We start from the raw sequence: 55593 nt of genomic DNA, 5'->3' as shown, positions 1-55593 counted from the left end.
TGCCACTTGGCTTGGACAGCGTGCACCGACAGCGACTCGTCGGTGGGCTCAGTGGAGGAGGACAGATTTTCAGACAACGAACGGCCAATCTCAGGAAGCGGACTGCACAAAAGTCAGGAACTTCCAGGATATCCGATCAATACCGGCGCCAGGCGTCTGGCAGGTCAGCACCGAGCGCTGCCAGAGGCGCGCGCGCCTTCGTGGCGACCTCATCGACCTCGGCGTCCGCGATAGAGCCCCAGGTGATTCCGCCACCCGCTCCGACGACGGCACGTTCTGCGTCAATCAGGATGCTACGGATCACCATCGCCAGATCCAGTGCGCCGTCGACGCCCACGTAGCCGAAGCATCCGCTGTACACCCCACGTGGCGCGTTCTCCTCGAGCTCATTCAGCACCGTCATCGCCGACAGCTTGGGCGCCCCGGTCATACTCCCGGCGGGAAATGCAGCGCTCCAGAGATCTCGAACGGTAAGCCCATCCGCAGCCTGGCCGCTGACCGTGCTGACCAGTTGATGCACTGCCGGATATGACTCCACCTCCCAGAGCCCGTCGACGCGGATCGTGCCAGGCACGCACACTTGCGAGAGATCGTTGCGCATCAGATCGACGATCATGACGTTCTCTGCGCGCTCCTTCGCACTGGCCAGGAGCTCTGCGGCGAGCGCAGCATCGGTTTCCGCATCCACCCCGCGAGGGCGGGTCCCCTTGATCGGTCGGGTCTGGATGCGCCCTTCAGAAGCGTGCAGGAACGTCTCCGGGCTGGCGCTGAGCAATGCTCGCCCACCGATTCGGACAAATCCGCCATGGTGGGCAGGAGTCGCTGCACGCAGGCGCGAATAGGTCTGCACCGGATCATGGGGGCCCGCCACGTCGAACCGCGTCGTGAGGCACAACTGGTAGGCGGTTCCGGCTCGGATCGCCTCGCGACACCGGTCGATGAGCATCGTGTACTGGTCAGGATCGTGTCGAGCGGTGGCCTGCCTCCGATCGGGGGCAGTCACCACCGTGGATAAACCGGATGCCTCGGCTACCGCTGCGGCCGCATGCACCCACGCCTCGATCTGGGTCGCAGAGCCCAGCAGCCAGGCGGAACCGGTGGCATGATCGACCGCGACAGCACCGTGCACCCGCATCCAGGCGGGACCGCCTTCGGAGCCGGCGGCAGGTGCACCGGCCGCCCCGGCACCGGATTCATAGTCCAGCCACCCCACCCAGCCGCCACGGAACGGCGGCGCACCATCGAGCGTCGGTGAAGGCTCGTCGAGTCTCATGCCGCCGGGGCCGTCAGTATCTGGCTCCCCTACCCCGACGACACTCCACCCCTCGACTGCGCGATCCCCCGCATCCAACCAGAAGACGTTCTCGAACCGTGCCTCGAGAACGCCGAACAGCGCGGCGACGTCAACCGACGCATCCGTACGTCGAAGCTCCAGGGGCGAAAGGTGCGGCACCCTCTCAGCGTAGGGTGCGACCGAGCACGTATTCTCATGTGCGTGGACGACTTTCTCCAATGGCTTCTCGATGCCGTGCAGGCTGTTGATCCGATCGCCCGCACACTGATCGCGGGTGTCGCCGTCATGCTGGAGACCAGCATCCTGATCGGACTGATCGTCCCCGGCGACACCATCGTGATCATTGCCTCCATGGGCGTCGATAGCTTTGCCGAGGCGATAGCGATGGTCATCGCCGTCGTGATCGGTGCCCTCATCGGCGAGAGCATCGGATTCTGGCTCGGACGCTGGCTCGGCCCGCGCATCCGACACTCCTGGGTTGGGCGGAAGATCGGCGAGAAGCACTGGCAGCAGGCAGAGCGATATCTGCAACGCCGTGGCGGTTTGGCGATATTCATCTCGCGATTCCTGCCTGTGCTGCACTCCCTCGTCCCCCTCACGGTCGGGATGAGCACCTACTCCTATCGCCGTTTCCTGGCATGGACAGCGCCCGCATGCCTGCTGTGGGCCACTGCCTACGTCAGCATCACCTCGTTGGCTGCCGGCACCTTCCGTGAACTCGTCGACCGGGTGCACTTCGCGGGCTACGTGTTCGTCGGCGTCATCGTGATCTTTCTGCTCCTGGTCTTCCTGAGTAAGAAACTGCTGACCCGCTGGGAAGCCAGGCACATGCACGTCGGCAAAGAGGGCGAGGATGCCGCGTCAGGCATGAAAGACTGAAGTGATGCCTGAAAACAGCGCTAACAACACCAGAATCCACTGGTTCGCGCGCCTGGAGCACCGCCTGCACGTGTGGCGAGAGAGCCGGGCGCGTCGTCGTGGACGCACCGCAACGATGCTGCCGTTCGCCGGCTATGGCGGCAGCGGCTGGGTGCGCGTCGTCGGCCGCGTACTGATCGTGCCGCCGCAGCGCCGCACAGAAAACGGTGACCAGCCCAGCGTGCGCGGATGGAGAAGCTTCGTCGGCATCCCCGTCAGCTTCGCCAAGGTGCAGGTCACGATCGCGGGGCGCACGCACGACGTGATCGCCGACCGCGGTGGCGTGATCGACACCGTGATCAAGGCAGAACTCCCGGCCGGCTGGCAGAAGTTCACCATGATCGTCGAGAGTCAGGAGCCCGTGGAGGCCACCGCATTCGTCGTCGGCGATGACGTGAAGTTCGGCGTCCTGTCGGATATCGATGACACTGTCATGGTCACGGCGCTACCGCGTCCGTTCATCGCCGCCTGGAACTCCTTCGTCGTCGACGAACACGCCCGCCTTCCGGTGCCCGGCATGGCCGTGCTGCTTGAGCAGCTGGTACGTCAGCATCCAGGAGCGCCCATGGTCTATCTCTCCACCGGTGCGTGGAATGTCGCCCCGACGCTCAGCCGCTTCATGAACCGCCATCTCTTCCCCAACGGTTCCATGCTGCTCACCGACTGGGGGCCGACACACGATCGCTGGTTCCGCAGCGGCCGAGAGCACAAGCTCAGCAATCTGCGCCGGCTCGCCGCCGAGTTCCCGCACGTACGGTGGCTGCTGATCGGCGACGATGGACAGCACGACGAGTCGATCTACAGCGAGTTCATGCAGGAGCACCCGGATTCCGTCGCAGGCGTCGCCATCCGACAGCTCTCCGCAACCGAGGCCATTCTGGCCGGTGGTCGCGCCACCGACGACGACCACCCCGAAGGCACCACCCCGTGGGTCGAGGCGTCCGATGGTGCAGGCCTTCGCGAGCGGCTGACCGAGGCAGGCATCCTGCACTGATGTCTGCGTCGTCCCCGCTTGATCGCACGGCCTGGCTGCTACGCGAGAGCGCTCATCAGGAGCGCGCGGATGCGTTGACCTTCGCGCATCGTGAACGCGCGACGCGCGGTGAAAAGCATCCGGTCTGGGACTTTCTGCACACGTACTATTCCTATTCGCCCGCGCACCTGCGGCGGTGGCATCCCGGCGCCGGAGTGCAGCTGAACGATGCATCGGAGCGGAGCGACTGGCGCTGGTACGCCCCCGGCCTGGTACCGAACTCAGTCATTCCCGACGCCGACGCTTTCGGACGAGAGAAAGCGCAGCTGGCAGAACTCGTGGAGCGGATACTGCGTCGCACAGCAGCACGCTCTGGACAGTTCGGCTGCTTCGGCCTGCACGAGTGGGCGATGGTCTACCGTGACGATGCGCACCGTCATCCTGCACCCCTGCGCCTCGGTCAGGACGGCACTGACGCTGTCGTCGAGTCGAATGATCTGCGCTGCACGCACTTCGACGCGTTCCGTTTCTTCACACCGGATGCCGTGCCGCGCAATCGCCAGCTGCTGAGCCGTGCTGACCAGCCGGAACTCGAGCAACCCGGTTGCCTTCATGCCGGCATGGACCTCTACAAATGGGCGATGAAACTCGGGCCGCTCATCCCCGGCGAGCTGCTACTTGACACCTTCGAACTCGCGCGAGACATCCGCCTGCTCGATATGGAGGCGGCCCCGTACGATCTCTCCGCCTGGAACGTGGTGCCTGTGCCGATCGAAACACCCGAAGGCAAGGCCGAGTATGTGCGCCAGCAGCGCGGTTTCGCCGAGCGCGGCAACGCACTGCGCACGCGAATGCTGGATGCCTGGCTTGGTCCGGTGTCAGTGCCGGTGTCGGTGTCGTCTCAGGATGCCGGTGTGCAGTCCGCACACGGCGCCCAGACGGTGCTGGATGCTGCGCGCTCCAGCCGCAGCGTCATGACGCGCTCCGCGGCGTCCTGAAGCCGCTCTGCCGGAAGTTCTCCGGTGTCGACGGCCAGGGCGATCCCCGCCGTCAACTGCGCTGCGCTTTCGGGCGTGGAGTGCGCGATCGCCAGCACAAGATCATTGCCCGCAGCGACCGCTGCCACGGCGTTCGTAACGGGATCGGCGTACTCCGGGATGCCCGTGGACTGCAGCATGCCCAGGTCATCGGTCACGATGACCCCTTCGAAGCCCAAATCATCGCGGGCTATCTCATGCCAGCGCGCGGAGAGCGAGGCGGGTGCGGCATCCACCGCGGTGTACGACAGGTGCCCGAACATCAGCAGCGACGCCCCCGCGTCGATGCCCGCGACGAACGGCAGCGCATCCGATTGCTGCCACTGTTCGAACGATTTGTCGGTGTTGGGGATCAGCTCGTGCGAATCGCCTGGGGCGGCGCCGTGTCCGGGAAAGTGCTTGAGCGTGGAGGCGGCGAAGGACTCTTCAGCCGTGACGGCAGCGGCCACACGATCCGCCGCAGCCGCAGGGTCTGCGCCGAGCGAACGCCCAAAGATGAACGATGACGTGTCTGCGGTGGTATCGGCGACGACGCCGAAGTTCACATTCGCGCCAGCGCGTGCCACCAGCGAGGCTCGCGCGGCGAACGCCGTCGAGGCCTCGGCTGCGGGTCGGTCTTTTAGCGTCGATGATGCGGCGATATCATCCCATGGCAGGCGCGAGACGTAACCGCCTTCCTGATCTATCGCGATCAGTGGCGGCAGAGCACGGTCGACAGCGAGTGAAGCAGTCACCGCCTGCAACTCTGCCTCGCTGCCCGGCACGTTCGCGCCCATGAGGATGAAACCGCCGATGCCGGTGCTCGACATGTATGCCGACAGCGCCGCCGGATCGGTCGATGAGATGTGACTCATCACAATGCTCGCGGCCTGCTGCTCGGTGGTCATCTCGGCGACGAGCACCGCTGCCTGTGTTGCTGGCCCGCCCGACGTGGCAGGCTGAACGCCTGCTGGCTGCACGACTGCGGGACGGGTCTGAGTGACGGGTTGTGTTCGCGCGCTGGCGGCGCCCGCTGATGAGAGCACGGCGACGATCGCGAGTGCACCTGCGATCCGGAGCGGGATGTGACGGCGCATGCCTCCACCCTACGGCGTGCCCTCGTACAGCCACTCGCCCTGTCACTCGTGGGATAGGAAGCTCAGCGCGTGAGCGCCTTCGCGATCTCCTCGGATGACTCGGAGGTGCCGTTTCCGAATCGGACAGTGCGTCCGATGGTGAGCGGCTCGTGCAGAGTTGCGGCAATCACCGCTGCGACATCGGCGCGAGAGACGGCACCGGTATCCGGTGCATCCAACTCGATGCGGCCGGTCGGATCCTCGAATGTGAGGGTGCCGGGGCCGAGGATGGTGCCCTCGAGGTCAGTGCCGCGCAGATGCTCGTCGGCCGCCCACTTCGCATCGGCGTACGCGAAGAAGGAATCCTCAGGCGCAACACCGTGGTCCGCCGTGGAACCGAGCCAGGAGACCATCACGTAGCGGTGAACGCCGGCGAGCGCAGCAGCATCCATTGTGCGGATGGCCGCGTCACGGTCGACCGCGTACGTGCGCTCGGGGGACCCACCACCCGCACCCGCCGACCACACGACGGCGTCGTGACCGCGGATGACCTCGGCGAGCGCCGCCGCATCCAGTGTTTCGACATCGGCGACGAGAGCAGTGGCGCCGCCTGCTTCCACGTCGGCGACGTGGTCTGGGTTGCGGATGACCGCGGTGACTTCGTCGCCACGAGCGACGAGCAGCGGAGCGAGCAGAAGTGCGATGCGGCCGTGGCCGCCAAAGACGATGATGCGGGACATGGTGAACTCCTTGCTTATGACAGGACGCCTGTTACTGCGGCGATTGAGTGGTGTCGATGACGTAGGCCTGCGGGTGCGAGGGAAGGTAGCGGATGACCACCTGTTCGCCCGATCCTACGTATGAGCGTGTGTCCGGATGCACCGACGGTGTGAACGAGTCGTTGCGCAGGGTGTACTCGACACCGGCGTTAGAGGTGAAGCTGACCCATCCGCCGTCGACTTCGCCCGTGGTCGGAACTCCGTTGGCATGGATGTAGCCACGGGTGAGCGGTACACCGATGGTGGCGAGGATGCCGAGAACAAGAGATCCGAGCATCACAACCCCCAGCACTCCGAAGACGATGCGTCGGATTCGCCACAGCACCTCCAATCCCGGACGCCCCTGCGACGCGCTCGGGAGCCCTTCGCGTTCGCGGATGTCGGCCAATGCGACAGAGACCTTCTGGGAACGCGCGGCCAGCATGAAGCATCCGACCACCGAGAACGCGGCAATGAAGGTGATCGCGTAGCCGTGCGTGACCGGGAAGTTGACCAGCCAAACGAGCGAATCGAGCAGGTTCATCGACCGACCTCCTGCTCGATCGTGACGGCAATCGTGTGTGGATCCTCACGCCGATACATCGCCCACACGGGCGAGCCGACCTGCAACCGTGAGATCGCGTCCGGATAGACGAACACCGTGGTGTCGGTCTCCCAGCTCGACTGACCATCCGGGGTCACCAGCACACGCAGCGCGAGCTCGCTCTGCCCTTCCCGGCGCGTACCGGTAGGACGCACGCTGAGAACCGAAGCCGATACTTGGATGCCTGAGGTGCGTGCCCGGACCTGCCGAGGATCGATCAGACCGCGGCGGATGCGCCAGTCGAGCATCGCGTCCCGCACGACGAGGTCGGTCATGTCGGCGAGCGTGACCACGTCAGGATCGGTCACGCTGTAATGCACGGGCAGCGGCATACCCACCTGAAGCATCGCTTCTTCGGCGGGCTCGAGCGTGCGACGCATGTGACTGATGAACTCCGCCCCGTCGGCTGCGGTGACTCGGACGTAGATGTCGAACTGCGGCAGGTCATTCACGCGCATGCTGCCGCGGACGAGGTCCACGATCACCCCGACACCGATCTCCGTGTCGCCACGCAGCGTCGAACGGCGACCGAACGCAGACGCCGCCCCCGCGATCGTCAAGATGAGGCCCCAACTGATACCGATGATGATCGGTGCGGTCAGCGGGTCATCGCTGTGGAAGGGAAGGATCGACTGCTGCTGGTCTATGCCGAACAGACTCTCGCCCACCCAGATCAGCAACCAGACCGACAACAGGAACCAGATGATCGTGAACAGCGCGCGGATCATGCGTCCAGGGTATACGGCTGACGCAGCGGTGTGCACCGTAGAATCGCCTCATGTTCGAGCGTGAGATCACCGAGCGCGTGTCACTCACCGATGCTGACGGCGGGCTGAACCCCGCCGCGCTCGGGTGGACACGCACCCCACTGCATGACACCTCCGCAATCCCGGGTCACGGCCACTGGGGCCGGAACAAGCGGTGGGAGTACTGGGGCGTCATGACGCCCACCCACATCGTCTCGCTCACGGTCTCGTGCATCGACTATCTGTCACTGCATTCTGTGTGGGTGCTTGACCGGGCCACCGGAGAAGCGGTCGACGCCACGGTCCTCTCCCCTGGCGGGCGCAGTGCAACATTGCCGGCATCGCTGGGCGATGGACCTGCTCGAGCGCGCACCAAGAAGGTATCTCTCGACATCGACGAGATCGAGGGCGCCACACGGCTGCGCGGTACGGCGCCACGAGTGTCCTTCGACATCATTGCGGATCGGCCTGCCGGTCATGAGTCGATGGGCGTTGTCGTGCCGTGGCGGCGAGGCGACAGCATCCGTCGGTTCCAGTACACGGTCAAGGACGTCGCACGGCCTGCCCACGGGACTCTCACGATCGATGGCACAGCGCACCACCTGCCTGAGGGCAGCTGGGCCGTGCTCGACCATGGGCGCGGACGTTGGCCGTATCAGGTGTGGTGGAACTGGGCCGCCAGCAGCGGCATCGTCGATGGACGCGTGATCGGGCTGCAGCTTGGGTCGAAATGGACCGATGGATCAGGCGCGACCGAGAACGCCGTCGTCGTCGATGGGCGCCTGTCGAAGATTAGTGAAGAGTTGGTCTGGGACTACGACTCGTCCGATTGGATGAAGCCCTGGCACATTCACGGTGAACGGGCGGATCTGACGTTCACACCGTTCTACAACAAGCATTCGCGAACCAATGTGCTGGTGATCTCCACACGCACAGATCAGTTGTTCGGCACCTGGAGCGGATGGGTGCTGGATGCCGCAGACGAGCGCGTCACGGTCGACGGGATTGAAGGCTGGGCCGAGGACGTCCTCAACCGGTGGTGACGCTGGCCATTGCTGTCTCGAGCGCCCGCCGTACGCCCTTCGCCGCCGTGCGGCCCGCACGGTTGGCGCCAATCGTGCTGGCAGAAGGTCCGTAGCCGACGAGCTGAATGCGCGAGTCCTTGACCGCGGTTGTTCCGCGTCCATTGCGATCGAGTTGAATGCCCCCTGCGTCGCTGCGCAGGTGCAAAGGTGCGAGGTGTCCGATCGCGGGGCGGAAGCCGGTCGCCCAGAGGATCACATCGACCTGCTCGAAGGAACCATCCGCCCAGCGCACGCCATCCGCCTCGATGCGCTGGAACATCGGGCGACGGTCAGCGTAGGCACCGAGTCGCTCGGCCTCCCGCTCCTGTGGACGCAGCATGAGTCCGGTGACGCTGACCACGCTCTGCGGCGGCAGCCCCTGCGCGACTCGCTGCTCGACGAGGGCGACGGCAGCGGCTCCGGCTTCGGGATCAAACTCGTCATCACGCCAGACCGGTTCGCGACGGGTGGCCCAGAGCGTGTCCGTAATCGGGGCGAGGACACCGAGAAACTGCACAGCGGATGCGCCTCCGCCCACGACGAGCACCCGCTTGCCTCGAAAATGCTCGGGACCCGGATAGTCGATCGTGTGCAACTGTTCGCCGACGAAGGTCTCCATGCCCGGGTAATGGGGCAGGAACGGCTGGGTCCAGGTGCCGGTGGCGTTGACGAGCGTGCGGGTGTGCCATTCGCGCTCTCCCGCATGCACCACAAGGAGGTCACCGTCGTCGGTGACACGATCGACATGCACGGGTCGGATGATCGGAAGGGCATGTTCGTGCTCGTAGTCGGCGAAGGATGCCGGAACCGACTCGTTCGCCCGCTTGCTGTCACGGGCCGGTGGCTGCGCATCGGGGAGCTCGGCGACGCCGTGCACGTCGGCCATGGTGAGCGCGTCCCACCGGTGCTGCCACGCCCCGCCCGGAGCATCGTTGGCGTCGAGGACCAGGTGATCGATGCCCAGTCGCTTCAGGTGGTACGAGGTCGACAGACCCGCCTGCCCTGCGCCGATGACGACGCTCTGCACGATCTCCATATCCATCACAACGCATACATCCACGACAATGTTCCTACTCCGCCCCGATGAAACACCCGGGCGCGGTGCTCGATTGGCGGACGTCGCTTCGAATGTTGTATTCTTTTCAAGTTGCCTCGTTCATCCGGGGCATGAATATGGGTCTGTGGCGCAGCTGGTAGCGCACCTGCATGGCATGCAGGGGGTCAGGGGTTCGAGTCCCCTCAGATCCACCAAAAAGAAGCCTCCGGGAAACCGGGGGCTTCTTCTATTTGGGTTTATAGCCCGTCACTGCCACTTCGAGGACGGCTTCGACCGCAGGCCGATGCGCTGCTCCAGTTCACCGAGCTCATCCATGATGTCCACGGCCAGCCAGACGCGGTTACGGCTATGCCCGGTAATTTCCTCCAAGACACCTGCCTCGGTCAGTTGGTCAAGCGCGTCGTACGTGCGCGCCAACGTCGAACCAGTGGCAGCGGTGGCTATGCTCGCGTCAAGGACAGGTCTGATGGCGAGCTTGTTCAGAAGGGTGGCCGCGGAGGACCCCCGCCGAGGCCTGACCCGCTCTCGCCATTCATCGGGCAACGCCGCGAGACGGTCCGCGCTTGCGAGAGAAGCGATGGCTGCGGTGTGTGCCGACCTGGCGACGTACTCGACTAGCCCTTGCGCGTCGCCGTGACGGTAGCTGCGTAGGTGTTCGAAGTAAATGTCGACGTCGGCGAGCATCGCAGCAGCGATGGGTACGGTCGCGGAGCGGGAGATGCCGCGGCGACGGAGAACGGCACCGATGAGCGCTCGGCCGACTCGCCCGTTCCCATCTGTGAAGGGGTGGATGGCCTCGAACTGCCCGTGTGCGACGGCAGCCTGCCCGATGGCACTGATGTCATCACGCGCTACGAACCTCAGCATGTCGTCCATGAGCGGCTGGACCATGAGCGGCGGCGGTGGGATGTGCGCCGCGTCCAGGGGTGAGAAGTCGCTGCCGCCAATCCAGTTCTGCTGCATCCGATATCGCCCCGCGAAGCCGCCCTCAAGGAGGTCACCGGTCAGCAGCTGATCGTGAGCGGTCAGCAGCGCCTCCCCAGTGATGTGGCCTACTGCTGCACTATCGACAAGCGCGCGCATTGCGGCCGAGGCCGCCACCGTGCGCCGGGCCTGCTCCCCTGCCTCTCCACCGATGGAAGCACGAGCGATATCCTGGATGTCAGCGTAGATGTGCTCCACTTTCGAAGAGGCCACGGTCTCGGTTCGAGCCAGCAGGTCGCTCAGTCCGCCGAGGTCGCTCGCCCGGCCGTCGAGCGCGGCGATGGCTCGAACTGCTTCCTCACTGGCTAGAGCGGCATTCTGGCTGAGCGGCAGCGGTTCGTCGGCGATGAAGGCGGGCACCTCGACGTCAACCTGGGTCAGCTCGCGGTCGCGCTTAGAAGGTCGCCGTCCGGCCAGATTGCGCTGGTCCGGGTTCGTTGCCCAGCTGACCGACTGCTTGTCACAGGCTGGCCACGGCATCGCCAACTGCGCCATCGCATCTCCAACCGATAGTTTGTCAAGCTATACTATCACTTATCGCCACTAAGTGAAACTATAGGACTAGATACTATCGTTTGAAGGAATGGCCTCGCTTAGCATCGAGACATGTCCCGGACAGCGTTGATCATTGGATGGTTCGGCCAGGAAGCGCTTTGGCTCGCGCCAGAATCGCCCACCCCGTTTATTGAGCTCACTTCAGCAGTCACGCGCGCGTTCCCGGTTTACCCCCCTTACGGAGGGTTGCACGATGCATCCGTGCCTCATGCCACAGTTGGCGACTCCGCTGGCTATGAAGAGTTGCAAGACGCTGAGCGAGTTGTCGGCGCCGAGCTGCCACTGAGCGGCACAGCATCTGCCGTCGTCCTCCTCGTCGAGGGCCCACACGGCCGGTGGCGCGAAGCGTCGCGTTTCCCGCTCTCATGACGGGTTGCCTCCCCAACCTGCCCGGACTAGCGCAAGCCGCGCTGGACGGCGTGCATGATCCGGAACACACACCTTTCGGCGTCCCGTGGACCGATGCTACTCCCGCAGATCTTCTAATCGACGCACCGTAAACACGGGGTCGTGGCTTCCGAAGTCGGTGCATGGTCGTGGTCTAGGGACTGAGATGCGTGCGGCGCTGCTGTTGTTCGCTTTCGATGCCCTCGGCGCGGAGTGGGCCGAGTCGGGTGCCGCGCGTTGGAACGACGCATCCCTCAACGTCTCAAGGAAGCTCGGTTACGAGCTCAACGGTGTGACGCGCGTCGCTCCGCGCGCAGGCGAAGCAGTTGACGAGCAACGCGTGCGCCTCGAGAAGACGTCGTTCGTGCGGCCTGATTGGTCAATCTCCGTCCGAGGCGCAGAACCGACCCTCGCCCAGTTGGGAGTTGATGGCCGCAAATCGGGTAACTCAGCGGACGTGGAGTCGACGACGGAGAAAGACCAGTTCTAGGCGCTCGTGGTAGGCCAAGCGTCGTAGGAGTTTCACTGGTGTCCATGTCACGTGCCGATGCGTCGTTTTGAACGAGCGTGGCATGTCGAGGATCACCTCATGGATGTGCTTTGCGGAGCGGCCGAGTTCCTCGCTGAGATCGTCCACTGGTTCCAGCTGAGGCAGCCCGCACCAGCGCGGATACGTCCGCGCCTCTGTGTCGGCGATGTGGCGCAGAATCGTCCGCGGCGTGCGCCACGGCATCCACATCGGCTGCGCAATTGCTGAGTCCTCCGCGTCAAGTTCGGCGTCAGTCGCCGCATCCAGCAAGGCGAGCGTTTCTAGGCTCTGGGCTTCTAGTATCCGAATCGTCCGAGCGAGCTGATTCTCGGTGGCCGGCAGTGCGCCCTTCGAGAAGATGCCATCGGGGCCGCTGATCCGCTCGGCCACCTCCAGTTCCTGCACCGACACCCCAGCGTGTCGCGCGAATCGGGATAGGGCCTCTGGCTCGGTAGAAGCTTGAGCGCATTCGCCCCCACGCCTCCAGAGCGAATGACCAGACCGCCACTTCCCCGAGACGGACCAAAGTGTCGCTCGCGTCGATAACGACATACATGATCCCACGCTATCTTCCGCTGCTACTGCACTCGACCTGGAGCTCCCTCAGACGTCGCCATCCGCGATGCTGGCGAGAGCGGCGAGGTGGCCTTCCAGAGCGCGACTGCCGTCTGGCGTGATCGCTATCCACGTAAGTTTTCGGGCATCCGCACGGAGGGGCGAGCTTTCTTTTCTGACGGCGACGAGGCCCGCTTCACCGAGTATCTTGAGGTTTCTCGACAGATTGACGTCAGTGATCTCAAGGGCGTCACGAATCACCCCAAATTCCAGTTCCGCCACGCGCCGCAGCAGTCCGCAGATACGGAGGCGCGTCGGAGAGTGAATCACCTCGTTGAACATAGGAATGATCTTGGCGCTCATCGCGTCTGGTCTCTCGTGCCGGCAATCTCGTCCCGGAGGGCGTCGTCGTATCGACGACCCAAGATGAGAGTGACAGTGAATGCAACAACCGCGGGAATGGCAACCCACCACGGGTTGGCGCCGACGACCTTAATTGCAATCCCTGCTAGGAACGCCAGAAGGGCTACCCCTAGCGTCACCAAGAGCAGACGCCTACTGCGCGGTCCTGCCGGCTGGGTGATCGTCACTCCATAGCGACTGCTGTAGGTCATGGTGAGAACTGGAATGGCCACAATGCTGAGGGCCACCACCATAATTGGCGCTGGGCCCGAGAAGGCCTGCGATCCCACTAGCAGGGCCACGATCAATCCAAGCGCCGTGTGGTACCACCAGGGAGTGACCACCCGTTGAGACAAGCTCTTACCATCAGCGTCGAGGGCGCTTAGCGCCTCGCGTGCTTGCGCGGATGTTGGCTGCGACGGGGGAAGCGGAGAGTCCGGCGAAGAATCGTTTTCCATAATTGAAAGTCTATATCTGATTTACACTTTTAGAAAGTCACTTTTCGAGAGTACATCCCCAGTCGCTCGCTGACATACCGCGGTGTGCGACTAGTCGCAGCTTCGCGTGCGCACGATAGGCTCCCCCTGATGAAAAACCCCGATGTGCTAAAAGCTGCCGAAAAATGGACCTCCTCAGAGATCAAGAACTGGTCACCAACGTGGCGGGATAACTTGACACATTGGCTTGAGCCCAGCCTCGCTCTCGTGGGAGATGCTGAGTGGGGTGGCCAGATCCGGGATATGGTTCAGCTTCCCGTCCCGGATCCGCTGGCGTGGGCGAACAGACGGGTCGAGCTGGCGGATGGGCATTGGGCCATCGCTGGAATCCGGTTTCGGGGTCGTGACGTCGAGAAGCCCTTCGTGGACATAATCGCAACATCGCTCCCTCCAGAGCCCTCGGGTCTTGCCGCTCTCGGCGAGGTCTTGCCGCAGTTCAGCGCGTTCTCTCCGCTGTGCTTGCGAGTCAACCTGCCTGATCCGGAGCTGGGACTTCGAGCGCTTACTGCTTCGGATGTGGATGCCGGACGAGCTACGCCGGATCTGCTTATCGTGGGGCGCCCGGTGGCGGAAATGCTTGAGCAGCCGCTAGCCAGCCGGTACGACGATGTTTCGCTCGTACCTTGCGATGCTGAGGAAGCGGAAAAACGTGTCGCAGCGATCTATGACGAGCTGAGGCGAGCACGGCCGCAACTCGATCAGTGGGCCACGCCGGCCGACGCCGACGCTCTCGAGGACGCCGCTGAGGAGGGCCTTCTCTTCGAGATTCTCGTCAACGGCACCTCGGCAGGCGTCGTGGCGGCTGAGCGTAATGACGCCTACGGTCTCGCTGGCTTTTGCATGCAGGAGATTGTCCTTGATTCTGCACACAGAGGACACCGGTTGGGCGTCGCTACCTTGCAGCGGCTTTGCCGAGAAGTGCCTGCGAGTGCCGACGACGTGCTGTGGGGGCACATCCATCCCGACAACTTCGCGTCTCTACGCAACGCCCAGGAGAGCGGGCGAAAGGTAGTTACCGCCCACGTGTGGGTCACCCCCACCGGCTACGACGGCATGCCCGCATAGAGGACAGCATCGAAGTTACAGGGATAAAACATCGAAGCGCCCGGCCGACCGATTCAGCCCTGCCCGGGGCCGCCGTAGGAGTGCCCAGGCGGAAGTGACGGGCAAACGGTCGTCTCGGTGAACACACCGATCTCGGCACGGATCGCAACACCGTGATCGGTGCGCACTACCGAATAAGCAATACCTTCGAGCGAGTCGAAATCCGAAGCGTTCCCCAGCGTGACGGCGTCGGTCTGTGTGCCCTCGGCGATCAGCGTCGGGACCGTTACGATCAGGTCCGCGGTCGGGTGCTCCTTAAGCCAGTTCGCCGTCTCGACGAGGTCGGCGCCCTCGACAGTCCAGTAACCGGTGCGAATCTCCATCGGCGAGCACGGCCAGCCTTGATAGGAGTAGAAAGAAGGCAGTGTCGCCTGCCCGCTCTCTTCTACGCGCACAGCAGCGGCGGGCAGAACCGCGCCCTCAAGCCATGAGTCAGCCTTCGCGGCGGCCGCTGTGTCGAGAGCCGGGTCGAAGTCCGATGCCGATGGCACTGCCGATGGCTCGCCGGAACTTTCCGCTCCGGAAACGGCGGTCGCGCACCCCGCGAGCAGCACCGTGGTGACCGATAAGAGAACGAGACTCTGCAGATGCCGCATAACCCTCACCCTATGGGCAACGGAGTCCTACTCGGGAGCACAAGTTGAGCGCGTCAACATCATCCTTTTGCTACCCTCAATACTCAATGACTTCGAAGGACGACCTTCGGCAATTGCATCACGAGGGGACGGCCCCACCAAGGAGCCCGTGATGTCCCCCACAGATCTGAAACACCTGGTCGGAGCATCCGACATCGTCCGTATCGCGCTCGGCTGGGGCGCGTTCGGTGCGCTGCTGCTCGTCCGCCCGCTGCTCGGAGCACCGGTCCCGGCGCCGCTGCTGATCATCGTGCTCGTCGTGATCATCGCCGTGATCCTGGTCTGCGCATTCGGCGTCGTGAAGCAGGCAGAAGCACTCGCCCATCGACTCGGCGATCCGTACGGTTCGCTGGTGCTCACCCTCTCGATCGTGCTCATCGAGGTGATCCTCATCTCGGCGGTCATGCTCGGCCCCGGCGAGCATGCCACGATCGCCCGCGACTCCGTCATGGCGGTGACGATGATCATCCTGAACCTCGTCGTCGGGCTCGCCCTGCTCGTCGGCGGCATCCGTCACCGAGGTTTGGCTCACAACAGAACCGGCACCTCGGCGTATCTCGCGATGCTCGTCGTACTTGTAGCGCTCGCGTTCGCCCTGCCTGCTCTCATCGGTGAGAACGGCTCGTACACACCGGCACAGCAACTCCCGATCATCGTTCTCACTCTCGCGCTCTACGCGTTCTTCCTGTTCCGACAGATGGGATCGCAGGCAGGCGACTTCGTTGAGGTCGACGAACGGATCACACCTCGACCGCAGCATCCTGTGACAACGGCACCAGAAGCGCACGGCATCCGGCAGGTGATCCGCGCGCACCGCATCGAGGTGATCGTCCGACTCACCCTGCTCGTGATCACCGTCATCCCGATCGTGCTGTTGTCGCACGATATGGCAGCCCTCCTGGATGACGGGCTCGGCCGCATCGGTGCGCCGGCTGCACTCGCCGGCGTCCTCATCGCCGCCATCGTGTTCCTCCCCGAATCCATCACCGCCGTGCGGGCAGCGCTGGGTGGCGAGGCCCAACGGGTGAACAACCTCTGCCACGGCGCCCTCGTCTCGACCGTCGGACTCACCATCCCGGCGGTTCTCATCATCGGCATGTTCACGGACCAGACCGTAATCTTGGCCGAGTCTCCCGCGAACCTCCTCATGCTCGGCGCGACGCTGCTGCTGTCCGTGACCACGTTCGCCGCGAAGAGAGTGACCGCGGTGCATGGCGCGACTCACCTCGCCCTCTTTGCCGTCTACGCAATCGTGCTGTTTAGCTGATTTTCACCGTTGGTCGGGTCTTCCCTGAGAGCTTGCTATGGTGGAAAGGATGCTCGTGTCCGCATGAGCAGGGAGCGCTTGCGCGCTCTCACGCGAAACGTGCGCCCGACTGCGCGCGGACGCAACCGATCTACTTCCCTCGAGGATGCACCGTAGTTTGGCGCGCCCCGAAAACACTCGAACTGAAAGGAGTCGCACCCCGGGTCTCTCGTCTGTGTGCTGCCATGCACCTCAGTGATCCAGGTTCGTTCACCGTCATGCTGACAGCACCAATGCCTCAAATGTCCATCACTCTCACCGCTTACTTCTCTCCCACTTAGCGCGCACTTTCTCTTTTCGACCAGCGGCTTCTGCCGCATCAAAGACGAGAAAGTGAGAACACCCGGTGGGAGACCTCCAAATATTGTCAGGACCGATCGTTGTCCTGCTCATTCTGCTGTTCTTCGGCGGCAGCCTGTACATGTCCATCCGCATCTCCCGAAAGAAGGAGAACGCCGATGGATATATGACCGCCGGCGGAAAGCTCGGATTCGGCATCTCTGCCGCATCCATGACCGCAACGTGGATCTGGGCATCCTCGATGTACGCTTCAGCGACATCCGGATACACCTACGGCATCTCCGGCCCCATCCACTACGGGCTCTGGGGTGCGTTGATGATTCTGCTCATCTACCCCTTCGGCCGTCGCATTCGCAAGGTGGCGCCAAAGGCGCACACCATCGCCGAGGTCATGTTCGCCCGGCACGGACGCTCCAGCCAGCTCATGCTCGCGGGCTCCAACGTGCTCGGCAGCATCATCAGCCTCACCTCCAACCTGATCGCCGGTGGCGCGCTCATCTCGATGCTGTCGCCGTTCACCTTCACGCAGGGCATCGTCGCGATCGCGATCGGTGTACTGGCATACACGCTGTGGTCCGGGTTCCGCGCGTCGGTACTCACCGACTTCGGACAGGTGCTGGCAATCCTGGGCGCTGTGGCGATCATCGTCCCGGTGATCTTCTTCGCCGCCGGCGGCCCTGACCTGTTCGTCACTGGGGCAAAGAATCTGACTCCGCAGCAGGGAGACTTCTTCTCGTCCGACGCGTTCTTCAACCAGGGCGCGCCGTATATCGCTGCCGTGCTGGCCTACGCGATCGGCAACCAGACCATCGCACAGCGGCTGTTCGCCGTGCGAGAAGACCTGATCAAGAAGACGTTCATCACCGCGACGTTCGGCTACGGCGCATCCATCATCGGCATCGGCATGCTGGGCGTCCTCGCCCTGTACGCAGGTATTGAGCCCATGAATGGAGACGTGAACAACCTGATCCCGCAGATGGCGGCGACCTACCTCCCGCCCGTCCTGGTCTGTGTGTTCTTCGTGATGATCATCGGCTCGCTGTCGTCAACGGCGGATGCCGATATGACGGCGCTCTCGTCAATCGCGATGGCAGACATCTACGGTCAGAACATCGCCGGCAAGAAGAATGCCAACCCGAAGACGATGCTGCTCGTGGGACGCCTGACCATGGTCGGCGCCACCGTGGCTGCGCTCTGCTTCGCGACGATGCAGTTCAACATCCTCGATCTGCTGGTGTTCGTCGGGGCGATGTGGGGAGCCCTCGTGTTCCCGGTGATCGCGAGCTTCTACTGGAACCGCGTCACCAACGTCGCGTTCAGCGTGGCAGTGGTCGCGGCACTCGCGGTGTTCCTGCCTGTGCGCTTCGAGTGGATCGACCTTTCCGGAGGCTTGGGCATCGCCAGCGACGTCCTCGCTGTGATCGGTGTGGGCGTGGTACTGGCGCTGATGTCGTTCGGGTTCTTCGGACTCCGAGTGGCGATGGTGGTCGGCATCGTCTCCACCGTGGCGGTGGCTCCGTTCGGAATCGGATTCCTGCACACCTACCCAGTGCTGTCGGGCTCGCTGGTGGCTTACGCCGTCAGCACCTTGGTCTGTGTCGCGCTGACGATGATGAACAAGACGAAGAGATTCGACTTCGCACTCATCGCGAAGCGCACGGGCGACTTCGACACCGCGGAGACCGCGATCATCGCCGAAGCCGAGAATGTCGTGAACGACGCGGATGCCGCCGAAAGCGGCGCACTCACAGGAAAGGACGCATGATGGAGACCATCCTTCTCACCGCCTACGTGCTCGTGTGGCCGGTGGTCGTCATCGGTGTACTTACCGTGATCATCCGGGCATTCACGAAGGACGCCCGCGAAGCGAAGCGTGAGGGTCGTCAGATTATCTGACTCCCCTCAGAGATCGGAGAGTGCGATGATGAACGACATGCTCGTCAATCTCCCTGCACTGCAGGAACAGCTGCTGTCGAAGGCGCGTGCCTCTCATGCGCGCCGCGCCGCGGAGACCGTATATGGCGGCCGTGAGGCGATTCTGCGGCAGACCGCCATGGCTCTCCTCGCCGATCAAGAACTACCCGAGCATGACAGTCCTCCCGAGGCGACGCTGCAGGTGCTGACTGGGCACCTGCAGCTTCGCGGTCAGGATCGGCACTGGGATCTGAGCGCCGGTGACATCATCCCGATTCCGCCCGAACGGCACAGCGTCAGCGCGCGGGACGACAGCGTCTTCCTGCTCACGGTGCGCCGCTCGACAGAATAAAGACGTCGCTCAGATTACTCAACGATCGCGCAGCTGATCGGTGATCTCCGCGTCCATCGTGCGGATCGTCGCGGTATCGACATCCGCCAGCGCAGCCTCGAATCGCGCCTGGCGACGCTTGAGCCAGATACCCAACACGATCAGCACCACCATTGCCGAGTAGATCACGATCGACACCGGACTCTGCACGAGATACACCGGATCGCCCTGGCTGATCGCCATGGCCTTGCGCAGCTGTTCCTCTGCCATCGGACCGAGAATCGCCCCGACCACCATCGGCGACACGGGGTACCCGTGCCGACGCATGAAGAAGCCGATCACCCCGAGCAACAGCAGCACGCCGATGTCGAACACTGTGAAGTTCGCCGCGTATGCGCCGAGACCAGCGAAAACGAGGATACCCGCATAGAGGTATGGGCGCGGGATCTGCAGAACCTTGGCCCACATTCCCACGAGCGGCAGGTTGAGGATGAGCAGCACGACGTTGCCGATGTAGAGGCTCGCGATGAGTGCCCACACCAGCGCCGGCTGGCTGTCGAAAAGCAGTGGCCCGGGACGGATCCCGTACGTCTGAAAAGCCGAGAGGATGATCGCCGCGGTAGCCGTCGTGGGCAGCCCGAGCGTCAGCAACGGCACCAGCACTCCCGCCGCTGCGGCGTTGTTCGCCGCTTCAGGCCCGGCCACGCCTTCGATCGCACCCTTGCCGAACTGCTGGCGGTAGGGATCCTTGGCGAGCCGCTTCTCGGCCGCATATGACAGGAAGGTCGCGACATCCGCACCGCCTGCAGGGATCGACCCGATCGGGAACCCGATCGCGGTGCCGCGCAACCATGGCTTCCAGGAGCGTTTCCAATCGCTCTTCTTCATCCAAGAGCGCCAGCTCCCGGAGATCGGGATCATGGGCAGGGCTCCGCTGCGCAAGCGCGAGCCCACGTACAGCGCCTCACCTACCGCGAAGAGCCCTACCGCAACGATCACGACGTCGATGCCGTCACCGAGGTTCGGAACTCCGAAGGTGAACCGTGCCTGGCCGGTGAGGGTGTCTGTACCGACCAGCCCCAGGAACAGTCCGATCGACAGCGAGACGATGCCGCGAATCGGGCTCGCGCCGAGCAACGCTCCCACGGTCAGGAACGCGACGATCATCAGCGCGAAGTAGTCTGCGGGGCCGAGAGTGACTGCAAAGTCGGCGATGATCGGGGCGAACAGCGTGAGCAGTACTGTGGCGATGGTGCCGGCGATGAACGAGCCGATCGCCGCAGTCGCCAGTGCTGCTGTGGCCCGTCCCATCCGCGCCATCTTGTTACCTTCGAGCGCCGTGACGATCGAAGCCGACTCCCCTGGCGTGTTCAGCAGGATCGAGGTGGTCGAGCCACCGTACATCCCGCCGTAGTAGATGCCCGCAAACATGATGATCGCGCTGGTGACGTCGAGTGTGTAGGTCAGCGGCAGCAGCAGCGCCACCGTCATCGCAGGACCGATGCCGGGCAGAACGCCGACAGCAGTACCGAGAAGCACTCCGACGAAGGCGAACAGCAGGTACTGCGGTTGCAGCGCCGTCGCGAATCCGTCCATGAGCAGTTGCAGGCTATCCACCGAACACCTCCGGCAGGATCGTGCCGAACGGCGGCAGTGAGAGCCCGAGGAGCGTACCGAACAGCAACTGTGTCAGAACGCCCAGCCCCGCGCCGAGCAGCAACGCTCGCCACCAGCTGCCCGCACCCAGCGCGAGCGAAGCACCAGTGAACAGCACGGCGACGGCGACAGGCCACCCCGCGAGCGGGATGACCACTATGAGTGAGATGAATGAAAGCGCCAGCAGGATCACGGTCTTCCATGACGTGCGCGCCTCGGTGTCGACATCTTCGCCCTCGTCCGGTGCACCGACGTCACCTCGCAGCACGGCGATGATTGCCCCCGCGGATGCCACCAACATCAGCGCGGTCACGGCATACGGCACGACGCGGGCGCCGAGGACATTCGACGACCCGATCGGCTCGCGGATGAAACCCGTCATCACCAGCGCTACAACTGCAAACGCCAGGATCACACCGACGAAGAAAAGTTCCCCGAGCTTCCGCGAGCGCGGGGCGCCGGCAACAGCCGACGCCCCCGTGGTGATCTGATCTGTCATTCGATGAGCCCGATCGTCTTCAGCGTCTCCTGGGTCGTGGAGATATCGCCTTCGAGAAAGCTGGAAAATTCGTCGCCGATGAGGAACGCGTCCGTCCATCCGTTCGTCTCCAGGATTCCCGTCCACACATCACTGTCGTGCGCCGAAGTCACCAGGGACTCAAGGGCAGCCTTCTCATCAGCCGAGATATCACCGGGGGCGAGGAGTCCACGCCAGTTGGTGACCACGATGTCAATGCCCTCGTCGGTCAGCGTCGGCACTTCGGGCAGCAGCAGTGCGGGCTCCCCCGACGACACTGCGAGTGCCTTGAGCTCGCCGGCCTCCACCTGCTGCGCGAACTCCCCCACACCGGAGATTCCGGCCTGTACCTGACCGCCGAGAAGCAGCGTCAGCGCCTCTCCACCGCCGGAGTTCGCGATGTAGTTCAGGGTGTTCGGGACGTCAGCGGCATCCACGCCGGCATCGGTGAGTATGAGCGCTGCGAGGATGTGGTCGATCCCGCCCGCCGAGCCACCGGTCACAGCCATGGCTGCGCCTTCTTCCACCCAGGCTTCCACGAAGTCCTCGACAGTGTCGTAGGGACTGTCCTTCGGTACGACGATCACGAGCGGTTCTTCCGTGAGTTTCGCAATCGGCGTCATCGCCTCAACGCGCACATCTGACGCGTTCGTCTCGACCGCGCCGAGCATGACACTGCCAGTGATCATGAGCGTGTTCGGATTGTTCTCGGTGGCGAGGGATGCGAGGCCCACGGTGCCGCCGGCGCCGCCAATGTTCGTCACGGGTGCCGAAGAGACGAGCGACTCCTCGTTGAGCGCCTGCGCGAATGCGCGTGCGGTCTGATCCCATCCACCACCCGGATCAGCCGGTGCGATGACCGCGACGCTGTCAATACTCGCCGCGCCACCGTCGTCCTTCTCGCCTCCGCCTGTCGATGGCGTGCCGGCGCAGGCCGCGAGGCTCAACGCCGCAATGCCGATGATTGCGCCGAGCACCGGTCGGGTGCGGATACGGGTGTGCTGTGTCATGAACTCCTCCTCGAGTCCTTTCACCCGGCGTCCATGCCGGGAGCAAGTGCAGCGAGCCTAGGACGGGCACCGAAGCGGATGCGTGTTGTGTTCAGCACGAGGAGTTCTGGTCATTTTGTACCCGGGGCCACACGGCTATCACCGCTTAGCATTGGAGAGTGATGAAGGCGATGACGCTGCGCACGCAGCTCGTACTGCTGCAGGTCGTCATCGTGCTCGTGCTCGTGCTCACCGTCGGCCTCGCGGCGATGCTGATGCAGGAGCGCCAGATCCGCGAAGCGTCCCAGGAGCGCATGATCGCCGTGGCGCAGTCAGTCGCGCAGCTTCCGACGATCGTCGACTCGTACGACGATGACGATCCCGCTGCAGTCATCCAACCGATCGCAGAGCTCATCCGCGATTCGTCCAACGTGGCATACGTCGTGGTGACGGATGACGAAGGCATCCGCTTCTCGCATCCGAATGCGGATCGGATCGGCGAGCCGGTTTCCACTGACCCGAGTGTGGCGCTCTCCGGCGACATGTACGTCGGCACCCAGACCGGCACGCTCGGTGAGTCCTGGCGAGTGAAGGTGCCGGTATTCTCTGACGGCACCGTCATCGGACAGGTTTCGGTCGGCATTCTCGAGTCAGACCTGCGCGCGGACTTCATGGGTGATATCACCGGTTTCCTGCTCGCCTTGGGTGCCGCCACGGTGATCGGCGTGGTCGCGGCGACCGGCGTCGCACGAATAGTCCGTCGACGAATCTACGGGCTGGAGCCCGACGAAATCCGTGGATTGCTCGAGACACGTGAGGCCACGTTGCATGGCATTCGAGAAGGCATGCTCGCGCTCGATGAAGAAGGTCGAGTTTCGCTGTGCAATGACTCCGCCGCGCGGCTGCTCGGGCTGTCTTCTCCCGTCGAGGCGATTGGCCGATCTGCCGCCGAGCTTGTGGACGATCTGACGACTTTGATCGCCGAGGCCGACGGCGCAAATCAACGTCTCTTATTATCCGGGGAGCGGGTTCTCGTGGCCAGGGCCGCACCGGTGTGGGTACAGGATCGGCGCGTCGGCACTGTCGTGACCTTGATGGATCGCACCGAGCTCGATCACGCGCTGCGCGACCTCGCGGGTGCGCAGAGTCTCGCCGAAGGCCTGCGCGCCCAGCATCATGAGTTCTCCAACACTCTGCACACCATCGGCGGTCTGATCGAGCTCGGCGAGATCGACGCCGCGAGACGGGTGATCGACCGTGCGGGAGACGGTGGTGCGCTCAGCCGTCTGGATGCACCCGACGGCGTGCAGGACATCGAGCTGGCCGCTGTCCTGCTCGCCAAACGCGCACGCGCGCGCGAGCTCGGCGTGCTCCTCACCATCTCGGATGACTGTCGGCTTCCTGCCGGCCCAGGCGACGGTGACCTCGGCACCGTGGTGGGCAACCTTCTGGACAACGCACTCGATGCCGCAGGTCACGGCGGCAACGTCGCCATCTCGATCGCGCAGGACGACGAATCGAACCTTCAGATCAGCGTCGAAGACGACGGTCCCGGCGTGCCGATCGATCGTCGTGGGGACGTCTTCCGTCTCGGCTATTCGACGAAGAGCGATGATCGACAGCGCGGGTACGGATTGACACTCGTCGCTCGAATCGTCGAGCGACGACACGGCTCGGTGGAGCTGTCTCCCTCAGACAGCGGCGGCGCGCGATTCACCGTGCGCATACCCGCCATTCACCTCGTGGAGACGGCGACATGAGGAGGCTGCGCACCCTCATCGTGGAAGACGACTTCGCCGTGGCACACGTCACACGGGGTTTCGTGGAACGGCATCCGCACTACGAAGTAGTCGAAGTCGCCCCAACGGGTGCGGATGCGCTCCGTGCGCTCAAAGAGCTGGATCCCGACGTGATGCTCCTGGATGTGTATCTTCCGGACATGTCGGGCATCAACGTGCTCAGACGAGCCCGTGCGGCAGGCGCGCACGTGGAGGTGATCGCCGTCACCGCCGCAAGGGATCTGGAGACGGTACGACGCGCCCGCGCCCACGGTGTGCACCATTACGTGGTCAAGCCCTTCCCCATGCGGACCCTCCATGAGCGGCTGGACGACGTGTGGCGGGTGCTCGCACGCGATGCCGAATTCACCGACAATGGGGAGCTCGATCAGGCCACTGTAGACGCTCTGATGCGGCGCGACGCGATCGCAATGGCCGGCAGGCGCAAGGGTGTGTCCCCTGTCACCCTCCAGCGCGTCGCCGAGACGATGGAGCAGGTGCAGGAGCCGCTTTCAGCCAGCGGACTCGCCGACGCACTCGGGATGTCACGGGTCAGCGCCCGTCGATATCTGGAGCGACTCGTCGAATCAGGACTCGCCGCGCGGTCACCCACCTACGGTGGGGTCGGGCGACCAGAACTGCGCTATCAATTGCGCAGGTGATCTCGGATCGGCGATAAGTTGCTGTCAGACGCCCGGTCGCACCGAAAGATCTGTGATCTGCGCATCACGCGGCAGATCAAGAGCGGTCAGAATCGTTGTCGCGACTGATTCCGGATCGATGAAACGCTCCGCGTGATATTCGTTGCCCTCTTGATGGTGCACACGCTCCTGCATCGGTGTCGCCGTGCGCCCGGGAAAGATCGAACTGACCCGCACTCCGTGTTCGGCTTCCTCGTCACGCAGCGCGTCGGCCAGAGCCTTGAGCCCGTGCTTGGATGCCGCGTACGCCGACCACTCTGCATGCGCGCGAAGGCCTGCGCCCGAGTTCACGAACACCACCTGCCCACGGGACACCCGCAGTACCGGCAGCAGCTGGCGGGTGAGTTCGGCCGGCCCGATCAGGTTGACTGCCAGCTGCTGTTCCCAGAGAGCCGGAGACAGATCTGCGACGCGACCGAGGTCGACGACTCCTGCGACATGCACAAGCGAGTCGATGCGGCCGGGAAGATGCTGCTTCGACAGCGCCCACGAGAGCCGCCCAGGCTGGCTCAGATCCCCGACGAGCGTTGATGCACCGGGGAACTGCACCGCGATCTCTCGCGCCCGTCCAGCATCCCGTGCCATCAGCACCAGCTCATCGCCACGGTCATGCAGGCGGCGAGCAAGCGCTGCGCCGATGCCTGAGCCGGCACCGGTGATCAGGTGCACTGCCATGTCAGGGACGTTCTGCTGCGGATGCAGTTTCGGTGAGCTCGAACGGCACGACTGGGCAGTCCTTCCAGAGCCGTTCCAGGCCGTAGTACTCGCGTTCTTCCGAATGGAAGACGTGGACGATCAGGTCGCCGAAGTCGAGCAGCACCCAACGTGCTTCCGCTCGCCCCTCACGGCGCACACGCTTGTGGCCCGACTCGATGAGCTTGTCTTCAATTTCATCGGCGATCGCGGCGACGTTGCGCTCGCTGTTTCCGGTGACGAGGAGGAAGATATCGACGAGTGGAAGAGGCTCGGACACGTTAAGCGCGACAAGATCCTCTCCACCCTTGGATGCGGCGGCGTCTACTGCGAGCTGCAGCATTTCTTCGGCTGTTTCAGGTGACTGCATCAGAACACATTCATGGTGAAGGCGATGACCAGGGCCGCCGCCAGGACGAGTGCCAGACCACCGGCGGTAATCGCCAGGATCAGCATGAGCTTGTTGCCCTTATCGGGCGCCGGCGGGCGAATTACCTCACCGGCAGGTTTGATCGTACTGACCGCAGCGCTGGCTGCGATCGGGGTGGGCGAGGATGCCGGCGGCAACTCACCATCAATGAGGACGGCATCAGCTTCCTTACCGTCCGCAGTGCCGTGCGCGTGGCCTTGCGAGCCAATTCCCTGGGGCAGCTCGTAGCTGCCGGTGACCAGCACCTCACCAGTGGATGCGACGGGTCCGGACAGCGAGCCTTCGCCCGCCGTCGGAGTAAAGATCAGTGTGTTCGGTGCGAGGTTCTGCGAGCCACCCGAGCCCGAGGTGATCAGCTCGTCGAACGACGGCGTGAACGCAGGTACATCGGACTGCTCACTGAGCAGGTCCTGACCGAACTTCGGGCTGACGACGGGACGCTCTCCCGTGATCACCGGCTCATCGTCTAGAACCTCAGCAGCTGGAACCTCAGCGTCAGAAATTTCTTCGTCTGAAACCTCATCGACGGAAATTTCATCGACGGTGTCTTCTGCTTCGGCGTCGTCGGCTTCGGCGGCGTCTTCTACTTCCGGCTCCTCCGGAACAATCACCGACACGGATGCGGTACGGATCTGCTCCTGCTGACGCACCCGACGACGAGTCAACGGCGCGTCTCCGGAGTCGAGCACAACTTCGGCTTCAGCTTCAACCTGCGGCACGGGCGCAACATGGGCGGGCTCGGGCGGGCTCGGCAGCGCAGCTGCGGAGGCAGCCTGTGCCGCAGCTGCTTCATCTTCGGTGATCACCGGCGTGGTGCCGGTGAGACGTATCTCCCGCAGCTGCTTGCGGGTCAGCGGCAGATTCCCCTGCTGATCCGATGTAGTCATGCCTTGCTCCGATACAGATGATGCTTCGCTATGTACTGGACGACCCCGTCAGGGACGAGGTACCAGACGGGCTGGTCGTCGCCCACACGCTCACGGCATACTGTCGAGGAGATCGACAGCGCCGGAACCTCAAGTTGGCTGACCTTTTCGCTCGGGAGGCCATCTGTGCTCAGAACGTGTCCTGGACGCGAGACTGCGACGAAGTGTGCCAACTCCCACAACTCATCATGGTCCCTCCAACTGAGAATTTGCGCTACGGCATCGGCGCCGCTGATGAAGAAGAGCTCAGCATCGGGACGATCGCGCTTCAGATCGCGCAGTGTGTCGATCGTGTAGGTCGGCCCTTCGCGCGCGATATCCACGCGACTCACGGTGAACTGAGGGTTGGAAGCCGTCGCGATCACCGTCATCAGATAGCGATGCTCACTCGGCGTGACGTGAGATTTCTGCCACGGGTGACCCGTCGGAACGAAGACGACCTCGTCAAGGTCGAAGGAGTGCGCGACTTCGCTCGCCGCGACCAGGTGCCCGTGGTGGATCGGGTCGAACGTCCCGCCCATCACTCCGATGCGGGGGGCACGCGTGGTCGTTGTCTCCATGCGCCCTAGTGGCCGTGCCCTGCCCCGTGACCGTCCTTGCCGTGCTGCTCAGCCCAGGCGTCTGCCTTTGCCGAGTGACGGTTCGCCACGTTGCGATAAGAGAAGGCGACGAGGCCGAGTAACGCGAAGATGCCTGCAGCGATAAGGCCGAACATGAAGGTTTCCGCCTGCACGTTGCCGTGGTGCTCAGTTTCGGCCGCGGCCATCGCAATCTGTGCGACGAGGTTCATCGTGACTCCATTCGTGACCGTGTGCGAGAAGACGCTCACCCATCCTATCGCTCAGCCGCGAGTCTGACCTGACCCACGCGCCAGCCACTTCGTGCTGGTCAGCTCGGAAAGGCCCATCGGTCCGCGAGCATGCAACTTCTGCGTCGAAATTCCGACTTCGGCGCCGAAGCCGAACTCGCTGCCATCGGTGAAGCGAGTCGATGCATTCACCATCACCACGGCGGAGTCCACCTCGGCGAGGAATCGCTCCGCATTTCGCGAATCAGTCGTGACGATCGACTCCGTGTGCCCCGTGCTGTACTGCCGGATGTGGGCAAGAGCGTCATCCAATGAGTCAACAACCTTCATCGCGATCTCGAGGCCGAGGTACTCCGTCGCCCAGTCTTCATCGGTTGCCGCAATCACATCGCTCGTGAGCTGCGCGACGGTGTCATCGCCGTGAATCGTCACGCCCTCGCTCTGCAGCGCGCTGGCAACCAGCGGAACCAGGCGCGACGCGGCCTGACGAAGCACCAGCACCGTCTCGACAGCGTTGCAGACGCTCGGCCGCTGCACCTTGGCGTTCACCACGATGTCGCGCGACCAGTCGTCCGGTGCGGTCTCGTCGAGAACGATGTGTACGTTGCCTGCGCCAGTCTCGATCACGGGAACCGTTGACTCGGTGACAACCGTTTCGATCAGTGCTGCACTGCCACGCGGTACGAGCACATCGACGAAGCCGCGTCCCTGCATGAGCGCCTTCGCGCCGTCGCGGCCGAAGTCATCGACGGTCTGAATCGCTTCGGCTGTGAGTCCGACCTCTTCGAGCGCATCGCGCATGACCTGAACGAGCACGGTGTTCGAGTCGCGAGCAGCGCTGCCACCGCGCAGCACACTGGCGTTGCCTGAGCGAAGTGCGAGAGCCGCGATGTCGACGGTCACGTTGGGACGCGCCTCGTAGATCGCGCCGACCACGCCAAATGGCACGCGAACCTGTTCCAGCGCGACGCCATTAGGCATGCGATGACCACCGACGACCTGTCCGACGGGGTCTGCCAGCGCTGCCACTTCACGCACGGCGGAGGAGAGCGCAGCAACGCGCTTCTCGTCTAGGCGAAGCCGGTCGATCAGAGACTCGGCAGTTCCGCTCTCCCGCGCGCGGGCAATGTCCCGGCCATTCGCCTCGATGATGGCCAGCGAGTGCGCGTCGATTGCCTGCGCGATCGCTTCCAGCGCACGTGCCTTCTCGTCGCTGGTCAGACGCGCGGTCGCACGTGAGGCTTCTTTGGCGCGCGCAAGGCGCGCCTGCGGGGTCTCAGCAGTCATTCGGTCAGTGTACCGAGGAGCGATGCTGCGCGAGCCCTCTGTGACGGTTCAGAATGCGCCGACGGATGCCTCGACGGCGGGTTCGATGGCTGGTTCGAACCAGGTGCCGATATCCACGCCCTTCAAAGCGCTGTCGACCAGGTCTGCGCTGGTGACCAGCACACCGATTCCGGATGCCGCGGCAAGCCGAGCGGCAGACGCCTTTGTGGCTGCTCCCCCTGTGCCGACGCTGTTCACCACAGTGGCGCCGAACTCGAGACCGGAGAGGTCAGCATCAGCGGCGATCACATCGATCGGCTCAGCACCGGGTTCGGTCGGCGGCTTCGTGTAAAGCGCCTCGACGTCGCTCAGCAAAATAAGTGCGTCCGCCTGAATCAACTGCGCAACGAGGGCCGCGAGTCGATCATTGTCGCCGAAGCGGATCTCCTGCGTCGCCACCGTATCGTTCTCATTGACGATCGGGATGACGCGCAGTCCGAGAAGGCGATCCATCGCACGACGGGCGTTGCTGCGCGAGGTTGCGTTCTCCAGATCGCCCGTAGTCAGCAGCACCTGGCCGGCGACGATGTGGAAGGGTCGCAGCGCTTCCAGATACCGGTAGACGAGGACGTTCTGTCCCACTGCCGCCGCCGCCTGCTGAGTGGCGAGGTCGGTGGGTTGAGCATCCAGATCAAGGAATGGAATTCCGGTCGCGATCGCGCCGGACGACACCAGCACGATCTCGCAACCGCGCCCATGTGCGGCGGCCAGAGCATGCACGATCATCGGGATGCGCCACGAGGACTCACCACTGATCGACGAGGACCCGACCTTCACGACGATGCGCGCTGCGTGTGCAAGTTCCGCGCGCGTGCGTGCGGTCAAGCGTCTTCTCCGTCGATCTCCTCCGTGGGCGTAACGCGACGCTTGTTGTCTTCTTCGGCGCGGAACGCTGCCCTGGCATCCATCCGCTCGTAGTACTTCTCGCGACGCTCGGTCGTCGTACGACGCGGCATCGGGGCGAGACGCGGATCAGTGCCTCGGGGTGCAGTCATCAGCTCTGCAGCCGAACGCATCGTCGGCTCCCAGTCGAAGATCCATCCATCGCCCTCGCCGATGACGACGGTTGCGCCGGGGGCCGCGCCGACTCGGAACAGCTCGTCCTCAATGCCAAGGCGTTCGAGACGGTCAGCGAGATAGCCGACAGCCTCTTCGTTCTGGAAGTCGGTCTGCTGCACCCAGCGCACCGGCTTGGCGCCGAGAATGCGGTAGTAGGTGCCGTAGGAGCCACCCTCGACACGGATCGTGAAGGCTTTCTCCGAGCCGCGCGGTCGGATGACGACGCGTTCGACAGGAGCTTCGACCGTTGCCTCAGCGCGGTGCTTTTCGACAATGTCGCCGAGCGCGAAAGTGAGCTGGCGAAGGCCCTCGTGCGAAACGGTTGAGATGTCGAAGACACGGAATCCACGCGCTTCGAGCTCCGGGCGAACGAGATCAGCAAGATCGCGAGCCTCTGGCACATCGATCTTGTTCAATGCGATGAGCTGCGGACGCTCCAGCAGCGGAATCTGTCCCTCAGGCACCTCGTAGGCGGCAAGCTCAGCCAGAATGATGTCGAGGTCAGAGATCGGGTCTCGACCGGGGTCGAGCGTCGCACAGTCCAGGACGTGTAGCAGCGCCGAGCAGCGCTCAACGTGGCGGAGGAACTCAAGACCAAGGCCTCGGCCCTCACTTGCGCCCTCGATGAGACCGGGCACGTCGGCGACCGTGTAGCGCGAGTCTCCGGCCTGAACGACGCCCAGGTTCGGGTGCAACGTGGTGAACGGGTAGTCGGCGATCTTCGGGCGTGCCGCAGACACTGCCGCGATCAGACTCGATTTACCCGCAGATGGGTAACCGACCAGCGCCACATCGGCCACGGTTTTGAGTTCGAGGGTGACCACGCCTTCAAAGCCGTCGGTGCCGAGAAGTGCGAATCCCGGAGCCTTGCGCTTGGTCGAGGCAAGAGCAGCATTGCCCAGGCCACCTCTGCCTCCTTCGGCAACGACAACGCGCTGCCCAGGTGTCACCATGTCGACGAGGGTTTCGCCCTCGTCGTTCTTCACGACTGTTCCGATCGGGACCAGAAGCTCGAGCTCTACTCCTGCGAAACCAGAACGCCAGTCCCCCATGCCGAACCCGCCGTTATCGGAGGAGCGGTGTGGCGAGTGGTGGTACGCCAGCAGCGTGCTGGTCTGAGGGTCGGCGACGAGAACGATATTCCCACCGTCACCGCCGTTGCCACCGTCAGGGCCGCCGAGCGGCTTGAATTTCTCACGGTGAACGGAGACACAACCGTTGCCGCCCTTACCGGCGCGCAGTTGCAGCGTCACCGTGTCGACAAACGTGACCATGTCTCCCTTTCAGTTCCTGTACGGGACAGGCGCTCAGCAACCGGCCAAGTGCGGATACGCGGACGGGGCGAGCCGAAGCCCGCCCCGAACCGGATGTTTATGTGCTGCGAGTGCTAAGCAGCAGCGACGACGATGTTGATGACCTTGCGGCCACCCTTCGCGCCGAACTCGACCGCGCCCGCTTCAAGAGCGAACAGCGTGTCGTCGCCACCACGGCCGACGTTGACGCCGGGGTGGAAGTGTGTGCCGCGCTGACGGACGATGATCTCGCCTGCGCTGACCTTCTGACCACCGAAACGCTTTACGCCAAGTCGCTGGGAGTTGGAGTCACGACCGTTACGGGTGGAGCTTGCGCCCTTTTTATGTGCCATGTCCTGGAGCCTCTCCTGTGGTTACTTGATGTCGGTGATCTTGACGCGTGTCAGGTCCTGACGGTGACCCTGACGCTTCTTGTAACCGGTCTTGTTCTTGTACTTCTGGATGATGATCTTCGGACCACGGAGGTTGCGGATAACCTCAGCCGTGACCTTGACCTTCGCCAGAGTGTCGGCGTCGGTGGTCACCGTAGCGCCGTCGACAAGGAGCACAGCGGGAAGTTCGATCTTCTCGCCCTCGGCTGCCTTAACACGATCGAGCTGAACGATCGTGCCGACCTCCACCTTCTCCTGCCGTCCACCGGCGCGCACTACTGCGTAAACCACTTCATACCTGTTTCGTTGGGGAGCTCAATGCTCCGTAAATCTCACGGGAAGACTGTGCTTGCGTTCGTCGCAAGTCCGACGGCGCAAGCTCGGTTACACCGCGCCGACCCGTGGGGACGACTCAGCTCGCGCACCAAAGGACTACTTTACCGGATCACGGGCCCACTCGCAAAGTGAACCCGCGCCGTGTCGCGCGGCCATAGGATCACGGAGTGACCCTACTGATCGATGATCCCATCTGGCCCGCGCACGGACGCTTCTGGGCTCATCTCGTCAGCGATTACAGCTTAGACGAACTTCACGCCTTCGCGCGCCATAATGGCCTGCCGGCACGGTCATTCGACCTAGATCACTATGACGTGCCGGAAGATGCGCTCCCCCGGCTCCTTGCCGCTGGCGCTGTTCACGTCGGCGGCAAGGAGCTCACACGGAGGTTGATCGCCTCAGGACTGCGAATCCCCGCTCGCGACCGAAGACGCTGACGAGTTCACAGATACCGGAGTGCCCGTCAGCGCCGCCGTGGTGACGCGACGACGGTTACGCCCCTGCCCCGGAGCCTTAGGCTCGGGCAGAGCGTCCAGCACCGAGTCCAGCATTTGCTCAGCTTCGGTCTTCGGCGCCTTGCTGCGATCCGAAGAACGCTTCTTGCGCGCCTTCTTCGGACGCTCGGCTGCTGCGGGCTGCTCGAGTTCAACAACGACAGCATCCACACTCGCTGCCACGCGTGCTTCTACGCTCGCTTCTACGCTCGGAGTGAGCGTCGAGGCAGCGATCTGCGCGAGCGCGGACTTCGCACCTTCAGGGATGCTGTGAGTTACGGGGCTTGCGGCCTGAGGACTCTGGCCCTGCTGGCTGTTGCCACCGCGCTGGCGTCGATTGTTGGACTGCCCACCGTTGTTGGAGCTTGAGCGATGCTTCACGACCGGATCGTGGTGCACGACCACTCCGCGACCGGCACACACGTCGCACGCCTCGCTGAAGGTCTCTAGCAGTCCGAGACCAAGCTTCTTGCGCGTCATCTGCACCAGGCCCAGCGAGGTGACCTCAGCAACCTGATGCTTGGTACGGTCGCGGCTCAAGCACTCGATCAGTCGACGCAGCACGAGGTCACGGTTCGACTCGAGCACCATGTCGATGAAGTCGACGACGATGATGCCGCCGATGTCTCGCAGACGCAGCTGACGAACGATCTCCTCAGCGGCTTCGAGGTTGTTCTTGGTGACAGTCTCTTCGAGGTTTCCGCCAGTACCGACGAACTTGCCGGTGTTGACGTCGACCACGGTCATCGCCTCAGTGCGGTCGATGACGAGCGATCCACCCGAAGGCAGCCATACCTTGCGGTCGAGGGCTTTCTCGATCTGCTCCGTGATGCGGAAGGCTTCGAAGGGATCGGTGTCGTCCTGATAGGGTTCGACGCGCTCAAGCAGATCGGGCGCAACGCTCTCGAGGTACGCACGGATCGTCTGCTGAGACTCTTCACCCTGAATGAGCATCTTGGTGAAGTCTTCGTTGAAGACGTCACGCACGATCTTCACGAGGAGGTCGGGCTCGGCATGCAGCAGCGCCGGAGCCTGCTGACTCTCGACCTGCTTGCGGATGTGCTCCCACTGCAGAGTCAGACGCTGCACATCGCGGGTGAGCTGGTCCTCCGTGGCGCCTTCGGCTGCCGTGCGGACGATAACGCCGCTCGATTCCGGGAGCACTTCCTTGAGGATGCGCTTCAGCCGGGCGCGCTCGTTATCCGGCAGCTTGCGCGAGATGCCGTTCATCGAACCATTCGGCACGTACACGAGGTAGCGGCCGGGAAGCGAGATCTGACTGGTGAGTCGGGCACCCTTGTGTCCGACCGGGTCCTTCGTCACCTGCACGAGCACACGGTCACCGGGCTTCAGTGCCAGTTCGATGCGGCGAGGCTGGTTACCGGTCTCGACACCGTCCCAGTCGACCTCGCCGGAATAAAGTACGGCGTTGCGTCCGCGACCGATGTCGACGAAGGCTGCCTCCATGCTGGGCAGCACGTTCTGCACGCGACCGAGGTAGACGTTGCCGATCAGCGACGCGTCCAGGTTGCGGGCGACGTAGTGCTCCACGAGCACGGCATCCTCGAGGACGCCGATCTGGGTGCGACCGTTCTTCGAGCGGACGACCATCTTGCGATCGACAGACTCGCGACGAGCGAGGAACTCAGCCTCAGTGACCACCGGGCGCCGGCGACCTGCATCGCGGCCATCACGCCGACGCTGCTTCTTCGCCTCGAGACGCGTGGAGCCCTTGATTGCCTTGGGCTCAGTGATGTACTCGACGACGCGCTGGCGCTGACGCGGTTCTTCGCGCTGGTCGTCACCATCTCCGCTGCCGCCACGACGACGACGACCACGACGGGCCGAGGGCGAGTCATCCTGATCGGCGTCGCGTGTGTCATCCCGGTCACGGTCATGATTGCGGTCGTGATTGCGATCACGGTCACGGTCACGATCACGATCGAGGTCCTGGTCACGGCCGGAGTACGCAGGAAGCAGTGCGATTGCCGGTGCGTAGAAGTGCAGCTGGGTGGACACCTGCGAGACGAACACCTCGGGAATCAAGCCCAGCGACACAGCGGTCAGCGGTCCGGGATTCACCGGCTCCACTTCTTGAGTGGTGCTGATCGCTTCGACCGGCTCAGCGACCTCAGGCTCAGCGACCTCAGGCTTAGCCGCCTTTGTCTCAGCGGCCTCAGGCTCAGCGACCGGCGTGTCGCCCTCGGAACCAACGGATGGATCCGGCGCCGCCTCAGCAACGTCAGTCACCTCCGATACGGCCGGCTCCGAGACTGCGTGGGTTTCCTCCGGCGCTACCGGTGCCTCCACGTTCTCGTCGAGGGTAGGGGTGTTGTTGTCATTGTTCTCATCGGCCATCTCTGGCGTGCTCCCTGCGCGGAACAGCGGGTGCTCCGCGAAATCTCATGCGGCACCCGCGGGTGCCGCGAACTCATTCGGTGTGCGACCGGCTCGTAGCTCTGGTCGCGAGGGGCATTGGACCCCAAAGTCTGCGTCGATACCTCGTGCGACGGTGCCGCGCTATGTATCAAAGGTCATTATCGCACCATGTTGGCCAGTTCGCGGCATCCGGGGCCCCCGACACGTTTTCGACGGTCGTTCACGTCGCATCCATAGCGATCGCTGAGATAATCCCAATATGAGCGAGCAGCGCACCCGCCCCGTCTTCTACGCCGTCTGGCTGATCATCGCCGGAGTGATCGGATGGTGGGCAGCTTTCCAGCTCACCGTCGAGAAATTCGTGCTGCTCGCCAATCCGGACGCGGCGCTCAGTTGCGATCTGAGCAGCTTCATCCAGTGCGGAAAGAACCTCGATTCGTGGCAAGGGTCCGTGTTCGGGTTCTCGAACCCGATCCTCGGACTCACTGGCTGGATGGCGCCGATCGTGGTCGGTGTCGCCGTGCTCGCCGGTGCACGTTTCCCCCGGTGGTTCTGGGCGACGTTCGGTGTGGGCATCACCTTTGCGTTCGGATTCGTCTGCTGGCTGATCGCGCAGAGCATCTACGACCTCGTCGTACTGTGCCCGTGGTGCATGGTCACCTGGGCTGTGACGATCCCGACCTTCTTCGCGACCATGGTGCACCTGTTCCGCAACGGCACGTTCAGTCGCTCTGAGAAGGTTCAGCAGCGCGCCGCCCGGCTCATGGTCTGGGTGCCGCTTGCCACGATCCTCGCTTACGCGATCATCGTCGTGATGGCACAGCTGAAGGGCATCGATTTCCTCGGCGAGATGGCGGGCATCCTCTTCTGAATTCCACCCGAAACGTCGAAGCCCGCCCACCATGATGTGGACGGGCTTCGACGTATACGGATTCAGCTGAACCAGATTCCGAGCTCGCGGGCTGCGGACTCTGGGCTATCCGAGCCGTGCACAAGGTTCTGCTGCACGGCGAGGCCCCAGTCACGGCCGAAATCGCCACGGATTGTGCCGGGAGCGGCACTGGTGGGGTCAGTGGTGCCGGCGAGAGAGCGGAAGCCCTCGATGACGCGGTTACCCGTGAGGCGAATCGCCACAGACGGTCCGGACATCATGAACTCGAGCAGCGGCTCGTAGAACGGCTTGCCCTCGTGCTCTGCGTAGTGCTCCGCGAGGCGGTCACGATCAGGCTCGACGAGGCGGATGTCTACGAGCGCGTAGCCCTTCGCCTCGATGCGGGCGAGGATCGATCCGGTCAGCCCACGGGCAACGCCGTCCGGCTTGACGAGGACAAGGGTTTCTTCGGTGGCCATGTCAGTCACTCTCTGTATGAGTATCGGTTTCGGAAATATTCGAATTCGCGTCGGCGGGACGTGGTGCATCCAACCGGGCCCCCATGATCGTCGCATATGCCAACATGCCGCCGAAAATCAGCGCGACGAGCAGGATGACCGGAACGAAGAAGCTGGCGAGCGCCACAACCACCTGCAACGACCAGCCAGCGTAGATCGCCCACGGCCTGGTGATCATTCCAGCGACCGCGATCATCGCGACGGCGACGATCACCGCTCCGATGATCGCCCACCACTGCGGAATGTTCGATGGCAGCGCCTTCAGTCCGAAGATTGTCAGTCCTGCCAGCAGCACGACGATTGCTTCGAAGCCGAGGATGATCGGAACAAGCTTCTGCACCAGTGTGCGAGGCGCACGGGCGCGGCGAGGTGCGGGTACGGATGCTGAGTCACTCATGCGCGCCACCCTGACTTCCAGTCGTCCTCTTCCGCCAGCACGATGGCCTCGCCGGCGAGTACAACGGATCCCGCGATCACGACAGCACGACGGTCCGATGACGCCGCCCACTCTCGGGCAGCATCCGCTGCTTCCGCCAGTGAGGCGTGCACGGTCGCACGATGTCCGGTCTGCTCGACCAGATCGGCGATGGCGTCTGCGTCGTTCGCGCGTTCCGACGTCGGCGCCGTCGCGAACACATGGGCCGTAGCTGGCGCGAGGTGAGCGATGATACCGGCGGCATCCTTGTCAGCGAGCACGCCGAGCACGAGACCCCACTCATCGAAATCGAAGCTGTCGTCCAGCGCCTGCGCGAGAGCCTTCGCCCCGTGTGGATTGTGGGCAGCATCCACGATCACGGTCGGCGCGATGCCGAGCAGTTGCAGGCGGCCAGGCGAGGTCGCTCCTTGCAGACCATCGGCCATGATGTCGTCAGCGATACGCTGCGAAGCCGCGCCGATCAACGACTCGACCGCTGCGACCGCGAGAGCCGCGTTGTGGCCCTGATGCGCGCCGTATATCGGCAGATACTCCTCGACGTACGTCCCCGCAAGACCGCGGACCGTCAGCAGTTGTCCGCCGACGGCAAGCTTCTGCTCGGCGAGACCGAACTCCTCACCGTCAAAGGCAATCGTGGCGTTCTTCTCGGCGGCGATGCGACGCAGCACCAGGGCAGCCTCGGCTGGCTGCTGCGCAGAGACGACGGCGGCGCCTTCCTTGATGATTCCGGCCTTCACCTGCGCGATCTCAGTGATCGTTTCTCCGAGGCGGTCGGCGTGATCGATATCGATCGGCGCGAATACGGCGACATCGCCATCGGCGGTGTTCGTGGAATCCCACTCGCCACCCATGCCGACTTCGAGCACGAGAACATCGACCGGAGCATCCGCTGCCGCAACGAACGCGAGCACAGTGAGCAGCTCGAAGAAGGTGAGCGGTGCGTCATCCGCGGCTTCGAGTTCGTCATCCACCATCCCGACGAAGAGCTCGATCTCGTCCCACGCATCGGCGATCGCACCATCGTCGATCGGCTCGCCATCGATCATGATGCGCTCGGTGAAGCGGTCCAGGTGCGGACTCGTGAACAGCCCGGTGCGCAGTCCGTGCGCCCGCAGCAGACTCTCAATCATCCGAGCCGTCGACGTCTTGCCGTTCGTGCCAGTGATGTGCACGACACGATAGGTGCGCTGCGGGTTATCCAACAGGTCCAGGATGCGTGCGGTGCGCTCCTTACGCGGCTGTACCCAGCGCTCGCCGGCGCGAGCCAGTAGCGCGTCGTACACAGCATCGGCGCGTTTGCGGTCAGACATTCTTCGCTCCCTCGATGTTCGTATCGATCGTCACGATGATGGATGCCTTCTCGGATCCGAGGGCCGTCGCGCCGCTGCGGAAGACACCGTCGCCGGGGCTCGTGACGTTCTTGACCAGCTCATCGATGTCATCCGTCGCCTGCACGGCGAAGCCGATGGCGAGGGTCTCCCCCGCGATCAGCTCAGCGTGCGCCTGCAGCGCCTCCGCATTCGCCGGCGAGACGTTCAGTGCGAGCACGATGCGGTCACTGACGTCGAGACCAGCGTTCTTGCGGGCCTCCTGCACGACGCGGATCGCGTCGCGCGCCATACCTTCAGACTCCAGCTCCGGGGTCGTCTGCGTGTCGAGCAGCACGAAGCCGCCGGTGGGGACGATTGCCAGCGCTTCGCCCTCGGGGCGGCCGGTGGTCTCGAGCGCGAGGTCGTACTCCGCAGGCTCCAGTGCGATGCCTCCGGCAGTGACGACGCCTTCGACCTCTGACCAGTCACCGCCGCGGGCAGCCTTGATCACGGTCTGCACTTCCTTGCCGAGGCGCGGGCCTGCCGCGCGAGCGTTGACGCTGAGGCGGTGACTGATGCCATACTCGCTCGCTGCCGTGTCGGTGAGCTGTACGAGCTCGACCGACTTGACGTTGAGCTCCTCCCGCAGGATTCCCTCGAACTGACGGAGCGAATCGGCCAGTGGAGACACGACGGTGAAGCGCGCAAGCGGCAGACGCACACGCAGCTTCTCCTTCTTGCGCAGCGCATTACCGACGCTGGAGAGTTCGCGTACGGCATCCATCGCATCGCGGATGTCGTCAGCGGCGGGGAACTCGGCAGCATCCGGCCAATCGGTCAGATGCACACTGCGCCCGCCGGTGAGGCCCTGCCACACACGCTCGCTGATGAGCGGCACGAGGGGCGCGGCGACCCGGGTCAGCGTCTCGAGCACGGTGTACAGCGTGTCGAAGGCTTCGCGGCTCTTCGGGTCTTCGGTCACCCCCACCCAGAATCGGTCGCGTGAGCGACGGATGTACCAGTTCGTCAGCACCTCAGCAAAGTCGCGCAGCCGTGCGGATGCCGTGGTCGAGTCGAGTCCTTCGAGGTCGGATGCCATGTCACGGACAAGGTCTCCGAGTCGGGCCAGGATGTACCGGTCGAGCACGTCTGTCGAGTCGGTGCGCCAGGTGGCCTGGTAGCCGCCAGAGGCGTTCGCGTAGGTTGCGAAGAAGTACCACGAGCTCCACAGCGGCAGCAGGAACTCGCGCACGCCGGCACGGATGCCTTCCTCGGTCACCGAGAGGTTACCGCCACGCAGCACCGAACTCGACATGAGGAACCAGCGCATCGCGTCGGAGCCGTCGCGGTCGAAGACCTCGCTGACCGCTGGATAGTTCTGCAGCGACTTCGACATCTTGTAGCCGTCGTTGCCGAGCACGATGCCGTGGCAGCTGACGCCGGTGAACGCCGGGCGATCGAACAGTGCGGTCGACAGCACGTGCATGACGTAGAACCAGCCGCGCGTCTGCCCGATGTACTCGACGATGAAGTCCGCCGGCGAGTGCGAATCAAACCATTCCTGGTTCTCGAACGGGTAGTGCACCTGCGCGTAGGGCATGGAGCCCGAGTCGAACCAGACGTCGAACACGTCCTCGATGCGGCGCATGGTGCTCTTGCCAGTGGGGTCGTCCGGGTTCGGGCGAGTCAGATCATCGATGTACGGCCGGTGCAGGTCGATCTCACCCTCGGGGTTGCGCGGGAGCGTGCCAAAGTCGCGCTCCATGTCCTCGAGCGAGCCGTAGGCGTCGATGCGCGGGTACTCGGGGTCGTCGCTCTTCCAGATCGGGATCGGTGAGCCCCAGTAGCGGTTGCGGCTGATCGACCAGTCGCGTGCGCCCTCGAGCCACTTGCCGAACTGCCCCTCCTTGACGTTTTCGGGCACCCAGGTGATCTGCTCGTTGTTCGCGAGCATGTCGTCCTTGATGTCCGTCACGCGGATGAACCAGCTGGACACTGCCTTGTAGATCAGGGGGTTACGGCAACGCCAGCAGTGCGGGTAGCTGTGGTCGTAGCTGGCCTCGCGGATCAGGCGCCCGCTGTCCTTGATGAGGCGGATCAGCGGACGGTTGGCATCCATCCACAGTTCACCGGCAACATCCGTCACGTTCGGTAGGAACTTTCCGCCGTCGTCGAGCGAAATGATCGTCGGGATGCCGGCGGCCGTAGCGATCCGCTGGTCGTCCTCACCGTAGGCAGGAGCTTGGTGCACGATGCCGGTGCCGTCGGTGGTGGTGACATAGTCGTCGACGAGGATGCGCCAGGCGTTCTCGGTGCCGTAGGTCTCGGTGTCGGCGAAGTAGTCGAACAAGCGGTCGTAGGTGACATCCTGCAGGGCTGCACCCGTGTGCGTCGCCTCGACGGCGGCCAGGGCATCCTCCGAGTTCTCGTAGCCCAGATCCTTGGCGTAGCCGCCGAGCAGTTCGCGTGCCAGCAGGTAGCGGTGAGCGGATGCCTCGACGGGATCGTCGCCGGTGTGGATATCGGCGGCGTCGTTAGGACCCGCGGGGACGACCACGTACTCGATTCCAGGGCCTACGGCGAGCGCAAGGTTCGTCGGCAGAGTCCAGGGCGTCGTCGTCCATGCGAGGGCGCGTACGCCGGTCAGGCCAAGCGACTCCGCCTTCGCACCAGTGAGCGGGAACGTCGCGGTGACGGACGGGTCCTGACGCATCTGGTAGACGTCGTCGTCCATGCGCAGCTCGTGGGCACTGAGCGGTGTCTCATCGCGCCAGCAGTAGGGCAGCACGCGGTAGCCCTCATACGCGAGGCCCTTGTCGTAGAGGGTCTTAAAAGCCCAGAGCACGCTCTCCATGTAGCCAAGGTCAAGCGTCTTGTAGCCGCGGTCGAAGTCGACCCAGCGCGCCTGACGAGTGACGTATTCCTGCCACTGGTCGGTGTACGCGAGGACGGAGTCGCGTGCTTTGTCGTTGAACTTGTCGATGCCCATGGCCTCGATCTCGGCCTTCTCGGTGATGCCGAGCTGCTTCATGGCTTCGAGTTCAGCGGGGAGGCCATGCGTGTCCCAGCCGAAGACGCGGTCGACCTTCTTGCCACGCATCGTCTGGAAGCGGGGGAAGAGGTCCTTCGCGTACCCGGTCAGCAGGTGACCGTAGTGGGGCAGGCCGTTGGCGAACGGAGGTCCGTCGTAGAAGACCCACTCTTCGGCGCCCTCACGCTGAGCGATGGACGCACGGAAGGTGTCATCGCTTTCCCAGAAGTCGAGGACATCGCGCTCGATCTCCGGGAAGCGAGGGCTGGGGACGACAGTGGCGTCGGCGGCTGCACCGAAGGCGGAGTTGCGGGGGTAAGTCATATCTGCTCGCAGTGTTCGTCGTGGGCTTCTGCGAGGACGATCCACCAGGACCGCGGTACCACCTCACGTGCTGCGTCGTCGGGGACGATGCAACCACTCTCACTGCGGCGATGACGGGCCTGCCCCGCTCGGTTCTACTTACAGTTGCCTGCGTTCTTCCGAGAGCTCCCCGGTGATGGCCGGATCAAAGCGTGTGTGTCTATTGTACGCGGGTGCGCGCTTCGGCGCTGCGGCCGTGCGCCCCGCTCGGAGATGTACGCGTTCTTCGGACGATCCAGGTGATTTCGTCCGAGAATGCTGCACATCTCCAAGCGGGCGGAACGCGTTGCTCTCCACTACGCGTCACTTAGCGAGGTGCAGCCCCTGAGCGACCGAGCGCATGATGAGATCCTGCACGCTGGCCCACTCGAACATCATCTGCTGATAGCTGATCCTGATGACGTGATACCCCATGAGCCGTAGCTCGGCGTCGTGCCGAATGTCCTCACTGCGTTGCGGACCCACGTGATGCGCGCCATCGATCTGAAGCACGAGCCGCTCGCCGATCAGCGCGTCCACACGGTGCCCGGCAATCCAGGTCTGTATGACGATCGACAACCGCAGCCAATGCAACCGCGGGCGCAGATACGTCTCCAGTCCCGCGTCCGCAAACGGAGTGGCGGCAGCGAGGAGCCTGCGCGCCTGAGGTCTCCAGGGATAGCCTGCGAGCGCTGCCAATGTGACAAGCCCCTTGTTCAGCGCGGAGTCCCAGGTCGCCAGCGCCCGCTCGTACGGCTCGCATTCTGCGACCACAGCAAGAACGTTCTCGATGGGGTCCTCCAGCGCATCCGGATGCCGCGGGACGAGCGGCTTCGACCAGTGGATATGCGCCCGTTCCGTCTTCCCACCGGCCCCGTTCGGATCAGTTGCGACGTGAAACACTTCCGGTTCTTCGTGCACCCACAATTTCAGCCGTGCTGCTTGCGACAGACAGGTGACGACCACACCGGCACGGGCAGCAGCGACGAGCACCGGATCGGCGTCTCGTGTCGACACCCATCCTCGCTTCACGCGCACGAGCCTGCCGTCACGCAACGCGCCGTCGATCGCGCGGCGTCCGATCCCCTGCAGCCTCAGGCGTTCGACGCGCACCACACCGCCCTGCTCGGTGACGAGCTGGACCAGGTCGGGGGCCGTGCGCAACAGCATCCGGTCATTCTCTGATGATCGACGTTGACGGAGCCCTCGAAATAACGCGTTCTGTGCACAACTTCATCGCGCTTTCCGAAGTGCAGGGAGAGTGAGCGCGTGCGCCATCCTCGGAGAAGTACGCGTTCTTCGGAGGTTCTGCGCGCATTCGTCCGAGGAAGCTGCACATCTCCGAGCGGGGCGCCCGGCATCAGCGGCGCGAAATCACCCCGGCAACAGCCCGAACAGGGCAACGTCGTGCCGCACATCCCCGACGGGCAGCGCGCTGCGCAGCGTTCCCTCGCGCTCGAACCCCAGACGCTCGGCGAGGCGGATGCTGCGGACGTTGTGCACGGCCGTGCGAATCTCCACGCGTGCGATGCCGTCGGCGAACATGTCCGTGATCAGCTCCTGGCACGCGCGCTGTGCGATGCCACGCCCTTCCATGTCCGCGGCGAGCCAATAGCCGAGCTCGCCGGTGCCCGAGTAACGGTCTAACTGCGCCGACACCGAGCCGATCGGGCGGCCGTGGTGCAGCAGCACGGCCGGAATCGCTCGACCGTCGATGTACCGTTGCAGCTGCTCGCGGTTCCAGTCGTCTTCTGCACCGTCCGGATCGAACCAATGCGCCCACGGCTCCCACTGTCGCAGCCGATCGAGGTTCGCTGCCGCCACCGGCCGCACCGCCCGCGCCATGTCGGGCGTGCGCAACGCGAGGCTGATGCCGTCTCCGAGGTCGCGCTCGAACCCCATCAGCGGTGGTACCCGTGCAGGTCTTCCTGCACTGCGTTGATCCAGACCTCGTCACCGCCGTCGGGGTCGGAGATCCGCACCGTTCGCGCGAAGGCCTCATCGACAACGGATGCTGCGAACCCGGCATCGCGCAATCGCACAGCCAGCGCGTCGAGGTCGCCACGCGCCTCGAACGACAGTCCGATCCTGGGCTCACCCTCGTGCAGGCCGACCACACCACCGTCGCAGAGCATCTCGACCCAGCCGCCGCGATCCGCCACGATACCGGCCCGGAACCCGAGGGCTTCAAGGATCCCCCGCGGCTCGGTGAGGTCTTCCTGGAACCAGGTCGGCTGCACGGCGATGTCGCCGGCTCCGCGCTGGACCGCACCTTCGGACACGGAGATCGAGACGCCGGATGCCGCGCGCACGATGACCAGCTCTCCCACGCCCTCCATGGTCACGGCCTCGACGTCGAAGCCCGACAGTGCGGATGCCGCGGCATCCAGATCTTCGACGATGAGGTGGATGTCATTCGTACCGGGGCGATGCGCAGCAGTAACACCGTGCTCGTCTTCAACACCGTGGATACCAAGCACACCGTCGGCGTGGAACTCGCCCCATGCCGCATCCGGCGGGAACGGCGCGACGAAGCCGAGAGTCTCGGCTAGCTTCCACCAGTCGGCGGGATGCTCCGTGTACAGGATCTGCTGCACGACCGTCATGACGTCTCCTCCAGATATCCGTGCAACGCGGCCTCGACGATCGCGGAGAGGCTGACGCCCTCATCAATCGCCCGGTGCTTGACCTCCCGGATCAGATCAGGCGGGAGGTACACGTTGAACTGCGCCTTCTTCGAGGCAGGTTCATTTGCTTGCATGCTAGCAATATAGCATCCCGTGCCGGATACATTGGAACAATGGCCCGAGCTTCAGATTCTCCCGCAGCCCCTCGCATTTCCCAGCCGGACCTGCCGCGGCACCTGGGACCCGCCCAGCCCTCCCGCGGTACGGACTTCCTGCAGGCGGCCCTCGATCTGGCCGGCGATGTCAACCTCGCCCACGCGACACTCGAGCAGTGCACCGTCACTGCAGATGCGGACAGCATCGACCTCACCGGAGCGACAATCCTCGATGTCGATGCGAAGGACCTGCGCGTCGCATCCATGACGCTGCGCAACGCCGGCATCCGCCGACTACGCATCACCGGTGGCCGAATCGGCACCCTCGATCTCAGCGGCACCCGCATCGACGAGCTCGAGATCCGCGATGTGCGCATCGACTATCTGACGCTGGGCGGTGCGAAGGGCTCCGACATCCTCTTCGCGGACTCCACAATCCGCACTCTGGACATGCCGCAGGCCGAGATCACGAGGATGACGTTCGACGGCTGCCATACGCAGGAGGTCGATCCGCGCGGCCTGCGGGCGAAGGATGTCGATCTGCGTGGGCTCGACGCCGAAGCTTTCGTCGACGCCAACAGCCTGCGCGGCACGACGTTGACGACGTATCAGATCCAGCAACTCGCACCCACGATCGCGGCCGGACTGGGCATTCAGATCAAGGACTGAGGAGAGAAGCGAAGCTCTCCAGCGCAGCGGAACCCGTGAGTTCGCCCGCCACCAGCGGCAGTTCCACAAGCGGTACCCCCGGCACCTTCGCCCGAATCGTCTCCAGATGGCGATCTTCCAAGGCGCGGCGCCGGAGCAACAGCTCACCGGCATCAGCGGGAGAGCGGCGATTGGCCACGAGGGCGGTGATATGCACGTGCATTCCGGTCAGCACGTTGACGACCTCGAGAGTCTCTGCCACCGGTAGAGCCTCGGCGGTGAATACCACGACGAATCCGGCGCGCGCAGGGTCGGTGATGGCCTGCTGCAGGTTCTCGAATCGCTCTCGGCGGCGTAGCAACGTTCGTCGCAGTTCCGCCTCGGCATTGGGCGCGGGATCAGCCCTCCCGGTCAGCCCGCGCATTGCCGCAGAGAATCGTTCAGAGCGATCTCGGTTTCGCAGCAGCGTCTCGGTCCAGCCCGCGAGTTGCCCTGGCAGCGCAAGCAGGCGCAGAGTATGCCCGGAGGGTGCCGTATCGAACACGACCAGGTCGTACTCGCGCTCCCCCAACTCGGTCGCCTCCGCGATGCGCTCCAGCACCGCGGCTTCGTGGCTGCCGGGAGCGTGACGAGCCCGCTCGAGATGCTCGCGCGCCTGAGCGTGCTGTCGTTCCGGCAGCAGCCTGATCATCGTCTGCTCCACGGCAGCCAGATGTCTCTCGATCGTCGCCTCAGGGTCAATTTCCACCCCGTCGAGCACTCCGCCCAGCGCTCCGGGCTCGGCCAGGCGAACCGGTGCGTCCCCGACCTCACGTTCCCAAAGATGACCGAGATTGTGCGCCGGATCGGTCGAGACCACCAGCACTCGCGCACCTTCCCGCGCTCTCGCCAACGAGATCGCCGACGCGAGAGAGGTCTTGCCCACACCACCCTTGCCACCGATGAACAGGATGCGCCGGCCAGCATCCGCTAACAGCATGAGACCTGATCCAAGGGCGAGCGGGGCATCCCCATCCGCCGGTGCCACGCGTGAAAATCTTCCGTCAGCATCGGCATCAATTCTGCACTGTAGTAGGCGGCAGGATCTGGCACCCCGAGCGCCTCGCCGAGCACGACCAGCGTGAACAGGTCATCCTCGTCACGGCGCTCACGAGCAAGCGTCTGCCGGTACGGGCCCGCGTAGTACTCGGTCAAACCATCCCGGAACGCGGCCCAGCGTCGAGACAGACGCTGGGCCGCCGTACCGTGCATCACGAATCAGACTTCTTCGCGCACCGCCTGCAAACTGGCATCCTCACCCTCCAATTCGGGCGGTTCAATCGCAGCCTTGCGCATTGCGATGATCGCTTCGACCGCCACCCACACACTCGCGATGATGATGATGACATCGAGCACGAACAGCAGCCAGTCGGGCTGGGCAGGGTCTGCGAAGGATGCGAGCTGATCGATCGCCGCCCAGAACGACATAACGAACACGAACACCAGCGGAATAAGGGCTGGCAGCGGATTGCGCCGCTTCCTGATGAGCATCACCGCAATGATCGACAGCGTCAGCGACGCCATCAACTGGTTTGTAGTGCCGAACAGCGGCCAGATCCGCAGCCCCCCGTCACCACCGAGTCCCTGAGAGAACGTCAAACCAAGACCCACCACGACGACGACGATCGTCGCGGGAACTTTCGTGATTCGGATCCGCATCGAATCACCGATCTCCTGCACGACGAAGCGCAGCAATCGCATGCCGGTGTCCATCGTCGTCGCGGCGAACAGCACTGCCATCGTCGCGAGCACCGTGGCACTCAAGGATGCCGGCAAACCGATGCCGGTCTCCAACAGCCTCCCGCCGCCCTCTACGAACGCGCTGACACCGCCGGCCCCGAACGAGCTGTATACCGCTTCCCACTCGGCCACGGTACGGAAGCCGCCGATGACCGCGAGGATCGTACCCAGCGCGAGAAGCCCCTCACCAACCGCGCCGAAGTAGCCGACGAAACGCGCATCCGTTTCTTTGTCGAGCTGCTTCGAACTTGTGCCAGACGACACCATGCCGTGGAAACCGGAGATGGCGCCGCAGGCGATCGTGACGAACAGCAATGGCACGAGGCTCGGCGTACCTGCGGGAACGTCCATATTGATCATCGGCGCGACGATCTGAGGCTTGTCTGCAGCGAACAGCGTCGCGATGAGTACGGCGCCGTACAAAAGGCCGAGACCGACGAACAACTGCACGCCGTTGATGTAGTCGCGTGGCTGCAGTAGCACCCACACGGGCAGCAGCGAAGCAATCGCCCCATAGACGAACAGCGCGACGATCCAGAACGTCGCCGGGCTCATGCCCAGGGTGCTCTCCGGCAGCACGACCGGCACCTGGTCGCCAACCACGATCAGTGCGTACAGCGCGACAACCCCGACGATGGTGATCGGCACAAGCGGCCAGCGCAGCCGATACACTGCCACGCCCACGAGCAACGCCACCACGATCGCTCCCCAAGTGGGGATCACGGCGGACGGGGTGCTGATCAGCAGGTTCTTGATGACGACCGCGAAGGCCGCGATGACCATCAGCAGGAGGAGGAAGATGACGACCAGGAAAAGGTTTGCACCGCGCTTGCCGATGTAACGGGCAGACAGTGCACCGATAGAGCGGCCCTTGTTGCGCGTCGAGGCCCAGAGCGCACCCAGATCGTGCATCCCCGCGAAGAGCACGGTCCCGAGTGTGACCCAGAGGAAGGCAGGGAGCCAGCCCCAGATCACGGCAATCGCCGGGCCGACAATGGGTGCCGCACCCGCGACCGAAGTGAAGTGGTGCCCCCACAGGATGTACTTGTTGGTCGGCACGTAGTCGATGCCGTCTTTGAGTTCGTGCGCTGGCGTCTTGAATGAGGCGTCGAGCTTGTATACACGCTTCGACAGATACTTCGAGTAGATGAAATAGCCGAGCACGAACAGTGCCAAACCGATGAACATCAGCAATACAGGAGTCATGAAAGCTGGTTCCTCTCCGGCAGCGACAACCCTGTCACTGCTCTTTATCAACCGTAGCAAACCTGTGAGAATGCTGATAGCAGCGCGCGGTCAAGTCATCGGAGAAGCTGCCGCGAGCAGCTCCCTGGTGAACGGATGCTGCGGTGCGGCGAACACCTCACCCACAGGACCCTGCTCCACGACCACGCCGTCCTGCATCACGAGCACATCGTCCGCGACCGCCGCGACCACATCGAGGTCGTGCGACACGAAGATTATCGTGAGCTCGCGTTCACGTTGCAGCCGCCGCAGCAGCTGCAACACTTTCTCCCGCACTGAGGGGTCCAGTGCCGATACCGGCTCGTCGAGTACGAGCACATCCGGATCCGCGGCGAGCGCCCGTGCGATCGCTGCCCGTTGACGCTGACCACCAGACACTTGGGCAGGCCTGCGCAGAGCAAGTCCCGGCGAGAGATCCACCTCCGCCAACAGCTCCGCGACACGTGCTGCACGTGCCGCGCGCGGGACGCCACCTGCTTCGAGCGCCTCCCGCAGTGATCTCCCGATCGTCCACCGCGGGTCGAACGCACCCAGCGGGTTCTGATGCACGAGTTGCACGCGGTGCTCCCCGTGCCAGCGCAGGCTTCCGCCATCCGGTGTCGCGATGCCCACGATCATGCGGGCGAGGGTTGTCTTTCCCGAACCGGACTCCCCCACGATTCCGAGTGTCTGGCCTTTCAGTAGTGTGAAGGAGGCATCGGCGACAGCTGGTACCCCAGAGAAAGTCTTGGAAACCTCGACAGCAACCAGTACCTGCTCGCCCAGACCGAATCGATCGACACGAGGCTGGTGGATGCTCGCGGCGATGAGCTCCCGCGTGTAGTCCTGTTGCGGAGCATCCAGCACATCTGCCACCGTGCCCTCTTCGATCGCACGCCCCGATCGCATCACGAGCACGCGATCTGCCACTCGGCGCACGGCCGCGAAGTCGTGGCTGATGAAGACGACGGCGGTGCCGGCATCCGCAATCGAACGCAGCAGTGTCAGCACCCGCGCCTGCACCGTGGCATCCAGAGCGGTGGTCGGCTCATCCGCCACAAGGACAGCCGGGTCCCCTGCGAGCGCCGAGGCGATCAGTGCGCGCTGACGCAGTCCGCCCGAAAGCTCATGCGGATACTGTGCAGCGCGACGAGCGACATCCGGCATCGACACCGATTCCAACAGATCCTCCGCACGGGTTCGGCGCTCGCCGCGTGACAACCGCGTGTGGATCGCCAGCGGCTCGGCAACCTCGGCCCCGATGCGGCGCAGCGGATCCAGCGACACCAGGGCGTCCTGCGAGACCAGACCGATGCGGTTACCCCGCAGTCCCCGCCATTCGGAATCAGAGAACCCTCGCGCATCGACGCCGTCCACGGTCAGCACGTCGGCCGTGACGTGCGCCGAGTCGGGAGTCAGCCCGAGCAGCGCGGACGCCGTGAGGGACTTGCCCGCACCCGACTCCCCCACGATCGCCAGGCATTCACCCGGTGCGACCTCAAACGACGCGTTCTCCACCAGGAACGCCCCGCCGATCATGACCGACAGGCCCTCAACCTGCAACGCACTCATGAGGTCCTCCCTTCGGCCCGCGCCCGCAGCGTGCGGCCGACGATGGCCGCTGACACCACGGTCAGCGTGATCGCGATGCCGGGGAAAACGGCGATCCACCATGCCGTCCCGAGAGCATTTCTCCCACCCGAGAGCATGAGGCCCCACTCCGGCGATGGCTCGATGGGCCCGAGACCGAGAAAACTGAGGCCGGCGGCCGCGAGGATGCTGGAGCCGATCCCGATCGTCGCCAGCACGCTGAGCGACCCGAGCACGCCAGGAATCACGTGTCGCGTGAACGCGCGCATCGGGCGCACCCCGAGGATGCGGGCGGCCTCAACATGCTCGGCAAGCGCGAGCGACCGCGTCTGCACTCTCGCGAGCCGCACGTACACCGGCACCGCGGCGATCGTCACGGCGATGGCGACATTCGTCGACCCCGGCCCGAGGATCGCCACCACCACCAGGGCGACGAGAAACTCCGGGAAGGCGAGCAGCACGTCGGTGATGCGCATCGCCGTGGCATCCACGACTCTCGGCGCAATGCCGGAGAGCGAGCCGGCGACGAGTCCGATCACCAGCGCCAGGCTGGTGGCGAGCAATCCGATGCCCACCGAACGCCCCGCGCCGTACACGACGCGGGAGAACACGTCGCGCCCACTCTGATCGGTACCGAACAGGTGCGCCACGCTGGGCGCCTCCAGCGCTGCGCGCACATCGGTGCGCAGCGGGTCATGAGTGGCGAGCACCTGCGGCACCAACGCCATGACCGCCACCACGGCGAGTACGAGCAGTGCGCTCCAGAGCAGGACGCGTCGAGCGGCGTTCATGTGGATGCCTCCCGCACACGTCGTTGCCGCGGGTCAAGCAGCGGATGCAACAGCTCGACGAGAAGGTTCACGACCACAAACACGACGGCGCTGAACAGGATGATTCCCGTGATCACCGGTAGATCGCGATCAGTGATCGCCGCGAGCGTCACGCGCCCCAGCCCTGGTCTGGCGAACACCGTCTCGACCAGCACCGCGCCGCCCAGCAGCGAGCCGATGAGGTACGCCGTCAGAGTGAGCGCTCCCGCCGCACCGTGGCGCAGCGTGTGGTGGGCTGTGAGCCGAACCTGACCGGCGCCGCGTGCCCGCACGGTCGTGGCCCACGGCTGACGTTCGGCCGCCTCGATGCCGTCGCGCAGCACCTGGCCGAGGAGAGCGGCGACCGGCAGCGCCAGGGTGATCGCCGGTAGAACGATTGTTGCGGGGTTGCGCGTGCCCGCCACCGGGAACCAGCCCAGCCCGAACGCGAAGACGCTGAGCAGCAGGAGCCCGATCCAGAACACCGGAGACGACAGCACGATCAGCTCGATGCCGGCGACGATTCCCCGCGACACCCTCCCGCGAACGAACAGTGCCACCGCGAGCGCGAGCACCACGGCGATCACGAATGCCAGCGCCGTCAGCTGCAGCGTGGATCCGAGCTGGCGACCGATCACCTCGGTCACCGGCATCCGCAGCTGGTACGACTCGCCAAGGTTTCCCTGCAGGAGCTGGCCGAGGTACGACAAGTACTGCTCCAGTGGAGGCCGATCCAGGCCCAACTCCGCCCGGATGCCATCCTTCACAGCCTCACTCACCTGGGCCTGCGGCCCCAGCATTACCGAAACAGGGTCACCCGGAATCACTCGGAATGCGAGGAATGCGAGCGTCGCCGCGCCCCACAGGACGATGATGACGGATGCCGCGAGCTCCGCGATCCGGATGAGGAGGCGTTTCACGCAGGCACTCAGCCGACCGTGACCTCGTAGAACAGCGGACGGCCGTACAGGTCGTATTCGAGACCCGAGATGGTGTCGTTCATAGCGGTGATGAGCGACGGGCTGTAGAGCGGCACGATCGCAGTGTATTGCGCATTCCACTGCTGCAGCGTCTGGTAGATCGCGGCGCGCTCGTCAACGTCGCTCGTGGCGATGCCTTCCTCGAGCAGAGCATCGATCTCGGGGTCGCTCACCTGCGAGGCGTTCTGGAAACCATCGGTGTGCAGGTGATTGCGCAGCAGGTCGCCGTCAACGCCGGAGAAGCCCCAGTCTGTGAGGTCGAAAGTCTTCGGCCCATACTGCTCGTTGTAGGCGCCGGGCTCGAGCACCTCACGCACGACCTCGAAGCCGATGTCGGCAAGATCCGACTGAATCGCGTTCCCGAGTGCGGAGTTGTCGTCCGACACCGGCGTATAGGCGATCCAGCGCACCGAGAGTCGCTGACTGTCCTTCATGCGGATGCCGTCGCTGTCACGCTCGGTCCACCCCGCCTCGTCCAACAGGCGGTTCGCCTCGTCCTGATCGAACGGCAGGCTGCCTTCGAGTGACGCGTCGTATCCGGGAGTCGTCGAACCGAGGATGCTCCACGCACGCGGGAACTGGCCGAAGAAGATCTCTTCCACTGCCGCGTCGATGTCGATGCCGCGGGCGAACGCCTGACGCACCTTCTGGTCCGCGAAGACGCCGTAGGCCTCGTTCAGGTACAGCGAATACGGCAAGCCGGGGTACTCGTTCGCGTCGACCGTGAGTGTGTCCGGCAGTTCGACGGCGAGGTTCGGTGGCAGATTGCTGGCCAGGTCGGCCTCACCGCTTTCCACGACGCCGACACGCACGGACGCCTCCGGCAGGATCTCGACCCGCAGCGTCTGGAACTGCGCAGCCTCGGTGCCATCCGGACCCCAGGCGTAATCAGGGTTGCGGGTGTAGACGATCTCTTGGTCCGGCGTGTACTCGGTGAGCTCGAACGGCCCGGTGCCGACGTTGATACCGGGCCCGCCGGCCTTGAGCTGATCGGCGGAGCTTTCCAGCACGGCGGGAGAATAGAACCCGAGCAGCGCCGTGCTTGCGGCCTGTAAGAACGGCGCATAGGGCTGCGAGAAACTCACTTCGACTTCGTATTCGCCCAGCACCTTGGTGCCAGCGTAGAACTCGCCGCCGAGCATACTCGCCGCCTGGGCGGATGCCGTCTCGGGGTCGGCGATGCGGTCGAAGTTCGCCTTGACGGCATCCGCGTTGAATGGCTCACCATCCGTGAAGGTGACATCGTCGCGCAATTCAAACGTGTACGTGGTGCTGTCAGGCGAGACAGCCCAGTCTTTCGCGAGCCATGCAGAGAACGAACCGTCAGCTTCCTGAAAAACCAGCGAATCGAGCACGACGCGCTGGACCATACTCGACACGTCGAGTTGGCTGGTCTGCGGGTCCATGTGACCGGCGGCAAGGTTCGCACCCTCGATCGCCCAGACGACCTCGCCGCCACCTTCAGCAGCGTTCTCATCACCCGGGCCGGCGCATGCGCTAAGCACAAGAGCAGCGGCCGCAATGAGGGCGGTGGCGGACAAAATACGGCGCACGAACGGAGTGGGCATGCAAGTCCTCAGGAAAGTGAAAAGGGGTCGGTCAAGTCTAGTCGCGGTTTCTTGGACTGGGTCGAACTATGACCGCTCCTCCCCCTCGCACTCTTGGCTAGAATGGTCAGCGCACCTCACACTCAGGCACGCTCACACAGTGCCGCATACATCGCGCAAGGAGACCTTCATGGCCGCGTCCGCACAGAATCAGATCCCTGACAAGCCCATTCTCGAAGGTCTCGAAACGAAGTGGGATGCTGCCTGGGCAGAGCAGGGCACGTACCTGTTCGATCGCGTGCGTGCTGCTGAGCTCGGCCGCGAGGGTGTCTACTCGATCGACACGCCGCCGCCCACGGCATCCGGATCACTCCACATCGGTCACGTGTTCTCCTACACGCACACCGACGTCAAGGCTCGTTACGAGCGCATGCGCGGCAAGAGCGTCTTCTACCCGATCGGCTGGGATGACAACGGCCTGCCGACCGAGCGTCGTGTGCAGAACTACTACGGCGTGCGCTGCGACCCGACGCTCCCCTACGACGCAGATTTCGTCCCTCCCTTCAACGGCGATGCGAAGAGCCTCAAGGCCGCCGATCAGCTGCCGGTGAGCCGCCGCAATTTCATCGCGCTGTGCGAAGAACTCACCCTCGAAGACGAGAAGCAATTCGAAGACGTCTTCCGTCAGATGGGCCTCAGCGTCGACTGGACGCAGACGTACCGCACGATCTCCGATGAGACGATCCGCCAGAGCCAGCTCGGCTTCATCCGCAACCACGAACGCGGCGAGGCCTACCAGGCGCTCGCACCGACGCTCTGGGATGTCGACTTCCGCTCGGCGATCGCGCAGGCCGAACTCGAGGACCGCGAGCAGCCAGCCGCCTACCACCGCCTCGCCTTCCACAAGAGCGACGGCTCAGGCGACATTCACATCGAGACGACACGTCCTGAGCTGCTCGCCGCATGTGTCGCGCTCGTGGCACACCCCGACGATGAGCGTTACCAGCCGTACTTCGGCTCGACCGTTCGCACTCCCCTGTTCGACATCGAGGTACCAGTGCTCGCGCACCACCTCGCGCAGAAGGACAAGGGATCCGGCATCGCGATGGTCTGCACCTTCGGTGACGTCACCGACATGATCTGGTGGCGCGAACTCGACCTTCCGATTCGTGCGATCCTCGGCCTTGATGGTCGAGTGATCGCGGATGCGCCCGAGGCGATCATCTCGGATGCCGGACAGGCCGCGTACGCGGAGCTGGCAGGCAAGACGGTGTTCAGCGCCCGCAAGCGCATCGCCGAGCTTCTTGAGGAATCCGGTGAGCTGCTGGAGGTTTCCAAGCCCTTCAACCACGCCGTGAAGTTCTTCGAGAAGGGCGACCGCCCGCTCGAGATCGTCTCGACGCGCCAGTGGTACATCCGCAACGGTGCGCGCGATGAGAAGCTGCGCGACCAGCTCATCGAGCACGGCCGCGAGCTCGCCTGGCACCCGGACTTCATGCGCGTGCGCTACGAGAACTGGGTCGGCGGCCTGACCGGCGACTGGCTCGTCTCGCGTCAGCGCTTCTTCGGCGTGCCACTGCCCGTCTGGTACGGGCTGGATGAGAACGGTGACCGCGATTTCGACCGCGTGATCCTGGCCGATGCCGCATCTCTGCCGATCGATCCAACCGTGGACGTTCCTGCGGGATACACCGCCGAGCAGCGTGGCGTGGCCGGTGGCTTCGAGGCGGAGGTCGACATCCTCGATACCTGGGCTACATCGTCACTGACCCCGCAGCTGGCCGGCGGCTGGCAGCGGGACGAGGACCTGTGGAAGCTCGTCGCACCGTTCGACGTGCGCCCGCAGGGGCAGGACATCATCCGCACCTGGCTGTTCTCGACCATGCTGCGTTCCGCGCTCGAAGACGGCCGCACGCCGTGGAAGCACGCCTCGATTTCCGGCTTCATCGTCGACCCCGACCGCAAGAAGATGTCCAAGTCCAAGGGCAACGTGGTCACCCCGGCGGACATCCTTGAGAAGCACGGTTCGGATGCTGTGCGCTACTGGGCAGCCTCCAGCAGACTCGGCGTGGATGCCGCGTTCGACCCGCAGAACCCGACGCAGATGAAGATCGGCCGACGTCTGGCGATCAAGATCCTGAACGCTGCGAAGTTCGTACTGTCATTCCCCGTTCCCGAGGGCGCACAAGTCACGCACGCGCTGGATGCCTCGATGCTCGCCACGCTCGACGACGTCGTTGCGGATGCGACCAAGGCATTCGACGCGTTCGACCACGCGCGGGCTCTGGAAGTGACCGAGTCGTTCTTCTGGACGTTCTGCGATGACTACCTCGAGCTCGTGAAGGAGCGCGCCTACGACCAGACCGACGTCGGCCAGCCTTCTGCCGCTCTCGCACTGCGGATTGCCCTGTCGACGCTGCTTCGGCTGCTCGCCCCTGTCGTGTCGTTCGCGACGGAAGAGTCGTGGAGCTGGTTTGAATCCGGTTCGATCCACACCGCAGCGTGGCCAACCGCCGGCGACCTGGCCGGAGGCGACCCGTCGATCCTCACTGCCGCCAGTGCTGCGCTCATCGGCATCCGCCGCGCGAAGACGGAAGCCAAAGCTTCGCAGAAGACGCAGGTCGCACGTGCGGTGATCGCAGCTCCCGCCTCGACGCTTGCGGCTGTGCGCGCTGCAGCCGACGATCTTCGGGCGGTGGGCCGAATCGCCGAGCTCTCGTTTGTCGAGGGCGCCGAGCTGGCCGTCACCGAGATCGAGCTGGCTCCCGTCGAGGAAAGCTGATGCAGCTGGGTACGCGTTGGGCGGCAGGTGCAGATGCTCCGGCATCCGTTCCTGCCGTCCTGCGGCCGGCGATCGCGGAGGTGGAGGCACGCGGCCTCGAAGGGCACTGGACTCTCACCTGGCTGGAGGGCCGACCGATCGCGGAGCTGGATGCCGGGTGGGA

The 55593-nt window shown here is 64.2% G+C and carries 58 protein-coding genes and 1 tRNA gene (2 of these 59 running past the window's edge); 19 read left to right on the top strand and 40 right to left on the bottom strand.

The window, feature by feature from the left end:
- Both leuS and ACSU04_RS00590 read right to left on the bottom strand, forming a co-directional pair.
- A protein-coding gene (gene leuS / locus ACSU04_RS00595) for a leucine--tRNA ligase (RefSeq protein WP_439288108.1) crosses the window boundary here: on the bottom strand, positions 1-77 show its beginning. 2506 nt of this gene lie to the left of the window's left edge; the window shows 77 of its 2583 coding nt (coding positions 1-77); the start codon lies at positions 75-77; the stop codon falls past the left edge of the window.
- A gap of 59 nt (positions 78-136) precedes the next feature.
- On the bottom strand, positions 137-1453 hold the full coding sequence (locus ACSU04_RS00590; protein WP_439277950.1) for an anthranilate synthase component I family protein: 1317 nt from the start codon (positions 1451-1453) through the stop codon (positions 137-139).
- Between the two features lie 42 nt (positions 1454-1495).
- On the opposite strand from ACSU04_RS00590, the gene ACSU04_RS00585 reads away from it, so the two are divergent.
- From ACSU04_RS00585 to ACSU04_RS00575, 3 genes are read left to right on the top strand one after another with little or no spacing between them, the layout of a single operon-like run.
- Entirely contained in the window at positions 1496-2173 is a 678-nt protein-coding gene (locus tag ACSU04_RS00585) for a DedA family protein (RefSeq protein ID WP_439277949.1), read from the top strand.
- 4 nt (positions 2174-2177) lie between these two features.
- Complete coding sequence (locus tag ACSU04_RS00580; RefSeq protein ID WP_439277948.1) at positions 2178-3206, top strand: App1 family protein; 1029 nt, start codon at positions 2178-2180, stop codon at positions 3204-3206.
- On the top strand, positions 3206-4183 hold the full coding sequence (locus ACSU04_RS00575; RefSeq protein WP_439288107.1) for a 3-methyladenine DNA glycosylase: 978 nt from the start codon (positions 3206-3208) through the stop codon (positions 4181-4183). The genes ACSU04_RS00580 and ACSU04_RS00575 overlap by 1 nt, the downstream gene beginning before the upstream one ends.
- On the opposite strand, the gene ACSU04_RS00570 is transcribed toward ACSU04_RS00575, so the two are convergent.
- From ACSU04_RS00570 to ACSU04_RS00555, 4 genes are all read right to left on the bottom strand, one after another.
- A complete protein-coding gene (locus ACSU04_RS00570) occupies positions 4087-5298 on the bottom strand; it encodes a glycoside hydrolase family 3 N-terminal domain-containing protein (protein WP_439288106.1) in 1212 nt (403 codons plus the stop codon). The genes ACSU04_RS00575 and ACSU04_RS00570 overlap by 97 nt on opposite strands.
- A 62-nt stretch (positions 5299-5360) precedes the next feature.
- Positions 5361-6017 carry an SDR family oxidoreductase gene (locus ACSU04_RS00565; RefSeq protein ID WP_439288105.1) on the bottom strand — a complete coding sequence of 219 codons (657 nt, stop codon included), beginning with the start codon at positions 6015-6017 and terminating at the stop codon, positions 5361-5363.
- Between the two features lie 31 nt (positions 6018-6048).
- Positions 6049-6579, bottom strand: a complete 531-nt coding sequence (locus tag ACSU04_RS00560; protein WP_439288104.1) for a hypothetical protein — start codon at positions 6577-6579, stop codon at positions 6049-6051.
- A complete protein-coding gene (locus ACSU04_RS00555; RefSeq protein ID WP_439288103.1) occupies positions 6576-7367 on the bottom strand; it encodes a hypothetical protein in 792 nt (263 codons plus the stop codon). The genes ACSU04_RS00560 and ACSU04_RS00555 overlap by 4 nt, the downstream gene beginning before the upstream one ends.
- Before the next feature lie 50 nt (positions 7368-7417).
- Here ACSU04_RS00555 and ACSU04_RS00550 point away from each other — a divergent pair, with 50 nt between their 5' ends.
- On the top strand, positions 7418-8428 hold the full coding sequence (locus ACSU04_RS00550) for a DUF2804 domain-containing protein (RefSeq protein WP_439288102.1): 1011 nt from the start codon (positions 7418-7420) through the stop codon (positions 8426-8428).
- Here ACSU04_RS00550 and ACSU04_RS00545 read toward each other — a convergent pair.
- Positions 8415-9485, bottom strand: a complete 1071-nt coding sequence (locus tag ACSU04_RS00545) for an NAD(P)-binding domain-containing protein (protein ID WP_439289392.1) — start codon at positions 9483-9485, stop codon at positions 8415-8417. The two genes, ACSU04_RS00550 and ACSU04_RS00545, sit on opposite strands and share 14 nt — an antisense overlap.
- Before the next feature lie 139 nt (positions 9486-9624).
- Here ACSU04_RS00545 and ACSU04_RS00540 point away from each other — a divergent pair.
- Positions 9625-9700 (top strand) — tRNA-Ala (locus ACSU04_RS00540).
- A gap of 52 nt (positions 9701-9752) precedes the next feature.
- On the opposite strand, the gene ACSU04_RS00535 is transcribed toward ACSU04_RS00540, so the two are convergent.
- Positions 9753-10985, bottom strand: coding sequence for a Fic family protein (locus ACSU04_RS00535; RefSeq protein WP_439288101.1), 1233 nt, complete (start codon positions 10983-10985; stop codon positions 9753-9755).
- A 111-nt stretch (positions 10986-11096) separates the two neighbouring features.
- On the opposite strand from ACSU04_RS00535, the gene ACSU04_RS00530 reads away from it, so the two are divergent.
- Both ACSU04_RS00530 and ACSU04_RS00525 read left to right on the top strand, forming a co-directional pair.
- Positions 11097-11414 (top strand): 2'-5' RNA ligase family protein, encoded by a 318-nt coding sequence (locus ACSU04_RS00530; RefSeq protein ID WP_439288100.1) that lies wholly within the window; start codon positions 11097-11099, stop codon positions 11412-11414.
- Positions 11415-11499: 85 nt separating this feature from the next.
- Positions 11500-11922: a GNAT family N-acetyltransferase gene (locus ACSU04_RS00525; RefSeq protein WP_439288099.1), complete on the top strand. Its 423-nt coding sequence runs from the start codon at positions 11500-11502 to the stop codon at positions 11920-11922.
- Here the strand turns inward: ACSU04_RS00525 and ACSU04_RS00520 are convergent.
- Entirely contained in the window at positions 11881-12351 is a 471-nt protein-coding gene (locus ACSU04_RS00520) for a hypothetical protein (RefSeq protein ID WP_439288098.1), read from the bottom strand. The two genes, ACSU04_RS00525 and ACSU04_RS00520, sit on opposite strands and share 42 nt — an antisense overlap.
- A 213-nt stretch (positions 12352-12564) precedes the next feature.
- Entirely contained in the window at positions 12565-12879 is a 315-nt protein-coding gene (locus ACSU04_RS00515; RefSeq protein WP_439288097.1) for a transcriptional regulator, read from the bottom strand.
- Between the two features lie 710 nt (positions 12880-13589).
- Here ACSU04_RS00515 and ACSU04_RS00510 point away from each other — a divergent pair.
- Positions 13590-14480 carry a hypothetical protein gene (locus tag ACSU04_RS00510; protein ID WP_439288096.1) on the top strand — a complete coding sequence of 297 codons (891 nt, stop codon included), beginning with the start codon at positions 13590-13592 and terminating at the stop codon, positions 14478-14480.
- Between the two features lie 53 nt (positions 14481-14533).
- Here ACSU04_RS00510 and ACSU04_RS00505 read toward each other — a convergent pair whose 3' ends face one another.
- On the bottom strand, positions 14534-15115 hold the full coding sequence (locus tag ACSU04_RS00505) for a hypothetical protein (RefSeq protein ID WP_439277934.1): 582 nt from the start codon (positions 15113-15115) through the stop codon (positions 14534-14536).
- 151 nt (positions 15116-15266) lie between these two features.
- Between ACSU04_RS00505 and ACSU04_RS00500 the strand changes: the two genes are divergently transcribed.
- From ACSU04_RS00500 to ACSU04_RS00485, 4 genes are all read left to right on the top strand, one after another.
- A complete protein-coding gene (locus tag ACSU04_RS00500; protein ID WP_439288095.1) occupies positions 15267-16421 on the top strand; it encodes a calcium:proton antiporter in 1155 nt (384 codons plus the stop codon).
- 460 nt (positions 16422-16881) lie between these two features.
- A complete protein-coding gene (locus ACSU04_RS00495) occupies positions 16882-18525 on the top strand; it encodes a sodium:solute symporter family protein (RefSeq protein ID WP_439289391.1) in 1644 nt (547 codons plus the stop codon).
- Complete coding sequence (locus ACSU04_RS00490) at positions 18525-18656, top strand: putative transporter small subunit (RefSeq protein WP_439288094.1); 132 nt, start codon at positions 18525-18527, stop codon at positions 18654-18656. The genes ACSU04_RS00495 and ACSU04_RS00490 overlap by 1 nt, the downstream gene beginning before the upstream one ends.
- 28 nt (positions 18657-18684) lie before the next feature.
- The gene (locus ACSU04_RS00485) at positions 18685-19026 is read left to right on the top strand and encodes a cupin domain-containing protein (protein ID WP_439288093.1); all 342 of its coding nucleotides are present in this window, start codon (positions 18685-18687) and stop codon (positions 19024-19026) included.
- 18 nt (positions 19027-19044) lie between these two features.
- On the opposite strand, the gene ACSU04_RS00480 is transcribed toward ACSU04_RS00485, so the two are convergent.
- The 3 genes from ACSU04_RS00480 to ACSU04_RS00470 are packed head-to-tail and all read right to left on the bottom strand — an operon-like array spanning position 19045 to position 22188.
- On the bottom strand, positions 19045-20622 hold the full coding sequence (locus ACSU04_RS00480; RefSeq protein WP_439277930.1) for a tripartite tricarboxylate transporter permease: 1578 nt from the start codon (positions 20620-20622) through the stop codon (positions 19045-19047).
- Positions 20615-21160, bottom strand: coding sequence for a tripartite tricarboxylate transporter TctB family protein (locus ACSU04_RS00475; RefSeq protein WP_439277929.1), 546 nt, complete (start codon positions 21158-21160; stop codon positions 20615-20617). Before ACSU04_RS00475 ends, ACSU04_RS00480 begins: the two co-directional genes overlap by 8 nt.
- Positions 21157-22188 (bottom strand): Bug family tripartite tricarboxylate transporter substrate binding protein, encoded by a 1032-nt coding sequence (locus tag ACSU04_RS00470; protein ID WP_439277928.1) that lies wholly within the window; start codon positions 22186-22188, stop codon positions 21157-21159. Before ACSU04_RS00470 ends, ACSU04_RS00475 begins: the two co-directional genes overlap by 4 nt.
- Before the next feature lie 161 nt (positions 22189-22349).
- On the opposite strand from ACSU04_RS00470, the gene ACSU04_RS00465 reads away from it, so the two are divergent.
- Positions 22350-23927: an ATP-binding protein gene (locus ACSU04_RS00465; protein WP_439289390.1), complete on the top strand. Its 1578-nt coding sequence runs from the start codon at positions 22350-22352 to the stop codon at positions 23925-23927.
- Positions 23924-24607 (top strand): response regulator, encoded by a 684-nt coding sequence (locus ACSU04_RS00460; protein WP_439277927.1) that lies wholly within the window; start codon positions 23924-23926, stop codon positions 24605-24607. The genes ACSU04_RS00465 and ACSU04_RS00460 overlap by 4 nt, the downstream gene beginning before the upstream one ends.
- A gap of 24 nt (positions 24608-24631) precedes the next feature.
- Here the strand turns inward: ACSU04_RS00460 and ACSU04_RS00455 are convergent, their stop codons facing one another.
- The 10 genes from ACSU04_RS00455 to rplU all read right to left on the bottom strand — a co-directional run bounded on the left by ACSU04_RS00455 (position 24632) and on the right by rplU (position 31863).
- Entirely contained in the window at positions 24632-25321 is a 690-nt protein-coding gene (locus ACSU04_RS00455) for an SDR family oxidoreductase (protein WP_439288092.1), read from the bottom strand.
- A gap of 1 nt (position 25322) precedes the next feature.
- Positions 25323-25709: a ribosome silencing factor gene (rsfS, locus tag ACSU04_RS00450; RefSeq protein WP_439277925.1), complete on the bottom strand. Its 387-nt coding sequence runs from the start codon at positions 25707-25709 to the stop codon at positions 25323-25325.
- The gene (locus tag ACSU04_RS00445; protein ID WP_439277924.1) at positions 25709-26656 is read right to left on the bottom strand and encodes a hypothetical protein; all 948 of its coding nucleotides are present in this window, start codon (positions 26654-26656) and stop codon (positions 25709-25711) included. Before ACSU04_RS00445 ends, rsfS begins: the two co-directional genes overlap by 1 nt.
- Positions 26653-27255, bottom strand: coding sequence for a nicotinate-nucleotide adenylyltransferase (gene nadD / locus ACSU04_RS00440; RefSeq protein ID WP_439277923.1), 603 nt, complete (start codon positions 27253-27255; stop codon positions 26653-26655). Before nadD ends, ACSU04_RS00445 begins: the two co-directional genes overlap by 4 nt.
- Positions 27256-27260: 5 nt before the next feature.
- Positions 27261-27524: a hypothetical protein gene (locus tag ACSU04_RS00435; protein ID WP_439288091.1), complete on the bottom strand. Its 264-nt coding sequence runs from the start codon at positions 27522-27524 to the stop codon at positions 27261-27263.
- Positions 27525-27536: 12 nt separating this feature from the next.
- Complete coding sequence (locus tag ACSU04_RS00430; RefSeq protein ID WP_439288090.1) at positions 27537-28790, bottom strand: glutamate-5-semialdehyde dehydrogenase; 1254 nt, start codon at positions 28788-28790, stop codon at positions 27537-27539.
- Positions 28791-28838: 48 nt separating this feature from the next.
- On the bottom strand, positions 28839-29654 hold the full coding sequence (gene proB, locus ACSU04_RS00425) for a glutamate 5-kinase (protein WP_439288089.1): 816 nt from the start codon (positions 29652-29654) through the stop codon (positions 28839-28841).
- A complete protein-coding gene (gene obgE / locus ACSU04_RS00420; protein ID WP_439277919.1) occupies positions 29651-31162 on the bottom strand; it encodes a GTPase ObgE in 1512 nt (503 codons plus the stop codon). The genes proB and obgE overlap by 4 nt, the downstream gene beginning before the upstream one ends.
- A 113-nt stretch (positions 31163-31275) precedes the next feature.
- On the bottom strand, positions 31276-31533 hold the full coding sequence (rpmA, locus tag ACSU04_RS00415) for a 50S ribosomal protein L27 (RefSeq protein WP_439277918.1): 258 nt from the start codon (positions 31531-31533) through the stop codon (positions 31276-31278).
- Between the two features lie 21 nt (positions 31534-31554).
- Complete coding sequence (rplU, locus tag ACSU04_RS00410) at positions 31555-31863, bottom strand: 50S ribosomal protein L21 (RefSeq protein ID WP_439277917.1); 309 nt, start codon at positions 31861-31863, stop codon at positions 31555-31557.
- A gap of 212 nt (positions 31864-32075) precedes the next feature.
- On the opposite strand from rplU, the gene ACSU04_RS00405 reads away from it, so the two are divergent.
- Positions 32076-32345 carry a DUF4031 domain-containing protein gene (locus ACSU04_RS00405; RefSeq protein WP_439277916.1) on the top strand — a complete coding sequence of 90 codons (270 nt, stop codon included), beginning with the start codon at positions 32076-32078 and terminating at the stop codon, positions 32343-32345.
- On the opposite strand, the gene ACSU04_RS00400 is transcribed toward ACSU04_RS00405, so the two are convergent.
- The gene (locus ACSU04_RS00400; RefSeq protein ID WP_439288088.1) at positions 32307-34760 is read right to left on the bottom strand and encodes an Rne/Rng family ribonuclease; all 2454 of its coding nucleotides are present in this window, start codon (positions 34758-34760) and stop codon (positions 32307-32309) included. The genes ACSU04_RS00405 and ACSU04_RS00400 overlap by 39 nt on opposite strands.
- Positions 34761-35040: 280 nt before the next feature.
- Between ACSU04_RS00400 and ACSU04_RS00395 the strand changes: the two genes are divergently transcribed.
- The gene (locus ACSU04_RS00395; protein ID WP_439288087.1) at positions 35041-35652 is read left to right on the top strand and encodes a vitamin K epoxide reductase family protein; all 612 of its coding nucleotides are present in this window, start codon (positions 35041-35043) and stop codon (positions 35650-35652) included.
- A 62-nt stretch (positions 35653-35714) separates the two neighbouring features.
- On the opposite strand, the gene ndk is transcribed toward ACSU04_RS00395, so the two are convergent.
- The 8 genes from ndk to ACSU04_RS00355 all read right to left on the bottom strand — a co-directional run bounded on the left by ndk (position 35715) and on the right by ACSU04_RS00355 (position 44050).
- Complete coding sequence (gene ndk, locus ACSU04_RS00390; RefSeq protein ID WP_439288086.1) at positions 35715-36131, bottom strand: nucleoside-diphosphate kinase; 417 nt, start codon at positions 36129-36131, stop codon at positions 35715-35717.
- A gap of 1 nt (position 36132) precedes the next feature.
- A complete protein-coding gene (locus tag ACSU04_RS00385; protein WP_439288085.1) occupies positions 36133-36567 on the bottom strand; it encodes a DUF4233 domain-containing protein in 435 nt (144 codons plus the stop codon).
- On the bottom strand, positions 36564-37916 hold the full coding sequence (locus tag ACSU04_RS00380) for a bifunctional folylpolyglutamate synthase/dihydrofolate synthase (protein WP_439288084.1): 1353 nt from the start codon (positions 37914-37916) through the stop codon (positions 36564-36566). Before ACSU04_RS00380 ends, ACSU04_RS00385 begins: the two co-directional genes overlap by 4 nt.
- Positions 37909-41271: an isoleucine--tRNA ligase gene (gene ileS / locus ACSU04_RS00375; protein WP_439288083.1), complete on the bottom strand. Its 3363-nt coding sequence runs from the start codon at positions 41269-41271 to the stop codon at positions 37909-37911. The genes ACSU04_RS00380 and ileS overlap by 8 nt, the downstream gene beginning before the upstream one ends.
- 342 nt (positions 41272-41613) lie before the next feature.
- Positions 41614-42459, bottom strand: a complete 846-nt coding sequence (locus tag ACSU04_RS00370) for a DUF559 domain-containing protein (RefSeq protein ID WP_439288082.1) — start codon at positions 42457-42459, stop codon at positions 41614-41616.
- A gap of 204 nt (positions 42460-42663) precedes the next feature.
- Positions 42664-43191, bottom strand: a complete 528-nt coding sequence (locus ACSU04_RS00365; protein WP_439288081.1) for a GNAT family N-acetyltransferase — start codon at positions 43189-43191, stop codon at positions 42664-42666.
- Positions 43191-43895, bottom strand: a complete 705-nt coding sequence (locus ACSU04_RS00360; RefSeq protein WP_439288080.1) for a hypothetical protein — start codon at positions 43893-43895, stop codon at positions 43191-43193. The genes ACSU04_RS00365 and ACSU04_RS00360 overlap by 1 nt, the downstream gene beginning before the upstream one ends.
- Positions 43892-44050, bottom strand: a complete 159-nt coding sequence (locus ACSU04_RS00355; protein ID WP_439277907.1) for a CopG family transcriptional regulator — start codon at positions 44048-44050, stop codon at positions 43892-43894. Before ACSU04_RS00355 ends, ACSU04_RS00360 begins: the two co-directional genes overlap by 4 nt.
- Before the next feature lie 39 nt (positions 44051-44089).
- On the opposite strand from ACSU04_RS00355, the gene ACSU04_RS00350 reads away from it, so the two are divergent.
- Complete coding sequence (locus ACSU04_RS00350) at positions 44090-44740, top strand: pentapeptide repeat-containing protein (protein WP_439288079.1); 651 nt, start codon at positions 44090-44092, stop codon at positions 44738-44740.
- Here the strand turns inward: ACSU04_RS00350 and ACSU04_RS00345 are convergent.
- The 7 genes from ACSU04_RS00345 to ACSU04_RS00315 form a co-directional block, all read right to left on the bottom strand.
- On the bottom strand, positions 44730-45698 hold the full coding sequence (locus ACSU04_RS00345; protein WP_439288078.1) for an ArsA family ATPase: 969 nt from the start codon (positions 45696-45698) through the stop codon (positions 44730-44732). The genes ACSU04_RS00350 and ACSU04_RS00345 overlap by 11 nt on opposite strands.
- Positions 45689-45970 carry a cory-CC-star protein gene (locus ACSU04_RS00340; RefSeq protein WP_439289389.1) on the bottom strand — a complete coding sequence of 94 codons (282 nt, stop codon included), beginning with the start codon at positions 45968-45970 and terminating at the stop codon, positions 45689-45691. Before ACSU04_RS00340 ends, ACSU04_RS00345 begins: the two co-directional genes overlap by 10 nt.
- 6 nt (positions 45971-45976) lie before the next feature.
- Entirely contained in the window at positions 45977-47704 is a 1728-nt protein-coding gene (locus ACSU04_RS00335) for a carbon starvation CstA family protein (RefSeq protein ID WP_439288077.1), read from the bottom strand.
- A 90-nt stretch (positions 47705-47794) separates the two neighbouring features.
- On the bottom strand, positions 47795-49294 hold the full coding sequence (locus ACSU04_RS00330; protein WP_439288076.1) for an ATP-binding cassette domain-containing protein: 1500 nt from the start codon (positions 49292-49294) through the stop codon (positions 47795-47797).
- Positions 49291-50103, bottom strand: a complete 813-nt coding sequence (locus ACSU04_RS00325; protein ID WP_439288075.1) for an ABC transporter permease — start codon at positions 50101-50103, stop codon at positions 49291-49293. Before ACSU04_RS00325 ends, ACSU04_RS00330 begins: the two co-directional genes overlap by 4 nt.
- Positions 50100-51041 carry an ABC transporter permease gene (locus tag ACSU04_RS00320; protein WP_439288074.1) on the bottom strand — a complete coding sequence of 314 codons (942 nt, stop codon included), beginning with the start codon at positions 51039-51041 and terminating at the stop codon, positions 50100-50102. The genes ACSU04_RS00325 and ACSU04_RS00320 overlap by 4 nt, the downstream gene beginning before the upstream one ends.
- Before the next feature lie 8 nt (positions 51042-51049).
- A complete protein-coding gene (locus ACSU04_RS00315; protein WP_439288073.1) occupies positions 51050-52669 on the bottom strand; it encodes an ABC transporter substrate-binding protein in 1620 nt (539 codons plus the stop codon).
- A 169-nt stretch (positions 52670-52838) separates the two neighbouring features.
- Here ACSU04_RS00315 and valS point away from each other — a divergent pair, with 169 nt between their 5' ends.
- On the top strand, positions 52839-55430 hold the full coding sequence (valS, locus tag ACSU04_RS00310; protein WP_439288072.1) for a valine--tRNA ligase: 2592 nt from the start codon (positions 52839-52841) through the stop codon (positions 55428-55430).
- Positions 55430-55593, top strand: partial view of a hypothetical protein gene (locus ACSU04_RS00305; protein ID WP_439277897.1) — the 5' portion only. Its footprint extends 52 nt past the window's final position; only the first 164 of its 216 coding nucleotides appear in the window; it begins with the start codon at positions 55430-55432; its stop codon lies beyond the right edge, outside the window. Before valS ends, ACSU04_RS00305 begins: the two co-directional genes overlap by 1 nt.

The sequence above is a fragment of the Microbacterium sp. A84 genome, from assembly GCF_051842815.1.
Lineage (GTDB): Bacteria > Actinomycetota > Actinomycetes > Actinomycetales > Microbacteriaceae > Microbacterium.
Note: the sequence above shows the minus strand (reverse complement) of the source record. Positions and strands in the feature narration are given on the sequence as shown.

Excerpts from the sequence above, each read along its gene's own strand:
- ACSU04_RS00580 (WP_439277948.1), top strand. The coding sequence starts at position 2,178 with ATGCCTGAAAACAGCGCTAACAACACCAGAATCCACTGGTTCGCGCGC.
- ACSU04_RS00575 (WP_439288107.1), top strand. The coding sequence starts at position 3,206 with ATGTCTGCGTCGTCCCCGCTTGATCGCACGGCCTGGCTGCTACGCGAG.
- ACSU04_RS00570 (WP_439288106.1), bottom strand. The coding sequence starts at position 5,298 with ATGCGCCGTCACATCCCGCTCCGGATCGCAGGTGCACTCGCGATCGTC.
- ACSU04_RS00565 (WP_439288105.1), bottom strand. The coding sequence starts at position 6,017 with ATGTCCCGCATCATCGTCTTTGGCGGCCACGGCCGCATCGCACTTCTG.
- ACSU04_RS00560 (WP_439288104.1), bottom strand. The coding sequence starts at position 6,579 with ATGAACCTGCTCGATTCGCTCGTTTGGCTGGTCAACTTCCCGGTCACG.
- ACSU04_RS00555 (WP_439288103.1), bottom strand. The coding sequence starts at position 7,367 with ATGATCCGCGCGCTGTTCACGATCATCTGGTTCCTGTTGTCGGTCTGG.
- ACSU04_RS00550 (WP_439288102.1), top strand. The coding sequence starts at position 7,418 with ATGTTCGAGCGTGAGATCACCGAGCGCGTGTCACTCACCGATGCTGAC.
- ACSU04_RS00545 (WP_439289392.1), bottom strand. The coding sequence starts at position 9,485 with ATGGAGATCGTGCAGAGCGTCGTCATCGGCGCAGGGCAGGCGGGTCTG.
- ACSU04_RS00535 (WP_439288101.1), bottom strand. The coding sequence starts at position 10,985 with ATGGCGCAGTTGGCGATGCCGTGGCCAGCCTGTGACAAGCAGTCGGTC.
- ACSU04_RS00530 (WP_439288100.1), top strand. The coding sequence starts at position 11,097 with ATGTCCCGGACAGCGTTGATCATTGGATGGTTCGGCCAGGAAGCGCTT.
- ACSU04_RS00515 (WP_439288097.1), bottom strand. The coding sequence starts at position 12,879 with ATGAGCGCCAAGATCATTCCTATGTTCAACGAGGTGATTCACTCTCCG.
- ACSU04_RS00505 (WP_439277934.1), bottom strand. The coding sequence starts at position 15,115 with ATGCGGCATCTGCAGAGTCTCGTTCTCTTATCGGTCACCACGGTGCTG.
- ACSU04_RS00500 (WP_439288095.1), top strand. The coding sequence starts at position 15,267 with ATGTCCCCCACAGATCTGAAACACCTGGTCGGAGCATCCGACATCGTC.
- ACSU04_RS00495 (WP_439289391.1), top strand. The coding sequence starts at position 16,882 with ATGTCCATCCGCATCTCCCGAAAGAAGGAGAACGCCGATGGATATATG.
- ACSU04_RS00490 (WP_439288094.1), top strand. The coding sequence starts at position 18,525 with ATGGAGACCATCCTTCTCACCGCCTACGTGCTCGTGTGGCCGGTGGTC.
- ACSU04_RS00485 (WP_439288093.1), top strand. The coding sequence starts at position 18,685 with ATGAACGACATGCTCGTCAATCTCCCTGCACTGCAGGAACAGCTGCTG.
- ACSU04_RS00475 (WP_439277929.1), bottom strand. The coding sequence starts at position 21,160 with ATGACAGATCAGATCACCACGGGGGCGTCGGCTGTTGCCGGCGCCCCG.
- ACSU04_RS00470 (WP_439277928.1), bottom strand. The coding sequence starts at position 22,188 with ATGACACAGCACACCCGTATCCGCACCCGACCGGTGCTCGGCGCAATC.
- ACSU04_RS00465 (WP_439289390.1), top strand. The coding sequence starts at position 22,350 with ATGAAGGCGATGACGCTGCGCACGCAGCTCGTACTGCTGCAGGTCGTC.
- ACSU04_RS00460 (WP_439277927.1), top strand. The coding sequence starts at position 23,924 with ATGAGGAGGCTGCGCACCCTCATCGTGGAAGACGACTTCGCCGTGGCA.
- ACSU04_RS00455 (WP_439288092.1), bottom strand. The coding sequence starts at position 25,321 with ATGGCAGTGCACCTGATCACCGGTGCCGGCTCAGGCATCGGCGCAGCG.
- rsfS (WP_439277925.1), bottom strand. The coding sequence starts at position 25,709 with ATGCAGTCACCTGAAACAGCCGAAGAAATGCTGCAGCTCGCAGTAGAC.
- ACSU04_RS00445 (WP_439277924.1), bottom strand. The coding sequence starts at position 26,656 with ATGACTACATCGGATCAGCAGGGGAATCTGCCGCTGACCCGCAAGCAG.
- nadD (WP_439277923.1), bottom strand. The coding sequence starts at position 27,255 with ATGGAGACAACGACCACGCGTGCCCCCCGCATCGGAGTGATGGGCGGG.
- ACSU04_RS00430 (WP_439288090.1), bottom strand. The coding sequence starts at position 28,790 with ATGACTGCTGAGACCCCGCAGGCGCGCCTTGCGCGCGCCAAAGAAGCC.
- obgE (WP_439277919.1), bottom strand. The coding sequence starts at position 31,162 with ATGGTCACGTTTGTCGACACGGTGACGCTGCAACTGCGCGCCGGTAAG.
- rpmA (WP_439277918.1), bottom strand. The coding sequence starts at position 31,533 with ATGGCACATAAAAAGGGCGCAAGCTCCACCCGTAACGGTCGTGACTCC.
- ACSU04_RS00400 (WP_439288088.1), bottom strand. The coding sequence starts at position 34,760 with ATGGCCGATGAGAACAATGACAACAACACCCCTACCCTCGACGAGAAC.
- ACSU04_RS00395 (WP_439288087.1), top strand. The coding sequence starts at position 35,041 with ATGAGCGAGCAGCGCACCCGCCCCGTCTTCTACGCCGTCTGGCTGATC.
- ndk (WP_439288086.1), bottom strand. The coding sequence starts at position 36,131 with ATGGCCACCGAAGAAACCCTTGTCCTCGTCAAGCCGGACGGCGTTGCC.
- ACSU04_RS00385 (WP_439288085.1), bottom strand. The coding sequence starts at position 36,567 with ATGAGTGACTCAGCATCCGTACCCGCACCTCGCCGCGCCCGTGCGCCT.
- ACSU04_RS00380 (WP_439288084.1), bottom strand. The coding sequence starts at position 37,916 with ATGTCTGACCGCAAACGCGCCGATGCTGTGTACGACGCGCTACTGGCT.
- ileS (WP_439288083.1), bottom strand. The coding sequence starts at position 41,271 with ATGACTTACCCCCGCAACTCCGCCTTCGGTGCAGCCGCCGACGCCACT.
- ACSU04_RS00370 (WP_439288082.1), bottom strand. The coding sequence starts at position 42,459 with ATGCTGTTGCGCACGGCCCCCGACCTGGTCCAGCTCGTCACCGAGCAG.
- ACSU04_RS00365 (WP_439288081.1), bottom strand. The coding sequence starts at position 43,191 with ATGGGGTTCGAGCGCGACCTCGGAGACGGCATCAGCCTCGCGTTGCGC.
- ACSU04_RS00360 (WP_439288080.1), bottom strand. The coding sequence starts at position 43,895 with ATGACGGTCGTGCAGCAGATCCTGTACACGGAGCATCCCGCCGACTGG.
- ACSU04_RS00355 (WP_439277907.1), bottom strand. The coding sequence starts at position 44,050 with ATGCAAGCAAATGAACCTGCCTCGAAGAAGGCGCAGTTCAACGTGTAC.
- ACSU04_RS00350 (WP_439288079.1), top strand. The coding sequence starts at position 44,090 with ATGGCCCGAGCTTCAGATTCTCCCGCAGCCCCTCGCATTTCCCAGCCG.
- ACSU04_RS00345 (WP_439288078.1), bottom strand. The coding sequence starts at position 45,698 with ATGCTGTTAGCGGATGCTGGCCGGCGCATCCTGTTCATCGGTGGCAAG.
- ACSU04_RS00340 (WP_439289389.1), bottom strand. The coding sequence starts at position 45,970 with ATGCACGGTACGGCGGCCCAGCGTCTGTCTCGACGCTGGGCCGCGTTC.
- ACSU04_RS00335 (WP_439288077.1), bottom strand. The coding sequence starts at position 47,704 with ATGACTCCTGTATTGCTGATGTTCATCGGTTTGGCACTGTTCGTGCTC.
- ACSU04_RS00330 (WP_439288076.1), bottom strand. The coding sequence starts at position 49,294 with ATGAGTGCGTTGCAGGTTGAGGGCCTGTCGGTCATGATCGGCGGGGCG.
- ACSU04_RS00325 (WP_439288075.1), bottom strand. The coding sequence starts at position 50,103 with ATGAACGCCGCTCGACGCGTCCTGCTCTGGAGCGCACTGCTCGTACTC.
- ACSU04_RS00315 (WP_439288073.1), bottom strand. The coding sequence starts at position 52,669 with ATGCCCACTCCGTTCGTGCGCCGTATTTTGTCCGCCACCGCCCTCATT.
- valS (WP_439288072.1), top strand. The coding sequence starts at position 52,839 with ATGGCCGCGTCCGCACAGAATCAGATCCCTGACAAGCCCATTCTCGAA.